This is a genomic window from Paenibacillus sp. PAMC 26794, assembly GCF_000316035.1.
Taxonomy (GTDB): domain Bacteria; phylum Bacillota; class Bacilli; order Paenibacillales; family Paenibacillaceae; genus Paenibacillus.
The window spans coordinates 57,672-115,342 of sequence record NZ_ANHX01000079.1 but is presented as its reverse complement, the minus strand read 5'-3'; the positions used below and the strand labels follow the sequence as shown (position 1 = coordinate 115,342).

At 47.7% G+C, this 57,671-nt stretch carries 49 protein-coding genes (1 of these 49 only partly in view); 19 read left to right on the top strand and 30 right to left on the bottom strand.

What is annotated here, in order from left to right:
* The 7 genes from D829_RS0125720 to D829_RS0125690 all read right to left on the bottom strand — a co-directional run.
* Window positions 1-1,675, bottom strand: partial view of an adenine deaminase C-terminal domain-containing protein gene (locus D829_RS0125720; protein ID WP_017691792.1) — the 5' portion only. It extends 68 nt beyond the left edge of the window; 1,675 of the gene's 1,743 nt are visible here — the first part of the coding sequence; it begins with the start codon at window positions 1,673-1,675; the stop codon falls past the left edge of the window.
* A gap of 242 nt (window positions 1,676-1,917) precedes the next feature.
* A complete protein-coding gene (locus D829_RS0125715) occupies window positions 1,918-2,976 on the bottom strand; it encodes an ABC transporter ATP-binding protein (RefSeq protein ID WP_017691791.1) in 1,059 nt (352 codons plus the stop codon).
* 18 nt (window positions 2,977-2,994) lie between these two features.
* Window positions 2,995-3,786, bottom strand: a complete 792-nt coding sequence (locus D829_RS0125710) for an ABC transporter permease (RefSeq protein WP_017691790.1) — start codon at window positions 3,784-3,786, stop codon at window positions 2,995-2,997.
* 4 nt (window positions 3,787-3,790) lie between these two features.
* Entirely contained in the window at window positions 3,791-4,612 is an 822-nt protein-coding gene (locus tag D829_RS0125705) for an ABC transporter permease (protein ID WP_017691789.1), read from the bottom strand.
* A 220-nt stretch (window positions 4,613-4,832) separates the two neighbouring features.
* A complete protein-coding gene (locus D829_RS0125700) occupies window positions 4,833-5,759 on the bottom strand; it encodes a nucleoside hydrolase (protein ID WP_026081422.1) in 927 nt (308 codons plus the stop codon).
* 320 nt (window positions 5,760-6,079) lie between these two features.
* On the bottom strand, window positions 6,080-7,147 hold the full coding sequence (locus tag D829_RS0125695; RefSeq protein WP_026081421.1) for an ABC transporter substrate-binding protein: 1,068 nt from the start codon (window positions 7,145-7,147) through the stop codon (window positions 6,080-6,082).
* Between the two features lie 251 nt (window positions 7,148-7,398).
* Window positions 7,399-7,743, bottom strand: a complete 345-nt coding sequence (locus D829_RS0125690) for a Na-translocating system protein MpsC family protein (RefSeq protein ID WP_017691786.1) — start codon at window positions 7,741-7,743, stop codon at window positions 7,399-7,401.
* A 374-nt stretch (window positions 7,744-8,117) separates the two neighbouring features.
* Between D829_RS0125690 and D829_RS0125685 the strand changes: the two genes are divergently transcribed.
* From D829_RS0125685 to D829_RS0125670, 3 genes are all read left to right on the top strand, one after another.
* Window positions 8,118-9,035, top strand: a complete 918-nt coding sequence (locus D829_RS0125685; protein ID WP_017691785.1) for a zinc ribbon domain-containing protein — start codon at window positions 8,118-8,120, stop codon at window positions 9,033-9,035.
* A 321-nt stretch (window positions 9,036-9,356) separates the two neighbouring features.
* On the top strand, window positions 9,357-10,103 hold the full coding sequence (locus tag D829_RS32670) for a DUF3105 domain-containing protein (protein WP_017691784.1): 747 nt from the start codon (window positions 9,357-9,359) through the stop codon (window positions 10,101-10,103).
* 273 nt (window positions 10,104-10,376) lie between these two features.
* A complete protein-coding gene (locus D829_RS0125670; protein ID WP_017691782.1) occupies window positions 10,377-12,095 on the top strand; it encodes a methyl-accepting chemotaxis protein in 1,719 nt (572 codons plus the stop codon).
* 226 nt (window positions 12,096-12,321) lie between these two features.
* On the opposite strand, the gene D829_RS0125665 is transcribed toward D829_RS0125670, so the two are convergent.
* The gene (locus D829_RS0125665) at window positions 12,322-13,275 is read right to left on the bottom strand and encodes a nucleoside hydrolase (RefSeq protein WP_017691781.1); all 954 of its coding nucleotides are present in this window, start codon (window positions 13,273-13,275) and stop codon (window positions 12,322-12,324) included.
* Between the two features lie 269 nt (window positions 13,276-13,544).
* Window positions 13,545-15,776 carry an MMPL family transporter gene (locus D829_RS0125660; RefSeq protein WP_017691780.1) on the bottom strand — a complete coding sequence of 744 codons (2,232 nt, stop codon included), beginning with the start codon at window positions 15,774-15,776 and terminating at the stop codon, window positions 13,545-13,547.
* A gap of 178 nt (window positions 15,777-15,954) precedes the next feature.
* Between D829_RS0125660 and D829_RS0125655 the strand changes: the two genes are divergently transcribed.
* The gene (locus tag D829_RS0125655; RefSeq protein WP_017691779.1) at window positions 15,955-16,581 is read left to right on the top strand and encodes a TetR/AcrR family transcriptional regulator; all 627 of its coding nucleotides are present in this window, start codon (window positions 15,955-15,957) and stop codon (window positions 16,579-16,581) included.
* A gap of 158 nt (window positions 16,582-16,739) precedes the next feature.
* On the opposite strand, the gene D829_RS0125650 is transcribed toward D829_RS0125655, so the two are convergent.
* Window positions 16,740-17,537, bottom strand: a complete 798-nt coding sequence (locus D829_RS0125650; RefSeq protein ID WP_017691778.1) for a hypothetical protein — start codon at window positions 17,535-17,537, stop codon at window positions 16,740-16,742.
* Window positions 17,538-17,866: 329 nt separating this feature from the next.
* On the opposite strand from D829_RS0125650, the gene D829_RS0125645 reads away from it, so the two are divergent.
* Window positions 17,867-18,457 carry a GNAT family protein gene (locus D829_RS0125645; RefSeq protein ID WP_017691777.1) on the top strand — a complete coding sequence of 197 codons (591 nt, stop codon included), beginning with the start codon at window positions 17,867-17,869 and terminating at the stop codon, window positions 18,455-18,457.
* A gap of 40 nt (window positions 18,458-18,497) precedes the next feature.
* Here the strand turns inward: D829_RS0125645 and D829_RS0125640 are convergent, their stop codons facing one another.
* Window positions 18,498-19,394, bottom strand: coding sequence for a diacylglycerol kinase family protein (locus tag D829_RS0125640; RefSeq protein ID WP_017691776.1), 897 nt, complete (start codon window positions 19,392-19,394; stop codon window positions 18,498-18,500).
* Between the two features lie 335 nt (window positions 19,395-19,729).
* Here D829_RS0125640 and D829_RS31930 point away from each other — a divergent pair, with 335 nt between their 5' ends.
* A complete protein-coding gene (locus tag D829_RS31930; RefSeq protein WP_017691775.1) occupies window positions 19,730-20,323 on the top strand; it encodes a hypothetical protein in 594 nt (197 codons plus the stop codon).
* A gap of 657 nt (window positions 20,324-20,980) precedes the next feature.
* Here the strand turns inward: D829_RS31930 and D829_RS0125630 are convergent.
* The 4 genes from D829_RS0125630 to uxaC all read right to left on the bottom strand — a co-directional run bounded on the left by D829_RS0125630 (window position 20,981) and on the right by uxaC (window position 26,974).
* On the bottom strand, window positions 20,981-22,867 hold the full coding sequence (locus tag D829_RS0125630) for an ABC transporter ATP-binding protein (protein ID WP_017691774.1): 1,887 nt from the start codon (window positions 22,865-22,867) through the stop codon (window positions 20,981-20,983).
* Window positions 22,864-24,591, bottom strand: coding sequence for an ABC transporter ATP-binding protein (locus D829_RS0125625; RefSeq protein WP_017691773.1), 1,728 nt, complete (start codon window positions 24,589-24,591; stop codon window positions 22,864-22,866). The genes D829_RS0125630 and D829_RS0125625 overlap by 4 nt, the downstream gene beginning before the upstream one ends.
* On the bottom strand, window positions 24,588-25,130 hold the full coding sequence (locus D829_RS0125620) for a MarR family transcriptional regulator (RefSeq protein ID WP_017691772.1): 543 nt from the start codon (window positions 25,128-25,130) through the stop codon (window positions 24,588-24,590). Before D829_RS0125620 ends, D829_RS0125625 begins: the two co-directional genes overlap by 4 nt.
* 401 nt (window positions 25,131-25,531) lie before the next feature.
* Window positions 25,532-26,974: a glucuronate isomerase gene (gene uxaC / locus D829_RS0125615; RefSeq protein WP_017691771.1), complete on the bottom strand. Its 1,443-nt coding sequence runs from the start codon at window positions 26,972-26,974 to the stop codon at window positions 25,532-25,534.
* Between the two features lie 203 nt (window positions 26,975-27,177).
* On the opposite strand from uxaC, the gene D829_RS0125610 reads away from it, so the two are divergent.
* Window positions 27,178-27,921 (top strand): MBL fold metallo-hydrolase, encoded by a 744-nt coding sequence (locus D829_RS0125610; RefSeq protein ID WP_017691770.1) that lies wholly within the window; start codon window positions 27,178-27,180, stop codon window positions 27,919-27,921.
* Window positions 27,922-28,094: 173 nt separating this feature from the next.
* Here D829_RS0125610 and D829_RS0125605 read toward each other — a convergent pair whose 3' ends face one another.
* The 3 genes from D829_RS0125605 to D829_RS0125590 all read right to left on the bottom strand — a co-directional run bounded on the left by D829_RS0125605 (window position 28,095) and on the right by D829_RS0125590 (window position 33,221).
* A complete protein-coding gene (locus tag D829_RS0125605) occupies window positions 28,095-28,727 on the bottom strand; it encodes a hypothetical protein (protein WP_017691769.1) in 633 nt (210 codons plus the stop codon).
* 495 nt (window positions 28,728-29,222) lie between these two features.
* On the bottom strand, window positions 29,223-30,704 hold the full coding sequence (locus D829_RS0125595; RefSeq protein ID WP_017691767.1) for an alpha-amylase: 1,482 nt from the start codon (window positions 30,702-30,704) through the stop codon (window positions 29,223-29,225).
* Window positions 30,705-30,908: 204 nt separating this feature from the next.
* Window positions 30,909-33,221, bottom strand: coding sequence for an ATP-dependent DNA helicase (locus D829_RS0125590; protein ID WP_017691766.1), 2,313 nt, complete (start codon window positions 33,219-33,221; stop codon window positions 30,909-30,911).
* Between the two features lie 364 nt (window positions 33,222-33,585).
* Between D829_RS0125590 and D829_RS34330 the strand changes: the two genes are divergently transcribed.
* Window positions 33,586-34,083 (top strand): antibiotic biosynthesis monooxygenase, encoded by a 498-nt coding sequence (locus D829_RS34330; RefSeq protein ID WP_017691765.1) that lies wholly within the window; start codon window positions 33,586-33,588, stop codon window positions 34,081-34,083.
* Between the two features lie 229 nt (window positions 34,084-34,312).
* Window positions 34,313-36,235, top strand: coding sequence for an LTA synthase family protein (locus D829_RS31925; protein WP_017691764.1), 1,923 nt, complete (start codon window positions 34,313-34,315; stop codon window positions 36,233-36,235).
* 94 nt (window positions 36,236-36,329) lie between these two features.
* Here the strand turns inward: D829_RS31925 and D829_RS0125575 are convergent, their stop codons facing one another.
* The 5 genes from D829_RS0125575 to D829_RS0125555 all read right to left on the bottom strand — a co-directional run bounded on the left by D829_RS0125575 (window position 36,330) and on the right by D829_RS0125555 (window position 40,365).
* Window positions 36,330-36,890 (bottom strand): hypothetical protein, encoded by a 561-nt coding sequence (locus tag D829_RS0125575; RefSeq protein ID WP_017691763.1) that lies wholly within the window; start codon window positions 36,888-36,890, stop codon window positions 36,330-36,332.
* Between the two features lie 154 nt (window positions 36,891-37,044).
* Window positions 37,045-37,716, bottom strand: a complete 672-nt coding sequence (locus tag D829_RS0125570) for a hypothetical protein (protein ID WP_017691762.1) — start codon at window positions 37,714-37,716, stop codon at window positions 37,045-37,047.
* 46 nt (window positions 37,717-37,762) lie between these two features.
* Window positions 37,763-38,437 (bottom strand): GNAT family N-acetyltransferase, encoded by a 675-nt coding sequence (locus D829_RS0125565; protein ID WP_017691761.1) that lies wholly within the window; start codon window positions 38,435-38,437, stop codon window positions 37,763-37,765.
* 74 nt (window positions 38,438-38,511) lie between these two features.
* Window positions 38,512-39,369 carry a carbon-nitrogen hydrolase family protein gene (locus D829_RS0125560; RefSeq protein ID WP_017691760.1) on the bottom strand — a complete coding sequence of 286 codons (858 nt, stop codon included), beginning with the start codon at window positions 39,367-39,369 and terminating at the stop codon, window positions 38,512-38,514.
* Between the two features lie 111 nt (window positions 39,370-39,480).
* Window positions 39,481-40,365: a LysR family transcriptional regulator gene (locus tag D829_RS0125555; protein ID WP_017691759.1), complete on the bottom strand. Its 885-nt coding sequence runs from the start codon at window positions 40,363-40,365 to the stop codon at window positions 39,481-39,483.
* 161 nt (window positions 40,366-40,526) lie between these two features.
* Between D829_RS0125555 and D829_RS0125550 the strand changes: the two genes are divergently transcribed.
* The 5 genes from D829_RS0125550 (at window position 40,527) to D829_RS0125530 (ending at window position 43,937) form a co-directional block, all read left to right on the top strand.
* On the top strand, window positions 40,527-40,898 hold the full coding sequence (locus D829_RS0125550; RefSeq protein ID WP_017691758.1) for a CidA/LrgA family holin-like protein: 372 nt from the start codon (window positions 40,527-40,529) through the stop codon (window positions 40,896-40,898).
* Window positions 40,895-41,575: a CidB/LrgB family autolysis modulator gene (locus D829_RS0125545; RefSeq protein WP_017691757.1), complete on the top strand. Its 681-nt coding sequence runs from the start codon at window positions 40,895-40,897 to the stop codon at window positions 41,573-41,575. The genes D829_RS0125550 and D829_RS0125545 overlap by 4 nt, the downstream gene beginning before the upstream one ends.
* Before the next feature lie 105 nt (window positions 41,576-41,680).
* On the top strand, window positions 41,681-42,199 hold the full coding sequence (locus D829_RS0125540; protein ID WP_017691756.1) for an AbrB/MazE/SpoVT family DNA-binding domain-containing protein: 519 nt from the start codon (window positions 41,681-41,683) through the stop codon (window positions 42,197-42,199).
* Window positions 42,200-42,324: 125 nt separating this feature from the next.
* Window positions 42,325-43,020, top strand: a complete 696-nt coding sequence (locus D829_RS0125535) for a Crp/Fnr family transcriptional regulator (RefSeq protein ID WP_017691755.1) — start codon at window positions 42,325-42,327, stop codon at window positions 43,018-43,020.
* 113 nt (window positions 43,021-43,133) lie between these two features.
* Window positions 43,134-43,937, top strand: a complete 804-nt coding sequence (locus tag D829_RS0125530; protein WP_051154093.1) for a DNA alkylation repair protein — start codon at window positions 43,134-43,136, stop codon at window positions 43,935-43,937.
* A 125-nt stretch (window positions 43,938-44,062) separates the two neighbouring features.
* Here the strand turns inward: D829_RS0125530 and D829_RS31920 are convergent, their stop codons facing one another.
* Window positions 44,063-44,443, bottom strand: coding sequence for a DoxX family protein (locus D829_RS31920; RefSeq protein WP_017691753.1), 381 nt, complete (start codon window positions 44,441-44,443; stop codon window positions 44,063-44,065).
* A gap of 424 nt (window positions 44,444-44,867) precedes the next feature.
* On the opposite strand from D829_RS31920, the gene D829_RS0125520 reads away from it, so the two are divergent.
* Window positions 44,868-45,167 (top strand): helix-turn-helix domain-containing protein, encoded by a 300-nt coding sequence (locus D829_RS0125520; RefSeq protein ID WP_026081419.1) that lies wholly within the window; start codon window positions 44,868-44,870, stop codon window positions 45,165-45,167.
* 104 nt (window positions 45,168-45,271) lie between these two features.
* Here D829_RS0125520 and D829_RS0125515 read toward each other — a convergent pair whose 3' ends face one another.
* The 5 genes from D829_RS0125515 to D829_RS0125495 all read right to left on the bottom strand — a co-directional run bounded on the left by D829_RS0125515 (window position 45,272) and on the right by D829_RS0125495 (window position 51,453).
* Window positions 45,272-46,276: a Gfo/Idh/MocA family oxidoreductase gene (locus tag D829_RS0125515; RefSeq protein WP_017691751.1), complete on the bottom strand. Its 1,005-nt coding sequence runs from the start codon at window positions 46,274-46,276 to the stop codon at window positions 45,272-45,274.
* 68 nt (window positions 46,277-46,344) lie between these two features.
* The gene (locus tag D829_RS0125510; RefSeq protein ID WP_241230822.1) at window positions 46,345-47,955 is read right to left on the bottom strand and encodes an FAD-dependent oxidoreductase; all 1,611 of its coding nucleotides are present in this window, start codon (window positions 47,953-47,955) and stop codon (window positions 46,345-46,347) included.
* Window positions 47,956-48,406: 451 nt separating this feature from the next.
* Window positions 48,407-49,894 (bottom strand): glycerol kinase GlpK, encoded by a 1,488-nt coding sequence (gene glpK / locus D829_RS0125505; RefSeq protein WP_017691749.1) that lies wholly within the window; start codon window positions 49,892-49,894, stop codon window positions 48,407-48,409.
* Between the two features lie 28 nt (window positions 49,895-49,922).
* Window positions 49,923-50,492: a glycerol-3-phosphate responsive antiterminator gene (locus D829_RS0125500; RefSeq protein ID WP_026081418.1), complete on the bottom strand. Its 570-nt coding sequence runs from the start codon at window positions 50,490-50,492 to the stop codon at window positions 49,923-49,925.
* A 193-nt stretch (window positions 50,493-50,685) separates the two neighbouring features.
* Window positions 50,686-51,453: a GTP cyclohydrolase II gene (locus tag D829_RS0125495; protein ID WP_017691747.1), complete on the bottom strand. Its 768-nt coding sequence runs from the start codon at window positions 51,451-51,453 to the stop codon at window positions 50,686-50,688.
* A gap of 323 nt (window positions 51,454-51,776) precedes the next feature.
* Between D829_RS0125495 and D829_RS0125490 the strand changes: the two genes are divergently transcribed.
* From D829_RS0125490 to gntK, 4 genes are all read left to right on the top strand, one after another.
* Window positions 51,777-53,051, top strand: a complete 1,275-nt coding sequence (locus tag D829_RS0125490) for an ABC transporter substrate-binding protein (RefSeq protein ID WP_017691746.1) — start codon at window positions 51,777-51,779, stop codon at window positions 53,049-53,051.
* A gap of 116 nt (window positions 53,052-53,167) precedes the next feature.
* Window positions 53,168-54,046 carry a sugar ABC transporter permease gene (locus tag D829_RS0125485; RefSeq protein ID WP_085981468.1) on the top strand — a complete coding sequence of 293 codons (879 nt, stop codon included), beginning with the start codon at window positions 53,168-53,170 and terminating at the stop codon, window positions 54,044-54,046.
* Between the two features lie 20 nt (window positions 54,047-54,066).
* Window positions 54,067-54,894, top strand: a complete 828-nt coding sequence (locus tag D829_RS0125480; protein WP_017691744.1) for a carbohydrate ABC transporter permease — start codon at window positions 54,067-54,069, stop codon at window positions 54,892-54,894.
* A gap of 275 nt (window positions 54,895-55,169) precedes the next feature.
* Entirely contained in the window at window positions 55,170-56,720 is a 1,551-nt protein-coding gene (gene gntK / locus D829_RS0125475) for a gluconokinase (RefSeq protein ID WP_017691743.1), read from the top strand.
* A 556-nt stretch (window positions 56,721-57,276) separates the two neighbouring features.
* Here the strand turns inward: gntK and D829_RS0125470 are convergent.
* Window positions 57,277-57,666: a nuclear transport factor 2 family protein gene (locus tag D829_RS0125470; RefSeq protein WP_017691742.1), complete on the bottom strand. Its 390-nt coding sequence runs from the start codon at window positions 57,664-57,666 to the stop codon at window positions 57,277-57,279.
* Window positions 57,667-57,671: the final 5 nt, after the last annotated feature.

Genomic DNA, 57,671 nt, shown 5'->3' with positions numbered 1-57,671 from the left:
GCGCCGGACTTACCGCAAGCGAGTGAGTACTGATCGACATGATCGGGTTGTAATGCACATATCCAAGAGACAACATGGCTGCTCTGAGTTCCTTCACTTGATGGGACACCACTGCAAGGGGTTCTTCCGTCAAAATGCCACCTACAGGAAGTTCCAGATGGGACAGCACCTTGCCGTCTTCCACTACACAGAAGCCACCCTGGCTCGAAATTACTGTGTTAGCTGCCAATATCATATCTTCACGATTACGTCCTACAACCAACAGGTTGTGATTGTCGTGTGAATATGTCGTTGCAATAGCACCGCGTTTGATGGTGTCTCCACCGATCAGACCGTGTGCACGATTGCCGTTCACTCCATAACGTTCAAAGGTCGCAATTTGCGCATATCCGCTTTCTTCCCATAACAATTCACCATCCGAAGACTGAACCGGTGCAATATGTTCTTCCACAAAAGTAGAACCATCCTTCACCATCATCACACGGCATTGGTACTCACCTTCACCAGCGAGATTTACACCTGATCCGCTGACTTTTGGGTCTGACAACTGAATTGCAAAATCTGATTGGCCCAGCTTCTCCAGCTGCACACTCTTATAGAAGTGAGGTGGAAATTGCCCGATGATCCGTTCCTGCTTATACGGTTCATAATCGTCATAAGCTTTGCGGCCGTTTTTGTACACCTGATCAATAGAGAGATCCTCCAAGTTGGATACCAACACATAATCGGCCACTTTGCCTGGGGCAACGCTGCCACGATCGGTCATTTTCATCCGGGAAGCAGGGGTAGACGTTGCAGCGTAGATCGCATCTTCCGGGCGCATCCCCATCTGAATCGCTTTACGTACGATATGATTCAAATGACCATGCTCCACCAGTGAATCCGGCATCACATCATCCGTTACAAAGCAGAAATGCTGCGCCACATCATGTTGAATCAGGTACTCCATGACTTCAGCCGTCATTGATTTCTCTTGAATTTCAATAAACATACCCGCCGCAATCCGCGCCTGTAATCCCTCAATGCTCTGATGAGTATGATCGGAATCAATACCTGCGTAGATCAGTCGATGCAGATCGAGTCCAAGCAGTTTCGGTGTGTGACCTTCGATCACCAGATCGGGATAGTTTTTGCGAATATGCTGTAAAATCTGGTTGGTCTTGCACTCCGGATCACGGATCACATCAACATAGTTCATGATCTCGCCCAGACAGATGATCTCGCCAGTGGCGAGCAACACGTCCATATCTTCGATTTCAATCGAACCACCTGTTGTTTCCATCGGGGTTGCCGGAACGGAACTCGGGATCGCATAGAACATGTCGACCGTCGTCTTCCGACTCACAGCCATCATCTCCTGCACACCCTCCAACCCGAACACATTCGCCATCTCATGCGGTTCTGCGACAATGGACGTTACTCCACAGCCAATCAGACCATGGGAAAAGGTTTCCGGTGTCACCATCGTACTTTCGATATGCAGATGGATATCAATCAAGCCAGGAATCATGTATCTTCCCCGCGCATCAATGACTTCGTCTGCCTGAATCATCTCCGGTCCGCCGGGTCCAACGTATAGGAATCTGCCGTCCAACACAGCGACGTTGTTCATTTCAAACCGTTTATAATAACTGTTATACACATGTACATTCACAATCAGTTGATCTGCACGCATGGGGCATACTCTCCTTCTTTACAAGCACCTCACCGCGATCCGGATGGAAAGTCACCAGCAACACACTATACGCTCTCTGCCCTACGTACTTACGAATGCGTTGTTGATCGTTCTCACGCTGCTTTCCCCCTGCCAGTCCGAATTCGCCGTATGAAATGCCTTCTTTACTGCTCTTTATTTCTTCTCCATGTCTGCTTAAATTTCTGATCTATCTTCTGAAAATAACGTCCACGCCTTTACTGTTACTCCACCAGGACAAGCTTGTCCTGCGGGAAAATCAGGCTAACACGCTGCCCACTAAGGTATGGTGTTTCCATCTCCTGATTTGCTGTAAAGTCACCCAGTTCTGTCTCAATTACATACTGATAGCTGCGTCCCAGATACGTGCTGACTTTGATAATCCCCGGCAAAGCATTCACCACATCCGCAGAGGTGTCTCCACTAACAATCAGATCATCCGGGCGAATCGCACCTTTGCGGGCACCGGGACGTGCTGTTCCAGGATGCGCGGTTGCTGTAAACGTGCGTCCACCTGCGCTCAGTGTGATTAATTCACCTGCATCAGTACGCTCCGCGAACTCAATGAAATTATGGAATCCGATGAATCGTGCTACAAACTCCGTTGCCGGATATTTGAAAATGGTTTCCGGGCGGTCGAGCTGCTCAACCACACCTTTGTTCATAATCGCTACCTGATCCGAGATCGAGAAGCATTCTTCCTGATCATGAGAGACATACAGTGTTGTAATACCCAGCTCTTGCTGAATCCGGCGAATCTCCACACGCATGTTGAGGCGCAGGTTGGCATCCAGGTTACTGAGCGGTTCGTCGAACAAGAGCAGGTCAGGCTCAATGACCAATGCGCGTGCAATCGCCACACGTTGACGCTGTCCACCAGACAGTTCTTGTGGAAAACGTTTCTCAAATCCATTCAGGTTAACGACTTCCAGGATTCGCATCACACGGGAAGAGATATCCTTGTCTTTCACCTTACGCATCCGCAGGCCAAAGGCCACGTTGTCATAGACAGACAGATGCGGGAATAACGCATAACTCTGAAATACAAATCCGAAGTTCCGCTTGTTCGCCGGAACCTTCGTATAATCCTTGCCGCCGAACATAAACTTGCCCTGTGATGCTTCCAGAAATCCGGCGATGAGGCGCAGCGTAGTTGTTTTGCCGCAACCGCTCGGTCCGAGCAGGGAGAGCAGTTTACCTTTTTCCAGCTCCAACTGAAAATCCTTCAGGATTGTCTGCTTATCGTATGCCACGGATACGTGGTCTAATGTCAGCAATGCCATAGCGTTCTGCGCCTCCAATTAACGTTTAGTAAAGTATGAAAATCCGCCCATGATCCGTTCGATCACGAACATTAAAAGTCCGGTCAGTACCATCAACAGCACGGAAATCGCTGCAATCGTTGGGTCAAAATAATTCTCCACATACGTCAGCATCTGGATCGGTAATGTACTTACCCCTGGTCCGGTCATGAACACCGAGATGTCCACGTTGTTGAAGGACTCCAAGAAGGCAATCAGCACCGCAGCGATAATTCCTGAGCGGATGTTAGGAAGCACGATCGTGAAGAACGTTCTTACCCGTCCCGCACCAAGACTCAGCGCTGCTTCTTCCACTGCAAAGTCAAAGCTCGACAGACTCGACGCGATAACCCGAATGATAAATGGCAGCATGATAATCGTATGACCGATCAACAATCCGAGATACATCGGCAGATGGTAGATTACGATCAGGTATTTCATCAATGTAAAACCAAGCACGATTCCCGGGATCAGTACCGGGGACAGGAACAGTGCGTTCAGCACGGACTTGCCTTTGAAATCGTAACGACTAAGTGCATACGCAGCCGGAACTCCGAGCACCAGTGCCAACAGGTTCCCTAGCAAGGAAATGATGATGGACGTCTGGAATGTGCGGAGGAAACCGCCTGTGTTGAAAATATTCTCATACCAGCGGAAGGAGAACCCTTCCGGCGGAAATTTGAGTACCGTTCCCGGTTCAAACGAAGTGACCGATATGATCAGAAGCGGGCCCAGCAGAAAGATAAAGACCAGCAGACTGAACAGGCCCAGCCCGATATGTTTCTCCCGCATATGTCTACCCCTTCGGATTTAAAGTTTTGGCCATTTTGTTCATGACAACAACCACGACAAATGTAATCACAATCATAATCGCGGCAACAACCGAGGCCAGATACCAGTCGTTGAGGGTCATGGCGTTCTGATACAGGAACGTAGCAATTACACGCTGCTTGCCTCCAAGGAGGGCAGGTGTGGTATACGCCGTCAGGCTTCCGACAAAGACAAGCACGGCTCCGATCACAAGTCCTGGCACAGCCAGTGGGAACACAACTCGGCGGAATGCCGTAATACGCGATGCACCCAGACTTTGTGCTGCTTTGAGCAGGTCACCGTCAATGTTCTCAAGTACACCGACAAGAGAGATAATCATCAGTGGCAGGAACAGATGCGTCAGACCAATCATCATCGCTGCTGGTGTATACAGAATATCCAGCGGCTTGTCCACGATACCCAGGCCAACAAGGGTGTTATTGATCAGCCCTTTGCGTCCAAGGATAATCATCCAGCTAAACGAGCGCACGACCGGGCTCGTCAGCAGTGGGAAGATCGCCAGTGCCAGCAAAATGCCTTTGCGGCGCGGCGCTTTCTGCGAGATATAATAAGCTGTCGGGAATCCGAGCACCACACAGACAATGGTGGTGACCACGCTGACTTGCAGCGTCGTAAGCAATATTTTCAAAAAGTATGGGTCTCTGAAAAAATGCATGTATCCTTCAAACGTGAAGGAGTTTTCTTGGAAAAACGTCGACCCGATCGTCAGGACAATCGGAATGATCATAAATGCCGCCAAAAACACGAATCCCGGCAGCAATAGCCAGTAGATTACTGATTTCTTCATCGCGATACTCCTGACTCTTAAAATGGTTTTATTCACACGTTAAAAGCACAACTTTACACTAGCTCACTCCGTGCCAGAAGAATCTTTCGATCGCTGTTATCCCCAGATTTTTTGATCCTTATCGAAAAGGGGAAATCCGGGGATAAAGGCGAACGCTTCGCTTCTCCAGCTTTCTTCTGTCACTACGTTATTGTGTAAAACATGAATTTAACTATCATAACTACGCGTTTAACGCGTTGATAAACAGTTCAAGGAAGCTTTCTGCATCTACGGTTTCGCAGACGAGGGTGTTGGGCTGCTCGCCCAAACGGTTTTGGAAGTCGCATACCATCTGACCATCGCACAGGCGGCTGGCGGTTTCGACATCGACGTAATACGATTTACGTCCTAACAGTTCAGGGGCAAGGGCTACGCCCACGGCTAGTGGATCATGCAATGCGCAAGCGCGGACGCCATTCATTTGTTCGTAACGGTTGATGTAAATCTCCGTGCTCTGAGCCACGTACGCGCGCAGTGCAGGATCGGTGAGACGCTCAATCGTTGCTTCATTCAGCAATGTTTGACGCGTTACATCCAATCCGACTTGGGTAAGCTTCTCGATGCCTGCATGCAGTACAATGCGTGCGGCCTCTGGATCAGCGTATGTGTTGTACTCGGCTGTCGGTGTAATATTGCCATGTCCGCGAACAACACCACCCATGAAGATGACTTCCTTCAATAAAGAAGGCAATTCAGGACACTTCATCAGCGCGAGTGCCAGATTGGTTAATGGAGCTGTCATGATTAAGGTCAGCTCGCCTGGATGTAACTTGGCTTGCTCCACGATAAAGTCTGGCGCAAAACCTTCCTCGGCTTTCTTAAACACGGCCGGATCAGGCAGCGCACCACCCAATCCATCCTGTCCATGTACCCGGTGTTCATAATGCGACTTACGAGTAAGGGGTCCTGCCGCTCCGGCAATCACCGGAATTTCAGGTGCATCCGCAAGTTCAAGGATTTTGCATGTATTCTCTGTTGCCTGCTGGAGTGATACGTTCCCACAGACCGTGGTGATACCGAGAATGTCCAGCTTCCGGCTTTTGACCGCCAGCAAAATTGCCAGTGCATCGTCAATCCCCGTGTCCACATCCAAAATGATGCGATTCAGCGCTTCACTCATCCGTTCTCAACTCCTATGCGGTAATATGGTTGCTTGCTGCAAATGATATAAGTTCAACTAAAGAATATTTACACTTACCACTCCGATGACAGAATAACATTCCGATCGCTGTTATCCCCAGATTTTTTTAATTCCCTTGTTCAAAGGGAAAATCCGGGGATAGCGTATGCTTCCGATGCAGCTTTCTTTCAGAAAGCTTTTAGGCGAACGCTTCGCTTCTTCACATTATTTCTGTCCTCTCCGTTCTCGTGTAAAAAGTTTGGTTGAACTTATATAGATCAAAGGTAACTTTTAAGAAATTCGGTTGTTTATTGTGCAATCTCACGGTTCCAGCGATCTGTCCAGCCTTTAACCTGTTGATTCACGAATTCCATATCCAGCTTGTTCAGCTTCTCAACAACTTCAGCGCCGTACGTTACGCCTTCTGCTTCTTCAGCAGTCAGTTCAACCTTGGTGTTCACCGGGGAATCGACTTTGGCTTTAGCAGATTTTGCTTGTACATCCTGGCTAAGCTGCCAGTTGATGAACTCTTCAGCCAGCTCTTTGTTTTTGCTGCCCTTCACGACATTGATTGTGTTCATCACGGCATATGCACCTTCGCTAGGTGTAACAAACTTCGCATTAGGCACGGCTGCTTTCAGATCTTTGAAATACATTTCCATGATCGGTCCGCCTGCAATCTCTTCTTGAGAGAACATGTTCACGAACTCGGACGTTTGGCTATAGAATTTCACCACATTGCCGCTCAGTTTTTTCAGTTCAGCAAATGCGGCATCTTCATTAAACGTATCGTTTCCGGCTACTCGGGAAGCTGCATCCACAACCATTGGGCCTGCTGTTGCCGTAATATTCGGGATGGTCAGGTTACCTTCGAACGCCGGGTCCCACAGGTCACTCCATGAAGTCACTTCTTTGGATACGAGATCCGGGTTATAAGCGATACCGTGCTGTCCGACCGTGTAGGCCGGGCCATAATCTTCACCAAGTGGTGCTTTGGCAATATCATAAATGTCATTTACATTTGGAATTTTGGAGCGGTCAATTTTCTCAAACAGACCTTCATCGATACCTTGTTGTGCATAGTAATCAGACAGGTAGATAACATCGACATTTGATGTACCTTGACGAATTTTATTCAGACGTTCAGCATTATTGCCGACTTCGAGCACGATGTCTACATTATGTTCTTTTTCGAATGGACCAAATACTTCTTCATTAAAGAAATCTTCGGAGAAGCCCCAAGTGGAGATAACCAATTTGTTCGCTGCGGTCCCCCCACTGCCTGATCCGCCTGTTGCATCCTCTGTGCTGCCACAACCTGCAAGTAATACTGATGTCATTGCCACTGCTGCCAAACCGCTAATCCACTTTTTCATCATGATCCTGATTCCCCCTGATATATGTGATGTGTATGAAAAAAACAAAAAGAAAAGTGTTCTTGTATAAACAAGAACACTTTTCTTCGTAAACAAAGGAAAGCGACACCCGCTGCCGGTACATCATCGGTTTCTGCTTCAGAATCAATCCGAAGACAGACGCCATCATATGAAATTGTACGGAACCTGATCATGAATCCGGGCCATAACCTCTGTATACATCAACAAGAATTAATCCTGCCGATCCATCCTTAGGCCTGTTCCAGAATCACATTCGTGATCGCCCACTGGGTGGACGCATCATAATCCCGCAATATAGCTTCAATTGGCAAACCCATGTGTTGCTCGAGCTTCTCCCGGAATTTCTTCTTATATAAGACAGACATGCGGAAGTCCACTTCCAGCTTTAAGCCGGGGGCCTCCCCTTCCAGGGCGTCAGAGCGCGGTGAACGTCGGTGCTTCGCGTAGAAGGTCACAATATTCTGGTCAATGGTCACTCTCAGGAGAGTGGTGCCAAATCCGAACAGTTCCTTCGAAATTTCGTTATAATACTGGCACATCTTCTTCTTGCTCTCATTGCTGTCCAGTAGTTCCATGAACTCACCCACATCTCTTACTACCGTACATTCGACGTGTTAACACGATTGATTATACATAAATATACGATCATAGGCAACCCAAAAGATATAGTTAACATGAGAATAACACATAAAAGCGAACGATGAGACATTACCAGCCGAAAACAATTCGTCTTAAACCACAGTGAATTTACATTAATATGCCTGCATGTCATTCCTATACTATTGTTGCTTCTACACTCTGTTTTCATACACAGGATTCTAGGCTTTGTTTCAACTTTCCCTAAATGGGTACTAATTCCTGCGAAACATAGACAAACTTCGTCATTAACCGTTAAAATGAGACACAATGTTGACATGTTTTTATTTTCTAGAAATTGGAGGCTTATACCATGAAATGTCCAGTATGTAATCATGAAAATGGAGATGCCCATTTTTGCGAGAGGTGCGGCTCTAATCTAACGCAAACAACCTCATCACCAACTCCTGTACCGAACCCGGAATCTGCTGCTGCTTCCGAACCCGAATATACCCGTTGGTCCAGCACGCAGGCTACCTCTTCCCAGGCATCCGCTCCATCCAACACACCATCCGTCTCCATTCACAAGGAACAGACAAGAGAATCAACAGGTACCAATGACCATGCTTCTGCAGGAGACAATAGCTCCAATCAGTGGAATAATATTGTGCAGAATGAGAAAGTTCAGCAAGCCAAAGAAGTAAGCAAACAGTATCTATCCTATTTCCTCAGTGTATTGGCCCGTCCTTATCAGACGATGAAAACCGTTGGCGACCAGCATTCCCTAAACGGATGGCTAACGATGGCGCTAATTGCAGTTCTATCTTCTACATACTTCTTAATTACCTTTAGTCGCATAGGCATGGACGGCTTGTTCATTGGTGGATTTTTAAGACCGCTGTTGTTCACCGTCATTATCCTGATTGCCTCTATTGCACTGATGTACGCTATTCTGAAGATTGAAAAAATAACCTTCCGGCCCAAAACACTGGTTGCCCAGTTTGGTACATTGCTTGTTCCTGCTGTCGTATCCCTTGTTCTGGCGAATCTGTTTATTATCATCTCGTATTCCATCGCGATCTCATTGCTTGCTGTCTCGTATATCATTATCTTTGTTGCGCTGAACTCGGTGCTGTTCCAATATCCACTGAATCGTACCCAAGCAGCCATCGATAGCATGTACAGCGTGCTTATTGCCAATGTGGTCGTGTTCTTTATTCTGTATCGATTGTTGGGTGAGATTATCATTGGGCTGATCCGCTTGATGCTTTCACCGTTTGGTCGTCTGTAAAATAGTTCAGTTGGATAAAGTTATTTACACTTGTTACTTCGATGACAGAACAACCTTCCGATCGCTGTTATCTCATTAGATTTGTATTAAGGCTTTCCCTGCTCGCGCGGGGAAGGTCTTTTTTTGGTTTACCAAGGCAGCATTGCGCCGAGCATGTTTCATACACTATAATGTGTAGTGCAATAGGTATGTTCTTATTTACGTAACAAACACGAATCCAGCAACTTCCGTTACGTAATGAGAGGACTCACCATTGCCATAAACACTACATTATGTAGTGTAATGATCACTCATTTTACAAAGGAAGCAGAGGAACTCTCTATGGACATGACTCATATGAATCATATGCAAATGGAGCACGAGGCAGGTACATCCTACCTGTGGCTCATCGTAGGTGTAATCGTGTTACTGTTCTCCATCGCCGCCTATATCTGGGCATCACGCACACAGGGCAGAATCCTGGGCCACATGAAAAAGAAAGAACGGGCGGACATCCACAAAAAAAGTCGATCCCTTCGGCTGGCTGCACATGTAATGATGGCTGTGTCGATTATTACGTTTGGTCTGTTCTTCATGCAAGGAGCAGGTAAAACATATAATGTAGCTGATCTGGAGTCCAACGCGACAATCGACGTGACTGAAGATAAATATTATGGGGCAGACCATACGGAGGACCCCATTCAGTATGAGATGACAATTCCAACATCGGGGCCGCATAATCCGCATGACATCAAGTTTGGATTTTACACCGACTTCCCGGGCTACAATTACCTGGTACACAATCTGGAGCACGGGGATATCATCATCTATTATCGTGAGAACGCAAGCGAGGATTTGAAGGAACATCTGAAATACCTCGCCAAATTCCGCGAAGCCGGAGCAGGTATTCTGGCTGTACCCAACAAGGATATTCCCGAAGGCAGTGAAGTCGTGGTGACCGCATGGACCAAAACGATGAAGCTCGACCAATTCGACGATGCCAAAGTAGGTACTTTTATCAATAAATATATTAATCAGGGACCTGAAAAGATTCCTGCCTCTGTTCGCCAGGGCGGCGGAACAATGTAATGACGTAATCACTCAGTCATATGAAGCCCCTCTAAGGAGTAACAATGAGGTTTCTTCCAATGATGGGCATGGTCAATATAGGATTGAAACGAAACTAGCTCCCGGATCAAATTGACTCGGGAGCTAATTCTTTATGGACCGGATGCCGATATTTCAAGTAGAAAACTGTATATTTGATAAACAATACATACGAACCAAAGAAGAACAACAAGCACCAAGTAAAGAGACAAAGAGACGATTGATTCAACAGATCAAGGGGGAACACTTTTACCAATGAACAGTTTGTTTATGAGGATCTTTTTATTTTTTTCCTGTCTGATGCTAGCCGCGGGTGCGGTTCTTGGCATTACCATGTACCGTTCATCAGCCCAACTGGTCGAGCAATCCATGGGGATGCAGGCACAGGCTGTGGGTGAACGGGCAGCTGCATTAATTGACACCTCTCTGTATGCACCACTCAGTACCGGACAGGACGAGACAGCGTATTACGGCATATTGCGTGAGCAGCTTAGTCAGCTGCGCGAGGCCAATGGACTCAAGTATCTGTACACCCTTGGTACACGCGAAGAAAATGGAACAGATACATATTTCTACGTTGTAGATGGGGCTGCTGCGGATGTGGCAGAGGATGATTTCTCCTCTTACGGTTCCGCAGAAGAGACCCATTATGAAGGAATGCTGCAAGCTTTTGAACAGAATGAGCCTATTCGGGGCGAACTCACACAGGATGAATATGGCGCTACCATTACAGCATATGTGCCGATCCATGGGACTGACGGGAAAGTACTAGGATTGGTCGGTGCGGATCTGGACTCTACTGCAGTCTATGAACTGATGTCCCGCAACCGTATGACCATGATCTGGACAGCCTTGGCTATTGTTCTGCTGAGTGTCTTGCTGGTGTATGGATTCGCCCATTACTTGACCCGACCATTGGTGAAGTTGAAGAAGTTAATTACCCAGGTAGGAAAAGGCGACCTGACCGTCAACGTTGAACTTAGTCGCAAGGACGAGGTAGGACAGCTCGCTTCCGAGTTCAAACATCTGGTTACAGGTACCCGTGATGTCATGACGGGCATCCGTCAAAGCTCCGATTCTCTGCTACAAGCTGCAGAAGGTGTATCCAAACATTCACAGGCGACTGCCGAAGCTAGTCAGCGTATTGCCGAGCATACCAATCATACGGCCAGTGGAGCTGCTGAACAGGTGGCTCGTGCTGGCGAAGTTACGGTAGCCATGGAAGAGATCACACGCAGCATGCAGCATATTGCGAATTCTTCTTCTATAGTCGCGGATGTATCACAGGAAACGACCAATAACGCGGTGCAAGGTCAAGCCAACATCAACACGGCGATGGACAGTATGGACAAAATTCATCAGGCGAATGTGCAGATGGTAGCCTCCACCTCCCAGCTGGAGCAGTACTCAGGTAAAATTGAGTCGGTGGCACATCTGATGAAAGGTATCGCTTCACAGACCAATCTGCTCGCACTTAATGCAAGTATTGAAGCAGCTCGTGCAGGAGAGTATGGCAGCGGGTTTGCGGTGGTTGCCTCAGAGGTTCGCAAGCTTGCGGGGGAATCAGAGCAATCGTCCCAGCATGTAACCGAACTGATCGCCGAGATGACACGCCAGACTGCCCTGTTGTCAGAACATATGTCTGCCAGCACATCAGCAGTCCAATCCGGTCTCGCTGTTGTTCAGGAGGCAGGCCGTTCATTCACATCCATTCATACCGGTATTGAGACGATGAATGAACGTCTGCACGAAGTATCCGCAGCATCCGAGCAACTGTCTGCCATTGCAGAAGAAGTGTCCGCTTCCGTGGAGGATATGGAACATATCTCACGCGAATCCTCTTCAAGTATCCAGAAGGTATCGCACGCTACCGGTAGCCAGCTGCAATCCATGGATGAGATGAGTGCATCCGCCGAATCTCTGCGGGTATTGTCCAGTGAGCTGAACCGATTGATTAGTCGATTTAAAATATAGCGGGCAGCTTAGATTGCTATATAGATTGAACTAAAGAATATTCACACTTGCCACTTCGATGACAGAACAACCTTCCGATCGCTTTTATCAATCTATATAAATCAGCCCAAAACAAAAAGCCGCACGGCAGGGACAGGAGCATGGGGGTCAACCCCATTTCCGTACACTGCCTGCGGCTTTATTTTTGTTGTATCTTTAAGGATGGCAAGCCTTACGGCTGCCTGAATTAGTAGCGCTGCGGAGCAGCTTTTTTACCCAAATCCGTCATGTACGTAAAGAACGCTTCCGGATCGGTATCATACACCAGTTGTACTGGACGTCCGTCTGCTTGCTCCACCGTGCGGCCCTGGCTAGGACCATCTGGGATGACAATACAGTTTACGGTTTTCTTCTTCACGATGTCCTCGCGTCCAACGGAAGCCGTTGTCAGCACATCCCACAAATAGTATGTGGAATTCGTCTCACTGTACACCAGTGGCGGACAACCTGCGTAACAGTTACCCAGGAAATCAACGCCTTCAAAGCGACGCTCTGCTGCCCAACGGTTACGAACGGCTGGAGTCAGAGGTACTTTGTTTGTGCTTTCCAGTGCAACCAGATCGATCTGGATACCACTCTGCCATACACGGTAAGCCGCTTCCGGGTCCCAGAATACGTTCCATTCAGCTGTGCCGTCATGCTCAGGCTCTTCTACGTTACCACGCTCGAACGTGCCGCCCATCCATACCAGCTTGTCGATTTTCTCTTCAATGTCTGGTGCTTCGTCCAGTGCACGCGCAAGGTCAGTCAGTGGGCCTGTGAACAGGAGCAACGTTTTGCCTTCGGTATTGCGCACTTTCTCGATCAGATGCTGGTGTGCCGGAACAGCAGAGAGTGGAGCTTCCATTTTACCGGACTCGTTCAGTACAGGAAGTGCATCTACATAGAAGGAATGCAGTCTCCACGCCGCAGGAAATGGATTTTTCCCTCTGGAGTTGGATTTGGATACCTCTACGGAATATGTACCGAAACGATCGATAATCTTACGACTGGCATCTGTTGCTGGCTCCAGATATCCGTCTGCCGGAATAACCGATACGCCGGTTACATGTACATTGTCCATTTGCAGAAGCATGAACAGCGATACGAGGTCATCCACGCCGCCGTCATGGTTGAAATACACATTAAGTTGGTTCGTCATGCTTGCTTTCATCCTTCCCCTGGTTGTCCTATTGATGTTGATCATCCGTCTGCCCAAGGCCGACGCTCTCTCTATTATGTCCCATAACCGTTGGTTACGTAAACCTTCCCCATGCAAAGAAAACAAGGATCACGCCTCATCCTGCGGATATTTTACAGTTCCACCATTCCATCTCAGGAGGACAACTGGTAGAGGTCATCATCGTTCGGAAAATAAAGAAATGGACAGCAGGCTTGAAGCCCTGCCGTCCATCTCACCCAATCCATGCATTACATGGACTGGTTCTGTTTCTCCTCATTCTTTTCGGCAATCGGCACATACTTACCTGGCCAGAAGGCCCATTTGCCCAGTAGTGCGGTGATCGCCGGTACCATGAACGGGCGAACCAGGAAGGTATCCAACATCACACCAACAGCTGTGATAATACCAAACTGCACCAACACCTGAATTGGTAATGTAGCAAGTACCGCAAATGTTCCTGCCAAGATCAGACCTGCAGATGTAATAACGGAACTTGTCTCGCCAACACCTTCTCTAATCGCTTGACGAAGTGGCATCGTTTTGCGTTTCTGCCAGATGCTAGAGATCATGAAGATGTTGTAGTCTTCACCCAGTGCCACGAGGAATACAAAGGAATACAGCGGAATCGCTCCCTGAATGGCATCTGCGCCAAGTCCGTAGTGAATGATGATCCAACCCAGACCCAGTGCAGAGAAATACGATAGAACAACCGTTGCAATCAGATATGCCGTAGCTACAACTGAACGCAGGTATAATAGTAATAACAATGTAATCATGCCGATGACCACTGGAATAATGATCTTGGCATCCCTTTCTCCGGTCACTTCAATGTCATACTGTTCAGCCGTCTGACCATCGATCCAGACCTGACTGTCCACATTAGCTACACCAGCATCTTGAAGCGCCTGTTCCGCAGTAGCCCGCAGATCTGGAATATGCTGCATTGCCTCCATGGAATATGGATTCAGATTGAATTCCACATCAAAAGCGGTAATGTTGGCATTCTCGGCACCCTGCTGAGCATCGCCTACTCTGCTAATGTAATCCAGCGATTCGAGCCGCTGCTTCAGATCAGTTTCTTTGCCTTCGGCATCAACGATCACTTTGACAGGAGCCAGTTCACCTTGGGAGAATTGTTCGCCGATGACGGTGAAACCTTCGCGGGAAGGCACATCCTCCGGGAAGGAAGACAACAGATCATACGTGAATTTAACCTGAGTAGAGAATGCCGCCAGTCCTCCCAGCAATACCAACGTAATTGCAAGAACGGTCCATGGCTTTGTTACTACAACACGGCCAATCCAGCTTTCCTTGATTTTGCGCGGGGCCGGAGCCGGTTTGCCTTTTTTCTTCGCACGCTCCACTTCCATCTCGTGGGTACGCGGTACGAACGGGTAGAATGAACCCCGACCGAAGATCGCCAGAAGCGCCGGAACCAGCGTCAGACTTGCAATAAACATAATAAAGATGGACAGACTGAATGGTACGGCAAAGCGATGATATGCACCGTATTCAGCCAGCAACAGCACCAGTAATGCTGCTACGACCGTGAATCCACTCATAGCAATGGCGCCAGATGATCCGGTAATTGCCTGGAAAATTGCTTTCTTTTTGTCCGGCTCATGATAGAGAATTTGGCGGTATCTGGAGATCATGAACAGACAGTAATCTGTTCCTGCTCCGAATAACAGTACGGTCATGATCGAGATCGACTGTGCATCCACCGTAATCCATCCCTGATCCGCCATGAATCCGAGAATGGGGCTTGTCACCATATACGCGAATCCAACAGCAATGATCGGGATAATCGCCAATACCGGCGAACGATAGATCAACAACAGCAGTACTAATACCAGTACAACCGTAGCGATCAGCAAGGATACATCGGCGGAGGAGAATAATCCGCTCGCGTCAATGGATATCCCTACTGGCCCTGTTACACGGGCAATCAGTATATTGGCATCATCTATAGCTACATCGAACGGGTTTGCCCCGAAGATGTCTTGTATTTTTTGCTCAAGCGCTTCAATACCTTCCTTCAATTGTTCCGAATCGGCACCTTCATTGAAGAAAAGTGGCATAACCAAGGTGCTTCCGTCTTCCGAAAGCTGACCTTTCAATGCCTGTGGAGGCAATTGATAGAGTGGTACAACGGACTGCTGTTGTTCTACCGGATCTTGATCCAGTCGCTCCGTTAATGCCTGAATGTTCTGAATTTGCTCATCCGTCAGACCGCCGGCTTGACGCCATACGATCAGTGCGGGCAATCCTTCACCCCCAGGGAATTCCTTCTCGGCAAGTGCAGCTGCCTGAACCGACGGTTTGGACTCACTTAGATCCTGCGCGTTATTGGTTTCACGATCACCTACAGCAGGCCATACCATGCCAAGAACAACGGCGATAATGATCCATACCAACAGTGTAATCCATTTGCTTCGTTTGCCAGCAACCCAGCGGCCGTAACCCGAACCTTCCTGCATTGTCTCTTCATCTCCCTATTCTGTTTCTATGAAGCCCTAATATATGTGATGGTGTAGTAATGAACCACGGGTCATAGTATAATCGATTTAATTATATATACCGGAAGGTTAATTTTGCAATGCCTAATTTTGTGAACACTTCTAACAAGCAATTAAATACGTAAAGAGGTATGTACTTATGAGCAAAAAAACAAACATTCCCCGGTCACCGGGTAGACCCAAAACAGGTGTGGATCAAGCATCTGTTCAAACCAACATATTGATGACCGCGTCACGTCTGTTTATGGAATACGGGTATGAACCCGTCTCTCTCCAGCAGATTGCTTCATTATGCAATGTAACCAAAGCATCAATCTATTATCATTTCACCAGCAAAGCCGATCTATTCACCGTTGCCATTACACGCATGATGGCGATGAGTATGCAGCAGACTTCGCTCCGTCTGGATGAACCAGGTACGCTGCAAGATCGGCTGATCAAGGTTGCGGAAGCAAAGATGCAGCACTCCCATATTGAAACGGAGACCATGATGCGAGAAGCCGAGAAACATCTAGACACGGAGCAGCTCGCCCAGATTCGGGAAGCGGAGGTTCGCATCTTTGAAGTGCTAGCCACCCACTTCCAGCAGGAGATGGATAACGGTTATTTGCGGGTCGGGAACCCCATGCTGCTTGCCCATGCGTTTACGTCACTGCTCATGCTCGCGAACCGCGAAGATGTACGCAACATGAATGGCGGCAGCATCGAGGAACTTGCGCAGGAACTGGTGGCGCTGTTTCTGGATGGAGCGGTTAAGCGGAACTAAAATATATAGCTGTATCTCAAAAGCAGTTATGCCAAAAAAACCATCGGACCGATGCAATGAACACACCTACCGATGGTTTATTTGTTGAAATCTAATCATGATTATAGGACTCTGCTCCTGAAAATTTTGAATTGATTCTGTAATTACTTACCTGTTACTTAGTCAACAGTGATATAAATAGATATATTAGGGCCATCACTACTATTCTCCGTATAGAATTTACCTTCACCCGTTGGTCTTCCGTTTTTAAACATGCCCACATAGACTAACTTACCGTTCAAGTACCCTTTACCTTTGCCGGTAATGGCTCCATTTTTAGCCTGCCCATCATAGATGATTACACCATCTTCGTACAATTTAATTTTGCCAGAATACGTGGGTACTCCTTTATCAAATGCACCAACATAGGCAATTTCTCCATATTGATATGCTTTTCCTTGTCCCTGTGGCAACCCATTCTTAAATGTGCCCTGATAGAACATTTCACCATATTCTGTATACCACTTACCTTGACCATGAAACGAACCATTCAAAAAATCACCCTTATATTTAACCGTTCCATCTGGATAATATTCGGTACCCTTACCTGAAGGAAGCCATGTTTCCTTATCCACCTTACCAACATAATTAAACTTTCCATTTGGGTAATAAGTCTTTCCCTGTCCATTAGAAATATCCGAGTACAGCTTTCCATCTGCGTTATACCTTTTTCCTTCATGAGGCATTCCCGCTACAAACTTACCTTCAAAGCTCTTCTTCCCATTTGGAAAGTAGGATATTCCTTTACCATTAGGAACACCATTTTTGACTTCTCCCACATATCTGTGTTTCTCACCAGAAAGAGTAATATAGATTTCTTTTTTCGCTGCTAAGACCTGTCCAGGTGAAGTAAACAGCGGTGTAGCCAAAATTAAAAAAACAGTAAACCACTTCAAACAATTCTCTAACTTTCGCATTTCGTTAAATCCCCATTTCTATTCTTATAGAATCTATCGGCCTGCTAAGGTAAATTGATACGTCTCTTTAAGACTATGAATGTCTGGTTTACTACAACGCAGCTATGTATACAGTACAGCAAATCAAAATATGTAATTCGAGCAGAGTAATACGAATCTTCAAACTAGGTTTCTCTTCGACTTAGCAAGCACGACAATACTTATATCGACCATTATAGCTACAAGCATGAGAAAATATGGTAAAGTGTTGTTAATTATCTATTTCCCGTTGATTAATACGATACATAACATGAATAACACTAGCCTTGAACTCATAGGAGGAAACAACAATGTCACCACCAAAACCATCCCCGCGCATCCCCCGTCTGCTGGAAACGCAGCGCATATACCTGCGTCCTTTCGAGATTACAGATGTGGATGCTTATTTCCCTGGCCTATTTGATGCCGAGATGCGCAGGCTGACAGGAACACAGAACAGTTTCACACGCGCTCAGGTTGAACGTTATGTTGAGAGCGCTGCACAAGATGACACCAGACTCATGCTACTTATTGCTTTACAGGAAAATGACCAGATCATCGGAGATGTCGTCCTCATGGACATGCATGCCAAAAATCGCAGTGCACACATTCGGGTTGCCATCGATCAGGTGGAGCATCAAGGAAAAGGCTACGGTAGCGAGGCGTTGCTACTTATGCTGGACTACGGCTTCGGAATCTGTAACTTGCATCGAATCGAGCTTGAGGTGTACGCCTTCAACGAGCGAGCCATTCGCACGTATGAGAAACTCGGATTCCAGCGCGAGGGTGTGAAGCGGGATGTCTTGTTCTACAATCATCAATACCATGATGCCATTCTTATGAGCATGCTGGAGGATGAGTTCAGACTACGTCATATGAAAGATCAGCCAGGGAATGATTGAGTTTACGATTAGCCAAAACCAAACCAAAAAACCGGGGGATTTAATAACCCTCCCCGGTTAAAAACTTCAGATGACCCGTCAGCACCGACAGGTCGGCCGGTGTCTTCATATACAATTCGCCATCCGTGTCGGCTGACATCGGCGCATCTGTCTTCACTTTAAGCGTGGATGCCTTGAAGTATGAAATACTCTCACTCTGAGGTTGCCAATCTCCCTCCGGCTTGTGTGACAGAATCTCTCGCAGTAACGGGATGCCTGTCTCATGAATAATGAGTACGTCCAACTCCCCATCCTGCAACGAATCCGGTGCAAAGGGCAGGGCATTCGTTCCCAGAAAACGGCCATTGGCTGCATAGATCATCACCGCTTCGCCTTCCATCTCTTTCCCATCCGCCTCCAGTTGATAACGAAACGGCTCCGTATGACTAATTGTCTGTAAGGTGCTGATGAAGTAACTGAGCTTACCCAGCGCGCCTTTCAGATTCTCGTTAATATTCTGCGATGCATCACTGATCAAGCCAATACCAAAAAAGTTTGTGAACACCCGATCATTAGCCCGTCCAACATCAATGGATACCACCCGACCTGCCAGCATTTCTTGTGCCGCAGTCTCTGCATCCGGTGAAATACCGAGAGAACGCGCAAAGTCATTACAGGTGCCTCCAGGCAATATACCAATCAACGGAGAATGTTGCAGATCAGCTAGTCCATTCACGCATTCATGCACCGTGCCATCCCCACCCAGGATAAACACCACATCGAATTGTTCCCCGCGCTCACGACACAGCTTCTCTCCTTCACCAGCTTCATCCGTACGCACAATGACGAGTTCATGGACAGCGGGAGCCAGCACACCCGTTACAAGACCCACTGTATTCTCACGATTGGCCTTGCCCGAATGATGATGATGAATTAACAACGCTTTGTTAAACTCCATCCCTCTTCCTCCATTCCAATGCTTGTTACCCTTTACCCACAAAGGTTGAAGCCGTAAACAAGCCCTTCGCTAAGCACTCATCATGATTCCGAATAGGTTTCCCAATCAAGTATGCATCCTAATCCTCATCCATTCGTAATAGCTATATAGGTTCAACTTATAAAGATGATCCTTTATTTTATGAAACCATTTCCTTGTTTAACCAGATGTATGCATGGAAAAAAGGGTTTCTCCGCACCTTAATGTCATAAGGCTGCAAATTTTGCTGGTGAGAACCCATTCAAATCGAGTCAAAACGGTTATATCTATACCATATACGAATGGAGGGATTCCCTATGATTCCGGCAACGTTGGAACAATTGGAGCAAGTTCGCAAGGAATGCCGTACCATGGTTCGCAAAAGAGCTACCGCTTCCGCCGGTACAACACTCGTTCCGCTGCCCGGTACAGACGTACTGGCTGATGTGGGGATGCTGATGCAGCTGTTGCCTGCCATTAACAATAAATTCGGATTATCACAAAAACAGCTGGACGGCATGGACCCCGAGACCAAATCCATGATCTATGGATTCGTGATGTCCATCGGAAGCAAAGTCATCGGTCGTATGATCACCAAGGAATTGGTGGTACAGATTCTGAAAAGAGTCGGCGTGCGCGTAGCCACCAAAACCGTCGCCAAATTTGTCCCCTTTGCAGGACAGGGATTGGCTGCCGCGCTCAGCTTTACAGCCATGCGCTATGTGGGCAACAAACATGTGGATGACTGTTATGAAGTCGTCAAACGCATGATTGAGCAGCGCGAATTGATTCCGGGTGAACCCGCTCCGTCTGCGCTGGAGGAAGCTAACAGCGACGACGTGAAGGTAGAAGTGAAGTCGGTCTCTAGCAACGACACTCATGAACCTGCGAACGATTCTAAGGATCAGTAAAATGCGGGTCATGCCAGGCCCAAACTGAGGCTTACAAAGTATCTCATGACCAATCTGGATGTCCCACTCGGTGAGCTTATGCTCGTATGCTTGTATCTAGATTGATGTACAATGAATTCAAAATATAAATAAACGGGACAATGCAATGTAGTTACACCGCTTCGTCCCGTTTTTACTTTTGCAGCATGACATATGTAAGACAATTATGACTACGGTTTATTTGAAATTGTTTAACGAACTCAGCACACTCTAATAGGCACAATTTCACAATACCGGCGTTCTAACGAATCATAGACACTTTATTTCCGCATTCTGCAGTTTATTTTACCGCTTTGTGCTGCTTATCCGAGAAATAACATGTCTCAAGTTCGTTAGAGTTGGGAATGCTTGATAAACCTTCATATAAGGTGTCTACAATTCGTTAGCATGGACGAAGGATGAACCCTCCCCCTGTCTGCCCTCACGCAAACAACTGAAAGGCTGACGAGCACCTCAACCCAGTTACCACGCCAACGTTCTTTCATATCTTATAGATCCATCATATCGAAACGAATCCAATCAACTCCACATTGGAGGACAATCCTCTGGATACACGACAAATAGCCGGGAGCATCCTTATGGAGTACTCCCGGCTATTCTTATCAGTTACATCTGTAATCAGATCGCCTGCGGTTGTTGCTCCGCAAACTGACTATTGTACAAATCCGCATAGAAGCCCTGACTTGCCATCAATTCCTCATGATTGCCCTGTTCAATCACGTTACCATGATCCATAACCAGGATCAGATCGGCGCCGCGAATGGTGGACAAACGGTGTGCAATGACAAAGCTCGTGCGATCCTTCATCAGATCATTCATTGCTTTCTGAATAAATACTTCGGTCCGTGTATCCACGCTACTCGTCGCTTCATCCAGAATGAGGATGGCCGGGTTCGCCAGAATCGCTCTTGCAATTGTCAGCAACTGTTTCTGCCCTTGAGAGATGTTCGACGCCTCTTCATTCAGCACCGTGTCATATCCATCAGGCAGTGTACGAATAAAGTGATCCGCATGTGCCGCAACGGCTGCCTTGATTACATCCTCTTCCGTAGAACCTTCTCGACCATAGGCGATGTTGTCCCGAATCGTTCCGTTGAACAACCAGGTATCCTGAAGCACCATGCCGAACAGACTGCGCAGCTTGCCACGCTCCATGTCCTTAATGTCGGCACCGTCAATCGTAATCTGACCATCCTGAATTTCGTAGAAACGCATTAACAGGTTGATCAGGGTAGTTTTACCGGCTCCCGTTGGCCCAACAATGGCTACCGTCTGTCCCGGTTTTACATCAATATTCATGTTATGAATGACCAGTTCATTTTCTTTATACCCAAAATTAACACCTTGGAACGCAACTGCACCTTTAGGCTGCTGTAATTGCACGGGTTGTTTGGACTCCGGAACTTCTTCCTCTTCATCCAGCAACTCGAATACCCGTTCTGCCGAAGCAATCGTCGATTGAATAATATTGGAGATATTTGCAATCTGGTTAATCGGTTGTGTGAATTGACGGGAGTACTGTGTGAAGGCCAGAATATCCCCGATAGAGATAGATCCGCGTGTAACGAAAATCCCACCAACCACACAGATCAGTACATAACCCAAGTTACCGACAAAACTCATGAGCGGCATAATAATACCGGAGATAAACTGGGCTTTCCAGCCGGATTCATACAGCTCTTCATTGACCTTCTCGAATTGCTGTACCGATTGTTCTTCGCGTCCAAATGCTTTGACGACCTTGTGTCCCGTGTACATCTCTTCGACATGACCGTTCAGTTCCCCAAGGGATTTCTGTTGACCCGCAAAGTGTTTTTGCGATCGAGATGCAACCAGCATCACAACAACTACACTCAACGGCAATGTCAAAACGGTAATGAGGGTCATCCATGGACTAATGGTCAACATCATGACGATAACCCCGACAATGGTAACTACAGACGTAATAAACTGTGCCAAACTTTGCTGAAGCGTATTACTGATGTTGTCCACGTCATTTGTCGCCCGGCTTAATGTTTCCCCGTGGGTACGGGAATCAAAATATTTCAATGGCAGACGTCCCACCTTGGCGCTGACCTGCTCACGCATATCATACACCACCCGCTGAGCTACGCCAGCCATCAAGTATTGCTGAACATACGAAAAGGCTGCACTAAACAGATAAAGTCCCACAAGCAGATACAATACTTTCATCAAGGCAGGAAAATCAATCCCGGCCCCCTGCACACCCTGAAGGATGGCAATAGCACCTTTACTGAGGATATCGGTCCCTTCCGCCATCACCTTTGGACTGATAATGCTGAATACGGTACTCAGAATCGCTGCCACCAATACACCCAGCAGACGATGCGAGTGTGGCTGGAGATACTTCATCAAGCGTCGCAGTGTACCTTTGAAATCTTTCGCTTTCTCAACCGGACCTCGCATGCCCATTCCGCCGCCTGGATGGCCTGGACCGACCGGGCCTGGGGGACGAGGTGACTTGTCTTCTCTGCGTTCACTCATGCGATCTCCTCCTCTGTCAGCTGGGAGGATACAATCTCGCGATACACTTCATTGTGCTCCAGCAGCTCTCTATGTGTTCCTGAACCAACAATCTGCCCCTCATCCATAACCAGAATACGATCCGCATCCATAACCGTACTTACACGCTGAGCTACAATAAGTACTGCTGCTTCCGTCGTTTCAGACTTCAAGGCAGCACGAAGCTTGGCATCGGTTTTGAAATCGAGAGCCGAGAAGCTGTCGTCAAAAATATACACTTCTGGACGACGAACAACTGCGCGTGCAATGGACAAACGTTGCTTCTGTCCACCGGATACGTTGTTTCCTCCCTGTGCAATGATGCTGTCGTAACCGTCTTTCATCTCGGTAATGAAGTTCTCTGCCTGAGCCGTTTGAGCGGCTCGAACAATTTCCTCCATCGTTGCATCGTCCTTCCCGTGGCGGATATTCTCCGCAACCGTTCCGGTAAAGAGGACTGCCTTTTGTGGTACAAACCCGATTTTGGCTCGCAGATCCTCCTGCCGAAGCTCACGCACATCCGTTCCGTTTACCCGGACGCTACCTTCGGTCACATCATAGAATCGTGGAATGAGACTGAGCAAAGTGGATTTCCCTGAGCCCGTGCCTCCAATAATGGCTGTGGTCTCACCTGGACGTGCTGTAAAAGTAATGCCTGACAGAGCTGAATTCTCTGCACCTGGATAACGGAATGTCACGTTATCAAATTCAATCGTGCCTTGCAGTGATTTCATATCACGAGGCTGCTCGGGATTGCTGAGATCCGGCTGCATATCCAATACTTCGTTGATCCGCTCTGCCGAAGCCGAAGCTCTTGGGATCATGACAAAGATAATGGAAACCATGATGAGAGAGAACATAATTTGCATCGCATATTGAAGAAAGGCAATCAGTGAACCAATGTTCATATTGCCGCTGTCGATCCGCAGTCCACCAAAATAAAGGATGGCAACCATCGACAAGTTCATAACCAGCATCATGACTGGCATTAATGTCGCCATGAGCACATTTACTTTAATGGAAACGTCTCTAAGGTCCGTATTCGCCCCATTAAAGCGAATACGCTCATGTTCCCCGCGATTAAAGGCACGAACCACGCGGATACCTGTTAATTGCTCACGCAGGACCAGATTGAGTCGGTCGAGTTTTTTCTGAATTTGTTTGAACATCGGCAAGCCCTTCGCACCAATCAGTGCAATAGCTCCGCCCAATACAGGCAGGACAACCAGGAAAATGGTTGATAATTTGGCATCCTGAGATACCGCCATGAAGATACCGCCGATACACATCATTGGAGCCATAATCATCATGCGCAGCATCATCGTTAATACGTTCTGAACCTGCGTTATATCATTGGTAGTCCGGGTAATCAGCGAAGCTGTACCCAGCTTGTCGAATTCCTGCAGCGAAAAGTTCTCCACATGACGGAACACTCTGCTGCGCAGTTTTTGGGCAAAACCACCCGCTGTACGGGAAGACAAATAACTGGCTGTTACGGAACAGATCGTGCCTCCAATAGCAATGACCAGCATCCAACCGCCAATCTGCCAGATGTACGGAATATCCCCTTTTACTATACCGTCATTGACGATATCCGCCATCAGGGTTGGCAGATACAGTTCGGCCAGCGACTGCAGCAGGACCAGACTCAAAATAAAGAAAATGGGGATTCGGTATGGCTTCAGCATGCGAAACAATTTCATCATGGCGTATCATCTCCTTGTGTGGACGTCTCCGTCTGTTGGAAAACCACTGTATCAAAAAAGGTATAAACCTTGGTCAACAACTCCGTCAAATGAATGCTTTCTTCCTCACCCAAATGCTCGACGAGCTGGTTGAACGTTTGCATGCGCTCCTCATGTGCCGCCCGAATAATGTTACGCCCTGCCTCCGTAATGGTAATACGCACAGCACGGCGATCCTTCGGGTCCATCGTTCGTTCCACCAGCCCTTCGTCCTCAAGGCCACGAATAACCGGGGTTATCGTTGGTGATTTCACCCGCAGTAACGCACTGATTTCCGATACTTTTAGCCCTGGGCGACTCTCATTCAGCTCTCTCTCAAAATCTGGCGGATTATCCCGCCAATCCAGACGTTCTCCCGGATGCGTACCATGCAGCAAACAAGCCAGCACCATAATTTCATTGTGATTGCGCCCATGAGGTTTATGTTGCCTCCATTTGCCTTTATTAAACTGCATGATGGAGTACAAAAGCTTCTGAGCGACCGGATCTATATCAGTCATAATGGATTCCTCCTTCTTTCTTTATCATTCCATTAGATATCCAACACCATAGGACATCTATTAAATAGCAGTACAATTAAATAGATGCACAATTAATTAGGTGTACTAAGTATATTATCGTAAGAAGCCAATGTCAAACATCTAAAAATAACCAATATAAACCCATAGCCCAGAGCCCACTTGCGCTTGATTATGGATTTTGTCATTTTGCCGTCATTGGAGCCAGATATACTTATTATGTGCAATTCCATGAATTCAACTTACAAAGAAGCTCCCATTCATTACTCCGGTGGATGATGATCCGGGGTAATGAATGGGAGCATTTTTACTACGATGGAAAAGGAGGAACTAGAGAATCTTCTTATTGCATAACTTGCATGATTAGGTGCGCTCGTTAAGCATCAAGACTGTGACGCCGAGACCGTTTTAGGCACTGAGGCAAACGGGAAATATTCTTTTGCATTGTTGTAGGCAATGCCCTGTACGATCTGACCGAGCAACTCCAGATCCTGCGGTGCCTCGCCCTGTTCAGCCCATTCACCGATGAGGTTGCAGACCAGACGACGGAAATACTCATGCCGGGTATAGGACAGGAAGCTGCGTGAATCGGTTAGCATGCCGACAAATCGGCTGAGCAGACCCACATTCGCCAGTGCCTTCATCTGAGCGAGCATGCCGTCCTTCGTATCATTGAACCACCATGCTGCGCCAAGCTGGATTTTGCCCGGAATGCCCCCGCCCTGGAAGCTGCCGATGATCGCCGCGAGCACTTCGTTGTCCCTTGGATTCAGAGAATACAGAATCGTTTTGGGCAGTGCTTGTTGCTGCTCCAACGCGTCGAGCAATCCAATCATCGCTGCGGAAAGCGGCGTATCATTCACGGCATCGTAACCAGTATCCGGCCCAAGCTTGGCAAACATCCGCGTATTGTTGTTACGGGCTGCATTAATGTGGAACTGCATCACCCAGCCCCGCTCTGCATACAGTTTGCCAAGGAATGTTAGCGTCACCGTCTTGTACATGTCCTCTTCCTCACGAGTTACCTTCTGACCCGCAAGTGCCTTTGCAAAGATGGCAGCTGCTTCCTCTCGCGTAGCCACACCGTAAGGGACATAATCAAGTGCATGGTCAGAGACTCTGCCGCCGACAGAATGGAAGAATTCCACCCGGGACTCCAGCGCAGTAAGGAATGATTCATAATCTGAAATGGCAGTGCCAGATGCCTGTGACAGCTTGCCCACCCATTCTGCAAAGGTATCGCGGTTCAATTCGAGCCCTTTATCCGGACGGAAGGATGGCAATACGGCTGTATCAAAGCCTTCGATCTCCTGAATCTTCAGATGATACTCCAGAGAATCGGTTGGATCATCGGTTGTGCACACAACAGTGACATTGGATTTGGTAATCAGATCACGTGCACCGAATCCGTCACTGTTCAGTTTGGCATTTACTTTTTCCCAGATGGACGGTGCGCTTGTCTCATTCAATACTTCGTAGACACCGAAATATCGCTGTAATTCCAGATGAGACCAGGCGTACAGCGGATTACCGATCATCATGGGGACCGTTTTGGCGTAAGCCAGGAAACGATCGTAATCGGTCACCCCTTCGCCTCCGGTCACATATTGCTCTTCAATTCCGTTTGCGCGCATGAGCCGCCACTTATAGTGATCACCGTATAACCAAGCCTCTGTAAGATTGCCAAAGGTTTTGTTCTCGTAGATCTCCTGAGGACTGAGGTGGCAATGATAATCAATAATCGGCATGTCTTTGGCATAATCCTCATATAACTTGATCGCCGTTTCATTGTGCAGCAAAAATTGTTCATCCAGAAAAGATTTCATTCGCCTCGCACGCTCCCTTTAGGTGAGTTTACGTTCATATGGGTTCACTTCCCATCTTTACGCTACACTGTTTATCATCAAAGTTCAATATAAAATGATAACGTTATCAAAAAAGGTTGATTTAGGCATATATTCGGGAACAAGGTATACTGGATTTAACGCAAGGATGCTGATCTGAAGATCACACAAGGAGATGAATTTGAATGAAAATTACTTTTCTCGGCACAGGAGATATGTTCAGCGTGGAGCAGCACCACAATAGTATGTTGGCTGAATTCGAAGACACTCATCTGGTCATTGATTTTCCGGAATCAAATGCCAAAGCACTCAAGGAATATGGATTCCCCATGACCGATATCCACAATGTGTTCATTACCCACCTGCATGAGGATCATATTAACGGTGTACAGATGCTGGGTTATTACGCACAGATCGTAGGCGACCGCAAACCCCGTCTGTTCATCCACGAACAATTGGTAGATCCGCTCTGGAACATTCTATCCCCCGGCATGCGCTACACAACGGATGGTGAACGTACCATGAGCGATTACTACGATGTCGTCCCCCTGCCAGATGGAGGCACATTTGAACTGGGCGGCGTGACATTTGAGACGTTTCGGACGCAACATGTTCCCGGTATGGTCAGCAATGGGCTTCTCGCTAAGCCTTACTTCTATTACAGTGCAGACAGTACACTCGACCAGGAACGGGTGGAGCAAGTTACCGCTGATGTGCAGCTGATTTTCCATGAATGTCATATGCACGATCTGGTGATCAAATCCCATACCTCATTGAAGGATCTGGAGCAGTTACCCGCGGAAGTGAGACAGAAAACCGTACTGATGCATTATCATGACGAGTACGCAGATGCGGACAAACGGGAACAATTCAACCGCGAGCATGATCTGCGGATGGTTGGCACGTTGGAATCATTTGAGTTGGAGTAGGTAAAATCATAAACCCCAGAAGCCTGGAGCATTTTCAATGGAACGAAGTGAGTTCAATCGAATGTGGGATACGATGAATCAGTATTTTGAAAAGTAATAACCTTACATCTCAAATAGATGAACCGGCAGCGTCTACTCGGATTCCTCATACGGAACTGGTGGGCGCTGCTTTTCTATTTTTCTTTCTCCCATGACTTCATATACTCAATCGTTCTCAGAGACGGATCGGCTTGGATATAAAAATAATCTTCCGTTCGCTGATCATTTGGGCCATAGGAAATTTTGATATACATATCTGCATAACGCTGGAGGTTATTGCTGTCGATCTCCGCCCTTGGCTTCAAGACGTAACTTCTGCTCAGACTCAATCCAAGCGGTTCCTCGTCAGGCCCTAAACTAATCTCGTGTGTATTGCTCACATTGGAATGAAATAACTCTCCGGCATCTATTCGATTTATCATGTTGGGATCGAGGGTGAAGGACTGAATGACATTATCCATGGGCACCCGAGCCTCATTCACCAAAATCTCATAAGAAATTCGGTCAACTCCGGATTCATGACTCACATCCACCTTTGCAGTCAAAGTATAATCATCTGGCGAGTTCTTCTGAAAGGACTCAGGTCTCTTCGTAACCCGCTCATTTAAATCTCTTCGCTCCGAATTCAACGTATACTCATCGGTCCGTTTCGGTTCGCCCGCTGGCCCCTGGTTTGGTCCCAAACTGCAAGCCCCCAGACACACGGCTATTACAAATAGATACATGACCAACGGGAAGAAACGATTCATCTCTCTTTTGGGCCTCATGCCATCCCTCCTTTTCTCCAATCCTCTGTAAAAAATATCGCTTATTACATTGTCTCATTTAGTTTTCGAACGCTCCATATTTGGATTATTGTACCATGTATTAAGATATGAAAACGAACTGTTTCTTTCTCATTTGATGTTTTTACTTGCAGCAGTGATTCGTTTGCCTATGGTGAGCCTTAACCCATGTTAAGCTGACGAATCTCAAACGCGTTAATCTGGTGATGTTGCTCCAATTGGCGCTATTTCAATCGTTTTTGAGAGTAATAAGGTTACTGAGATTCGCTAGGATTCCAATAACGCTAATCCAGTGCAAATAGTGCGTGCTGAGTTCGTTAGGATGGAATTTCAGTTGTACATAGGAAAATGCAAAGAACCACCTAAACATAGGAGTCTCAGCTCTCCTGTTCAGGTGGTTCAACGATCTTTCAACGATCTATATACTGTTTTCATATCAATCAGTCTATCTTTTCTTATCCTGCCTGGCACATGCCGTTACTCAGCGTCAGCACAGTCCTCATTTTGTTCGGGAAGGGCCCATACAGAGATACCTCCACCGCACACATGGAAGGTGGCCCAGCCGTCTTCCTCAATGGTAATCTGATCATCACAGCTCTTCGTCAGATCCACCCAGATTTCACCAGCACGATGCTCTCCGATGAACATTCTTTTCTCACCGTCATCCCCATTGGAGATAACTACCGCACAACCGGAGCCTTCGATTTCCTCTACACCACGACGTACCCAGCCAATTGTATTCGCGTGATCGAAGTAATCTTCCTGCTCTCCATACGCCTTGTTGCAACGGGCCGACAGCAGAATGTCCAAAATCTCTTTTTTGCCATCCACAGGTTCAGGTCCACCAATGCCGTAATAATCTCCGTAAAATACAACCGGATACCCATCGCGACGTAATAGCGTCAACGCATAGGCGCTCGGCTTAAACCAATCACCAATCCACGATTCCAACGCTTCATGAGGTTGGGAGTCATGGTTATCTACAAAAGTTACCGCATGTGTAGGATGGGTCTGCACCAAGGTATCATCAAAAATTTTGGAGAGATCAAAGTCTCTGCCTTTAAGCGAAGCCTCATGCAACTTGTAGTGAAGAGACACATCGAACAGGTCGATCTGATAGTCTACCGTATCAAGGAATTCACGACATGCATCCAGGTTCGAGTTCCAGAACTCACCTACGATGTAGAAATCCTGACCGCGTTTGCGGATCATCTCTGCTGCGAACTCCTTGATGAATTCGTGGTTGATATGCTTGATGGCATCCAGCCGGAACCCACCGCATTGGAGGGTATCAATCAGCCATTTCCCCCAATCGATCATCTCGCGCCGAACATCCGGGTGGTTGTAATCTATATTGGCAAACATCAGATAATCGTAGTTTCCAAACTCATCATCGACATTCTGATTCCAGTTCTTGTTCTCACCTGCGATGCGGAATACACCGCTCCGTTCTCCCTTGGCATCAAAGTCCGTGCCATTGAAATGTTCGGAGTTCCACTTAAAGGAGGAGTATTGATCTCCGCGACCCGGGAATGTGAATTTGGTCCAGCCCTCAATTTCGAACGGCTCAGAAATTTCCTTCGTTCGATCATTCGGATCAACCTCGATCACTTTGAACACTTCCGTCTCATCTGCTCCGGCCTTGTGATTCATAACCAGATCCACATAGACGGCGATTCCGTTCTTCTGACACTCGGCAATGGCCTCCACCAGTTCCTGCTTGGTGCCATATTTGGTCCGTACGGTACCCTTTTGGTCAAATTCACCCAAATCATACAGATCATATACACCATAACCTGTATCCTCAGCTGATACGGCTTTGGTCACAGGAGGCACCCATACCGTATCAATGCCTTTAGCTTTCAGTTCCGGGGCCATTTCAGCCAGTCGCTTCCAATGATCTCCGTCTGCAGCCAGGTGCCATTCAAAAAACTGCATCATGGTATGATTTCTCTTCATTATAACCGACCTCCTTGATTGCTTTCGAAGCGGACCGCGGAACGGATAGGGTAATTCGCCGTTGTTCGTTCGTTGCTAACCAAGTTATAACCCTTTCACCCTACCCTTCAATCATATAAAGGAAAGAAATCTGAGAAAAATGTTAAACTTCTTGGTTCAGCATTTGCCTGATTCCATTGAAATTGCTGTGGAGATGCATCATATTCAAATTCGTTTATAGTCCCGCCACTCCTCTGGCAGGAGAGAACGATACGGTTCTTGGATAAAACGATCGTCGACCAGCACCAACACACCCTTGTCTTCTTCCGTTCGAATCAGCCGTCCACCCGCCTGCAGCACCTTATTCATACCCGGGAAAATATAAGCGTAATTGAATCCGTTACGTCCTGTCCGATCATAATAATCACGTAATACGTTGTTCTCCAGACCAATCTGCGGCAGCCCCGCACCTACCACAACAACACCATTCAAGCGGTCTCCCGGCAGATCGACACCCTCAGAGAATACGCCACCCATGACGGCAAATACCAAGCGTGTTCGTTCAGGATTCGGCTGAAATCCATCCAAAAACTGCTCCCGTTCCAGTTCGTTCATGCCTTGCTTTTGTATGACCGTATCCGCTTCATTCGGAAGTTGTGCATAGGTTTCATATATCTCGCGCATATAAGGATAGGAAGGAAAGAAGACCATCAGATTGCTGCGCGGCCATTCACTTACCAGCTGTTGCAGCATCTCCGCAATGGGTCGCCGGGATTGCTCCCGATCCTTATATCGCACAGATAAGGGCAGGAGTCTCACATCCAATTGTTCGCGCTGAAATGGTGATGGAATCTGCAACGTATAATCCTCTTCCTCTGCACCCAGCATATCCCGATAATAGCGAAGGGGTGACAATGTGGCCGAGAAATGAATGAGGGAGCGGAATCCTTTGGCCGTCTGACGAAGCAGTACCGAAGGATCGAGACAGAATAACTTCACTCTCACTTCACTTCGAACACACTCTGCATACGTAATAAAACGTTCATCATACAGCTTGGCAATGCGCAGGAAATTCTGTGCCGTGAAGTAGGCATCCAACAGCAGCTGATCCGTCTCGGCATTTCCCGAACCACCTTCAACAAGACATTGCTCCGCGACCATGACAAAAGGCTCCAGTCGTTCAATCAGTTCCTCCGGCGCCTCCTGCTGGATAATCTTCCCTTCTTCTCCACCGTTTTTCCGAAGGGTAATCAGATACTTATCAATGGCCCCGGTGTAATCAACAATGGCTTTGGCAGCAGGCACACTACTATCCAGCGACTGGAACTCTCTTTTCACATCCAGAAATACGGCCTTCTCCAGCTCGGCGGAAAACATCATTCGGCCACGATCGACCAGATTATGAGCCTCATCTACCAGTAACACCGTCTTGCGTTTCTGCTCCTCCAACATTCTTTTCAGAGAGATCCTCGGATCGAAAATATAGTTATAATCGCAGATCACCGCATCGGCTGCATACGCCGCATCCAGTGAAAACTCAAACGGACACACCCGATGTTTGCGCGCATACTGCTCGATGACCGGACGTGTCATCAACGTCTCATGTTCCAGCATGTCCAGCACGGCCCCGTTAATACGGTCATAATATCCTTCACACATGCCACACTGCCCCGTATCACAAGCTTCCTCTTCCTTAAAACAAATCTTGTCCTTCGCGGTCAGACTGATCACATGCATCTTCAATCCTTCCGATTGCATCCGGGCAAAAGCTTCTTCTGCCGCCACCCGTGTCGTCGTCCTCGCGGTCAGATAGAACAATCGGCTTGCTTCGCCTTCGCCAATCGCTTTGACCGTGGGGAATAGCACGGACATCGTTTTACCAATGCCTGTTGGTGCTTTGGCCATCAATCCCTGACCCTCACGGATCGTCTTGTATACGGCTCCTGCCAGCTTCCGTTGTCCTTCCCGATATTTGCGAAAAGGAAACGGCAGCTCTTTCACACTGATATCTCGCTTTTCTTCATACGCAGCAATCATCTCTGCATACGGCGCATAGCCGGCAATCACTTCTGCCGCAAACTGCTCCAGTTCCTCTCGTTCTGCCATTCGGCGAAACCGTCTTTCTTCATGATTCACCGAGTGTACATACGTAAGCTGTACCTGCATACGTGGTTCATCCTGCTGAACGGCGTACATATAGGCATACATCATGGCCTGCGCCCAATGCACGGGAAGCCCCTCACCTAGCTCGTCCAGATTGCCCGCAGTGGATTTGATCTCATCCACCGTCAACTGACCGTCCAGACGAATTAGTCCGTCACATCGCCCCTCCACCACATAGGTCAGATCCCCATGTTGGATCTCAGCTTCGAGCACAATCTCTTTTAAATCCTCTTCGGTGTACTCCTTCTGTACCCGCTGATGAATTCGAGTTCCCTCCTGCATCGATGCATTGGTCCGGAACCCTGGACGTATGCTGCCACTACGGTACACATACTCCACCAAAGGTCTAACCGATATCCGAATTGTTGTTGTCATACGATCACCCGTTCTGTTTGTAGTGACTCTACTTTATCATGAAAAGACGTGCCCAAACCAGTTGATCCGCCGATTGGACTCGCACAATCCCATATGCTATCTTGAGGTATATAAGTTGAACTAGTTAATGTTACACTTGCCACTCCGATGACAGAACAACCTTCCGATCGCTGTTACCCCCAGATTTTTTTGATCCCCCTTGATGGGGAAAATCCGGTGATAGCGTATGCTTCCGATGTAGCTTTCTTTCAGAAAGCTTTCAGGCGCACGTTTTGCTTCTTCAGGTTATTTCTGTCCTCTGCGTTCTCGTGTAAACGTATAGTTTAACTTACATGGATTGTATTTATATAAGGAGGCAGCTTCTATGTATATCTATTTGGTTCCTTCACCGATTCCGGATGCGCTTGCTGCATACCCGCATCTGACTTTGCGAAGCGAAGAGCACGTGCGTCTGGCTATTGAATCCGCAGAACGCCTGATGAATATCGAGTCTGATGATAACGTTGCCGCATATGAAGCTTTCGATGCCGCAGGCTCCTGGACTGGCGGTGGTTACGCTGTTCTCAACAATATCCCTGTCACAGAGGATGGTCGTAACGATTTTGAAGAACGGTTTAAGAACCGTGCTCGCAAGGTAGAAGACGAGCCTGGCTTTGTCGGAATTCGTGTGCTTCGTCCTCTCAAGGATGACACGTATGTCGTACTTACACTCTGGCAGTCGGAGGAACATTTCAAAGGCTGGCAGGAATCCCAGGCATATAGTCACGCTCACCGAAACCGCAGTACAAGCGAAGGGCTGACCGCACAGAAGCCCACCATGTTCCCCAGATCTTCTTACGTCACAACGTACACGATAGAATAACGGATTGGGCCACATCTGGCTTTCATCACAGTAGCCCATGTTTTTTCAAACCTCTTCCTGCGTGGAAGAGGTTTTTTGCCATCAATTGTTGAAGGCTATTATTTTTGACACAGCATGCTGTGATAGGATAATACTTGTTAAATGAAACTTCGGAAGGGAAGGCGGTACCTTTTCACGCAGTTCACTCACCCGATTTCTAAGCGGACCGTATATATTCTTTACCATTATCATGATGATCAAAAGCTCACTGGCCTGGATCGTTATCTTCGATGACATCCCTCTCTGGAAACCACTGCTGACCGAATTGCCGCTCATCTGGATCGGCTTCTGTCTAATTGAGTGGTTTGCTGCCAAGCGGCGGATGTGGATGTACCTTGCCGTGAATCTGCTGCTCTCGGGAATTTTCTTTGCAGCCATTATGTACTACAAATATTATGGTGTGATCGTTAACTATCACGCACTGGCACAGGTGAATCAGGTGACCTCGGTCAAGAGCAGCATGTTCTCTTTGCTTGACCCCTATTATTTGTTTATTTTTGCAGACGTTCTGATCATTGGGGGGATACTCATTCTTCGTCGGATCAAGCTCGGCAGTACAGAACGCCCGCATCGTATTCCGCTTGAACGACGTGCCAGAAGACGGGTTGCCTCGGTCATTCTGACCCTGTCCATGATCCTGTGCATGCTTAACATCTATCCGAATCGGGCCAGCATGAGTGAAATTACACAAGCAGAACAGATGGGCATCCTCGGTTACGAGGCGTATACCATCCTGGATCCACCTGATGAATTTGTGCCCATTGCTCACATTGATCAGGCTGACATCGACCAACTGAAGCAAACGACTGAACTTCCTGCGATTGTCGAGCAGGGTGCAGCGAGCGGACGCATCGTGATTATGCTCCAGTTGGAATCGTTTCAGAACTTTCTGATTGGATTAGAGGTAGATGGACAGGAGATTACGCCTAATCTAAATCAATTGGCTAGACAGAGCCTGTATTTTCCGAACTTTTATCAGCAAGTGGGACAGGGAAATACATCGGATGCTGAATTTGTTGTGAATACATCGTTCTACACCCCGCCGAACGGGGCAGCAACGACTGTATATGCGGATAAAGCTCTGCCGAGTCTACCCAAGTTGATGTCAGCAAACGGATATCAGACAGCCACATTCCATACGAATGATGTTCGATTCTGGAATCGGGATCAGTTATACAAGGCACTTGGATTCGACCAGTATTATGATATTGATTATTTCGGCACACAGGATTCTATCGCTTTCTCGGCCTCGGATGAAGTACTGTATTCCAAAACACTGGATAAGCTGGAATCTATACAGCCTTCGGGTGATCCCTTCTATGCCCATATCATCTCCATGTCAGCCCACCACCCGTACACTTTGCCTGAAAACAAGGTGAAGCTGACGCTGCCTGAGCGTTACAAGGATACGTTGCCCGGTGACTATCTGATATCGCAGCATTATGCAGATCAGGCGGTTGGACAGTTGATTGCGGGATTGAAGGAACGGGGATTATGGGAAAATAGCCTGCTCGTCTTGTACGGGGATCACCTGGGACTTCCCATCTATTCACTGGATCGGGAAGACAAGGTCCTTATGAAAGAGTTGTATGGTCGGGAATACACATCAGCAGATATGATTAATATTCCACTCATTATCTCGGCCCCTGGCGTTACCCCGGGTGTACAACTGGAACAGATCGGAGGCCAGGTGGACATTCTGCCAACGATTGCCGGACTCACCGGAGTATCACTGAAAGATCAATTACACTTCGGACAGGATTTGTTGCGTGAAGGCGGAAATCTTCTCCCCGAGCGTTATTACCTTCCTTCCGGGTCGGTGCTAAACGATGCTTCTCTCTTCATACCGGCGAAAGGCTACGGGGATGGGACGCATTATTCCCTAGCTGATGCCGGCAGACAGGATGCCGAGCAACAGCAGATGGATGTTCCTTCGGACGAGACGCCGCAGATTTTGGCGGACAAGTTACCTTCAGCATTCGCCACGCCCAATGACAGTGTGGTGCACTCTTCACGGTTTATAACCAAAGAACAATATGATCGGGCATTGGATCTTGCACATTTGTCCAACAGTTATTTGAGCCAGCTACGGGATCGAAAGGCTACACAATAATTGAATCTTTTCACTCGAACTCATCCATGCGGCGACCTTCCTCTTTACCATAGAGAGAACGGTCGCTATTTATTTTCAGAACCAGACTAGGGGCCTATCCATTCGTGAGCAGACCATCAAAGAGCCAGTTGCCTTCCTCGGAACGAATGAAATAGATATCCAATGCACCGTTTCCATCAGACCATACTATAGCCATATGTAAAATGACACGATCTGAATCCAGAGGATTAAATCCACGGTACTCCAAATTATTCAGGCTAACGTTTTGCAGGAAAGGGACTTCGTAATCCCCCTGTTCCAGTTTCGAAATAATGATATTGTTCTGCTTCGAAATTTCTATGTTCGGAGAAGACAAAGATTCAAGATATGTATAGTTATTGGATTGCATCGCCGCTATCAGTTTAAACGTTATGTTCAGCGTTTCTCTTAAACTTTCTACCTCTTCCTGCTCCTTTGCGTTTTTTGCATCTTTTTCCTTCTGGTTGTTTCGTATCTGCTCCTTCAGCAGTTCATTTTCCTTCCGAATTTGTTCGGTATCTATGGCATCCTTGCGTTCCCTCTCCTGTACATCTGGTAGTGAAGCATCGTCACTCGAACTGCAGGCTGTTAAAAATAAAGCGAGCATCCATATCAACAAGATTCTGCTTTTTCTCATCTAATCCCCTCCTTAATAAAAATGAATACAAACACATACCTTCCATATTTATGGTAACATATCCCATACGAAAGAAAAGAGTATCTCGTTCGTTCTAAAAAATAAATAAAAAAGACCCGAACCCTGTTAGTCCAGGCACGGGTCTTTCATATGATTACAACGGCAGTAGCGCAACCGACTTGCGAGCAGTCAATTGCTCTACCATGGCAAGCCATTCCTGCGGTTTGTTCGGTAACACCGCATAATATCGATTCAGGAAATCAGCCACCAGGCTTGCTGGCAGTTCACCAAGGGACTCATCGCCTGGCATAAAGCACAGATCCAATCCGCCAACTGCTTCACCGTCACCTTGCCAGGATGGATGAACATATGGGAAGTCCAGACGCTGATATCCCAGATGGGACAGCACTTCGCGACGCACATACGGGTCCATCGGCTTGATGCCGCCAAACTCATGATCCTGACTCAGATAAGGGTTATAGATTTCGGCAAACATGCCGAACAATTCTTTCCCGTTCGCCGCAGCCAGCTTTTGGAGATCACGCTTGCGGTGATTCGCCAGGAAACTGCCGATCCCCAAGCCTTCGCGCCCAATAATCGTAAAGTCCGTCATGGCTACGTTCCAGTCCTCGTAATAACGGTACTCCGTTGCTCCAACAACCTGTCCTTCATGCACTGCCACGAACACCCGAATACCCGGATCTTCCAAAGGCTCTGCCCACAGAGGGAAGTCCAGCACTTCTTCCCGCGGGAAAATCTCCTGCATCAACTTGTGCATTTGGGCAAACAATGGATCTTTAATAGATGTAATACGCGTGAATTCCATGGATAAATCCCCCCTTGATCGATGATGTATTTCCTTTAACATTTTTTTATTTGAACGGATTCCGCCACTCCATCAGAGCAGCATAGTTGCAGGATTCCTCATCGTCCAGATAGTCCGCCGTCACACCAACCAGCATGCGTCCACAACGAAGCAGGAACGATATTACTGGATCACGTCTCTCTCCCGCTGCTACCTGATTCAGATATTCCTGCGCAGACAGTTGGTCTGCAACCAGATGATAACCTGGCATTCTGCCGGCTCCTAGTAACCGATCCATACCCTGTGCAATCACAAGGTGGTACATCGCCTGCATCATAAGCTGAGCCAATCCCCACTTGCGGTACTTTGGTCGAACACAGAGATCGACAATATACAGCGTGTTGCCCTCCGGGCGGTGGTTACGAATATAACCGTCATCCGTTACTTCGGCCCAGGTATGACTTGCTGGATGTGCAGGGTCCCACTGCATCCGTAGCGAAGTCATCGAGCCAGCCAACTCTCCATCCACTTCAATACAGATGGCACCCTCCGGGTAATGCTGCACATGACTGGTGAGCTGCTCGCGACTCCAGAGCAGCTCTTCCGGATAAGGAGGAGGGAAACTCTCCGCCTGAATGCGAATGAGTTCCTCAAAGTCGGCAGTAACATAATTGCGGACAACTGCCTTTACCCTTTTGCCACTTTGCTCCGGGTCAGTGATCAGCATTTCTTTGATATACATGTTGCCGGTTCACCCCTTTCCACTGACAAAATGAATTCCCTACTCTGTTTCGCTTCGGTTTTAAGAGCAACTCGCTACTCCCAATCGGTATACAGATCAGTACGGCGGTCACGCCAAGTCGTTACCGATCCACGTTCGCGCACCTCATACAGCAAGTCCAGATCCAGATCGGCGGTCACAATCATATCGTTGTTAATCTCACCCTCGGCCAGAATGCCACGTGGCGGGAACGGAATATCATTCGGCGTAATAATTGCAGCCTGTCCATAGTTGGCACGCATGAAGTCAACGGTCGGCAGGTTACCCACTGTTCCGGTTAACACAACATACACCTGATTCTCCACCGCGCGGGCATGACTCGTATAACGCACACGATAGAATCCATGACGATCGTCCGTACAGGAAGGACAGAAAATCACATCAGCGCCTTTGGCTTTGGCCATCCGAACAATTTCCGGGAACTCAATATCGTAACAGGTCAGCATGGCTATACGGCCTTTATCGGTGTCGAACACCTCAAGTCCATCTCCGGGAGCCATATTCCATTCCTGTACTTCGGTTGGCGTAATGTGAATCTTGTCCTGACGTGCGATACGACCATCCGGGTAGAACATGTGGGCTGTGTTGTACAGCTTCCCCTCACGGCGAATGACGTGAGTTCCCCCGATGACGTGCATGCCGTACTTGGCAGCAAGTGACGTGAACAGTTTTTCATATTGCTCCGTAAAGTTTGGCAGATCCTCAATTGTCAGTGCATTGCCTTGTTCGTCCCCAATGGACATTAATTGCGTTGTGAAAAATTCCGGGAACAGCACAAATTCGGTTCCGTATTCATTAGCTGTCCGTATGTAATGCTCAGCCTGAGCGGCGAACTGCTCAAACGAGCTGATTGTGTGCAGTTGGTATTGTACAGCGGATACCCGCAGTTTCATCTTCGTACACCTCCACCATTATTATGCTTCCATTGTAACAACGATCCGGGGTCAACAAAAGAGTATTTACACTGGGCACTACAATGACAGAACAACCTACCGATCGCCCCCTCACTCACCCAGCATCGACTGCGTGAATCCGATCCACTCTCTCGTGGCAAATGAAAGATAGCGGTCCTTCCGCCAAATCATACCGAGCTGCCATGGAATCACCGGTTCCACCACGGGTATGATGCGCACACGCATATGGTCCACCTCACGACAGATTGTCTCCGGCAGTAAGGCCACCCCCAGATTGGCGGCAACCATTGCGCTGAGCAGATCCCACTGAGAGCTCTCATATACCACCCGGGGTTGGAACCCGGCATGCTGGCAAGCCACAATAATCCGGTCATGCAACGCAAAATCCTCCCGAAACAGTACAAAGGCGTCATTTTCCAGTTCATGTAATGCAACCGACTCTTTCCCTGCAAGCGGATGTGAAGGGTGTACGAGCAGGTTCAGCTTCTCTTTCACAAACACAAAATGATCCAACAGCTCATCCACGGTTGGTAGTACGGCAACGCCAATATCCAGTGCACCGCTGATCACATCGGCCTCCACTTTTTTGGCACCATCCTCAAATAGCTGAATGGTCACCTGCGGGTAGGCTTTATGAAATTCACCAATGATCATGGGGAAAAAGCTGGACCCTACCATTGGCGGCAAGCCGATCCGCAGATGCCCTTTCTTCAGATTCATCAGATCGTCCAATTCGGACGACAGACTGCGGAATGATTTTTCAATCTCAAGTGCCTGACGAAAAAACACATGGCCCGCATCGGTTAGTTTAACTTTCTTGCCATAACGGTCCAACAACGTGATACCCAATTCCTCTTCAAGACTCTTGACCGTCTTGCTGATCGTAGGCTGGGTGATATACAGAACTTCAGCGGCTTTTGTGAAGCTCTGCTGCCGGGCAACTTCCAGAAAATATTGCAAATGGCGGATATCCATCGGTTGATCCCCACCTCTCATAGACAAATGGAATAGTAAACATTCTTAATATGCATTTTACTCATGAAAGAATGCCATGTAAAATTTATGATATCAAGTGAATCATTTTCATTTTCATAACAACTCAAACGAATACGTTGATTATACAAGGAGGGATTGAAGTGAAAAAATGGGGCCTCGGTATTGCACAAGTTGCGCTCTTGATGGTTTTTTCACTGCTTATGGACCTGTTGGCCCGTACTCTCCATCTTCCTGTACCAGGTTCAATCCTCGGTATGGTTGTGTTATTCATTCTGCTTCAGACCCGTGTCGTGAAGCTGCGCTGGATTGAAGTTGGAGCTGCCTGGTTGCTTGGTGAACTATTGTTATTTTTTATCCCGTCAGCCGTTGGCATCATGAACTATATGCCCATGCTCGAGCATGACGGATTGCAGATTTTATTCATCGTACTGCTTAGCACTTTCCTGGTCATGTCCTGCACAGGCCTGGTTGCTACACGAATTGCCAAACGAAAGGAGCGTCACACCGGATGATTGGATTCCTCTGCCTGCTGTTAACCGTCGGTATCTATTGGGTTACCAAACGAATATATCGCAATCTGCCGAAAGTATATCTGTCTCCACTGCTCATTACGCCGCTCCTCGTCGTTGGCATATTGCTCGCAACGGGAACGGATTATGTCACGTATAGCAGTGGCGGCAAATGGCTGAGTCTGCTGCTTCAACCGGCCACCGTGGCTTTTGCCGTACCGCTCTATACCTTTTTCCATGTACTCAAAAAACATATTTCCGAGATTGTCTTCAGTGTCATGACCGGTTCGGTCGTTGCGGTACTTTCTTCTGCCCTGCTGGCCAAATGGTTGCGCCTGGATTCAGGGCTAGTCCACAGCTTGATCCCGCGCTCCATTACTACACCCATTGCCATGAACGTATCGGCTACGATCGGTGGCATTCCCGCAGTGACAGCTGTTTTTGTTATTATGACTGGCCTGCTCGGGGTGATTATGGGACCTTCTATCGTCAAAATGCTGCGCATTGATGGGGAGATTGCACGAGGCACACTGTTTGGAACCGGTGCCCATGGCACAGGGACATCCAAGGCGTTTGAACTGAGTTCCCTGACGGGTACCATCTCCAGTATCTCCATGGTACTAGCTGCATTGTTCACTTTAGCCGTTGCACCCGTGCTCTCGAAACTTATTTTCCCATAATAGTTGGCATTATCCCACTTTTTTGAAATATTATTGTTGTATTAAAGCCCTTTCTTCCTTACAATAAGGACAGGTTTTAATTGTGAATAATGCGGGGGAGATGCGATGAAAAGAACCGGAATGAAGAGATCTCTGGACCGTCTTGGACGAATTGTCCTTCCCAAAGAAATGCGGGATACGATGGAAATCCATATCGGCGATCCGCTCGAGTTTTTCATTGAAGGGAAAGAGTTGATTTTAAGAAAGTACAAATCAACATTATGTATTTTTTGCGGTGACATGGATACACAAATGTATTTCAAAGAACAATTCATCTGCCGGACTTGTGCAATTCAATTAAAACACCCGGATGACTCTCCCAACTGGTTCGTACCTCAGAACAAACAGGCTCCTGCACCCGTGGAGCGTCCTGCTTCCAAATCCGCCTCATTCTCATCTCCCGCCAGGGAAGAAGGGACCACAGCTGACAACCAAGAATACCCGGACTTGCGACCGAAGACGGCACGCATGCTGCAACAGATGAAAGAAATTGTTGAACAGAATCCCGGTTTGGCTCAACAGCAAATTGCGGAAAAGCTTGGCATCAGCCAAGGACGCGTCTCTCAATTAAAAAAGTTACTATAATCAAAATGGCATTCGATCATTTATAGTCAGAAGACCTTCCGATCAGGAAGTCCCGCTGCAAGAGAACCCGTTGTTTTTCGTGGGTTCTTCTTTTTTATATTCATATCGTAATGGAAAGGAGTTCTATGGATAAAATTCTGTATTTATCACAATTCGACCTCATGTCCTCCTTGTCAGAGGCAGACCTGATTGAAATGGATGGGATGACTTCTATTACGACCATACCCAAAAACAGACAGATCCAGACACCCGATACGTTTACAGAAGGTTTCTATTTTGTAAAACGGGGGAAGGTTCGTTTATATACATTGAACCCGGAGGGCAAGCAGTTCACTCTCGATATTTTGACGGAAGGTAACGTGTTTGGAGAAATGAACGGAATCTCTCTCGGAACACGTGCCGTTTATATTGAAACGATGGAGGAGTGTGATATTTGCCTGATGAACAAACAACGTTTTGAACAGTTTCTGATTGAACATCCGGAATTTATGATGAGACTGATGAACGTACTAAGTGAGCGGATCAAACGAATGAGCGAGTTGACACAGACGCTGGCACTCGGGAACCTGCATGAAAAGGTGATACATAATCTCTTCCGGCTGGCTGAACAGTTGGGATGGATCGAAGAAGATGAGTACTGCCGGATTCAACTCGGGCTTACCCATCAGGAGATTGCCTGGATGGCAGGAGCCACACGGGAATCGGTTACGATTGTAATGCAAGAGTTAGCAAAAGCTGGCCGTATTCGTACCGGATTCAAATCAGTCTCCCTTCATCGTGACGAAATCGCCACCCTTCGGAAAATAACTGCCCACTTGTAAGATGCCTTACATCCCTGTTCTCCAGCCAGTTGTATTGTATAACGCATGACGCTATACAACCAAGGAGGAATATACTGTTGAATGCTAAGCCAGATCTATTTATCCCTGAAGACATTCTCCTTCGCAAAGGTGCCCGTAAAGCAACGGAAATCCCTGAGCATATCCGCAATTGGCTACAAGCAGGACATATCGAATCGGTCAATCTGACCGAATGGCTGGCTGTAGATCATGTTTCTCTTTTTCAGAAGGTTACCCATGAATGGGGAATGGATGCCGAAACCCGAGCAATTATAGAGCAGTTAAAACAGAGGGATGAGCAGCGGATCATGAAAATCATCCCGGCCATAGCCATGCAATGGCTTAATCTGTTGAAACGTCTAACAATGAATGAACGAACGAATCTCTTTCGTTCCATTGCAGAACATCGTTCAGACAGTGTTCGCTGCTGGGCGGCGTATGTCATTGGACTGGATTCCCATCTGAACCTGACTGAAAAGTTGGAGCAGATTCGCCCCTTTGCAGCAGATCATCACTTTGGTGTAAGAGAAATTGCCTGGATGGCTGTACGGGAGTCCATCTCTGCCGAATTATCCTCAGCCTTGCAACAGTTAATCCCCTGGAGCGTTGACCCTGATCCACTGATCCGTCGCTTTGCCATAGAATCAATCAGACCTCGTGGCGTCTGGGCCAAGCATATTCAGGAGTTAAAAGAAAATCCGGCCATGGCCCTTCCCTTGCTTGACGCGGTGAAATCCGATGCCCATAAGTATGTGCAGGATTCGGTAAGTAACTGGCTGAACGACGCCAGCAAGACCAATCCAGAGTGGGTGCGGCAGGTCTGTGCCACTTGGACTCAGCAGTCGGATACCCAACATACGCGGCGAATCGTTACACGTGCCACGCGAAGTCTTACATAAAAAAAGATGACCACCGCTCACTGGCAGTGGTCATCTTCTGCATAGGCATCCGCGTTTACATTCCTTTTGACAGGAATACCTTTTCCTCGGTAAATAGCCCAATAACGTTCCCTCTTATCTTTAACTTACGCCTGAATCGCGTCCATCTGGCCTTCTTCTTCCGCTTCCAATCTGCGCATACCCACAACCAGGACAATGATGTTAGCTACCAACAACACAGCCGGGAACGGAACAGCAGCGTATTGTACATAGATCAGATGACTTCCCACGGCCCCAATCAGAATGAATGTCAGTATGCCAGAAGCCAGGATGCGAGTCCGTGGAATCAGCAGTCCTACTGCACTAAGCAACTCCGCAGCGCCCAGCAGATACATCGTCCATGTCGGATAAGAGAAACTCTCGAATGTCTGAATCATCAGGTCTGCTCCACTAATCTTATTAAACCCCGTCATGACGAACACACCTGCAAGAATAACCAGAAAAATATAACCCAAAATTTTGTTCATATGTAGATCCTCCTGTAACAAATTAGTTATTCCCACTATGTAATGATTACTTTTGCTGCACATTGTAAAAAAAGAATCTATGTAAAAGTTCCCAAAGGTCACTCTGTTTTCAACCATTCAGCCCAGTTCAATTTTCAGAATAGTACGCGTTCATATTATACGTATTATTTATCACTAACTTACTTTTGTGAAGTTAGTATATAATAATAATATAATTTCTTCAAGTAATTTTTCGCTGTATGATGTATAATACATACAAAAGGTATGTTACAGTATATTTTGTAGTAACCCTCATTTACTTGGATGTCCTATATTCTTAAAGCGGCAGAAACCATGTCCTTTCATATACAACTTGCGAAGAAAATAATCATGAATCGAGGTGAACACGTTGAAACTGAAAAAAGTAAAAGCACCAAGTCCCTGTATGATCACTCAAGCCATAGACATCATAGGCAAGAAGTGGGTACTGTTAATCATGTACCAACTGTTGTCCGGACCCAAGCGGTTTACGGAGCTTGAAGCAGAGATGGCGATCAGTGGACGACTTTTATCGGAGCGATTGAAGGAAATGGAGACGGAAGGTATCGTAACCCGACACATGTTTCCAGAGATACCTCCCCGTGTAGAGTATGAATTGACACCTAAAGGCAGAGCCATTGAACCTGTCATTGATCAGATCTACAGTTGGTCATCCGACTGGTTGAAACAGCAGAAATCCGAGTAGTTGAATTGCTGCTTAATAATCTCTACTCAACATAAATACGCCTGAATCAGGCTGATCTGCGGATCATTCCCTGATTCAGGCGTATTTATATTACCTTCAACTTTTTAATGAGAGAGATGTCTTGAAGGCTGAAGCTGTACAGGCAGACCGGAATCTGCCGATGCCAGCGCCGCCGACGTAATCTCCTGTGTACGGCAGGCATCGGCATAATCGGACAGAATTCGTGAACGGTCTCCCGTACGCAGGGCATGAATGAACGCTTCATTCTCACGCTCGTATGGATTATGTCCTGCCGGAATCTCCAGACCTGCCATCGCATGTTTTGCCGCACTTGGCAGAAGCAAACGTTCTGGCGTCCAATCCCACACGCCTGCATCCGTGTAGAACTGGAGCCCTGCGCCGCCCTCTCCGTCTGGCAACAGACATGTATTGGCGATACTTGCAATCGCTCCACTTTCCAGCTTGAGCGTCACATTCGCCACATCGGCAACGGTGACATGCTCATGCTTCTCATGCATGCTTCGCTGAGCTGCTACAGCATATACCTCCGTAACTTCTCCTGCACAATACCGAAGCAAGTCTACAATATGTGTAGTCTGCTCTACGAATTGTCCTCCTGAACCATCCTGACGCCGCCACCAGGCGACCCCTGGCATTCCGCCCATCCACCGGCCAAGAGCCATGCCGACCGTCTGTTCTTTCATCGCTTGCTGCAGGACCTGCGCAGCCTCCTGATAACGGAAATGGTATCCGACAGAGGTTAACAATCCGCTCTTTTGCACCTGATCCAATACCTGACGCGGAACATCCATTCCGGTGCTCAAAGGTTTCTCCACCAGGAATGGAATACCGCGGCGGATTAATTCGGACTCAATCGATCCGTGAGACATCGGAGGCACACAGATATACACCGCATCCAGCTTCTCACCATCCAGCATATGTTCAAGTTCCCCGTAACCAACTGCATCATAAACGGAGGCCATAGCCTCTGCCTTTTCGAGCGATGTTCCACAGACACTCGCAACACGAACACCTTCCATCCGTGCGAGAATATCCGCGTGCACCTTACTGAACCAGCCTGTTCCAATGATTCCGATCTGTAATGTCATGGATGTAATCCCCTCTCTATGTTACACGCTTACATGTTCCATTCGACTCTTGACCTTGAAATCCTGCCTCAGATTTTGCCGGATGCTTCCAGCAACAGCTGATCCAGTTCCTGTGTATGCTTAACCTCTTGCTCTTCAGACCATTCCAAACGACCAGCCATATACGAGATAACCGCTGCTTTATAGCGACGGACTTCATCAATACGGAAGAATAAATCACCTGTTCTTCGTACCAAAAAGTCAGACGGGGTTACAGCCATCTCTTCATCAATCGCGTAACTTAACATCAACAGTAGCTCCTGTGGCATGCCATGAAGCTCAGCCTTGGTGCGTGGGTCAGGCATTCGCTCATACAGTGCCTTCACATTGGAACCATACGTGCGGACCAGCCGCTCCGCAGCAGGCCGGGCAAGCCCGAGAGCAACACCGTCCTTGATCTTGCGCTCTGCATACGATACAAATCCAGCCGATCCCCCTACATCACCGCCGGAAATCGGCATCTTCTTCGTTACGCAAGGGCCTATGGAATGTCCACTCTCCTGCTCCATCTGGCGTGCGACCAGATCAACAACCATCTCGGCCATTTTACGGTATCCGGTTAACTTGCCCCCGGCAATCGTAATCAGATTGGATTCGGATATCCAGACTTCATCTTTACGTGAAATTTCGGAAGGATTCTTGCCTTCCTCATGAATTAGTGGACGTACACCCGCCCATCCGGATTCCACATCCTCGGTACCAATGTGTACATCTGGAAACATGCCATTAACTGCATCAATCACATAATCGCGGTCCGAGTCGGAAATTTGCGGGTGTGCAGGATCATCCTGATATACGGTGTCGGTTGTTCCTACATAGGTTTTACCATCACGTGGGACAGCAAACACCATTCGACCATCTGGTGTATCAAAATAGACGGCCTGTCTTAATGGGAATCGTTCACCATCAAAGACCAAATGAATGCCTTTGGTCATCTGTAGCGTTTTCCCCTGGCGCGAACCATCCAATTCCCGTAGACCGTCCACCCATGGACCGGAAGCGTTGATCACCTTGCTTGCTTTCAGCGTATAGGTCTGCCCATCGATCTGATCCATGGCTTCAATACCTGTAATCTTGCCATTCTCCTTCAGGAAACCTTTCGCCTTGACGTAGTTCACTGCCTGTGCCCCACGTTTGACAGCTTCTTTCATAACTTCTATGGTGAGCCTGGCATCATCAGTCCGGTACTCCACATAGAGTCCACCACCCAACAACCCCTGTTTGCGTAATAAAGGTTCACTGTCTGACACCGCTCCAGCATTCAACATTTGGCGTCGTTCACCGCGCTTCACCCCAGCGAGCCGGTCATACACCATCAGTCCAATGGATGTGCTGAAGCGGCCGAACGTGCCAGCCGTATAGATCGGTAACAACATCGGTTCCGGTGTTGTCACATGTGGCCCATTCTCATAAACTACAGCCCGCTCCCGTCCTACCTCAGCAACCATCTTCACTTCATATTGCTTCAAATAACGCAATCCGCCATGGACAAGTTTGGTCGAACGACTGGATGTACCTGCTGCAAAATCCTGCATTTCTACAAGCGCTGTCTTCAATCCACGCGAAGCCGCATCCAGTGCAATCCCTGCGCCTGTAATCCCGCCGCCAATAATTAATACGTCAAAATGTGCATTCGTCATGCTTTGCAAATATTCGGTCCGGTGTGCTGACGAGAACGTTTCTGTCATTCTTGAACCTCCCATTGATTTCTTTAATTTTTTCCGTAAAAAAACAAAAAAAAGGACCACGTCATTCGCTCAGCAATTGCTGAGCGGCACGTGGTCCCTCCCGATCTCCAGACATCATTTTATTAACTTGTGCCTTTATCCTATCACAGATTTTTGACGGCGTGAAGTCCTGAAATGGCTCATTATTCAAAAAAAATTCAAAAATTTGTCCTGCCAAAGGATGGAATTTCAAATGAATCCAATAACCTTGTTTTTTTCCTTATAGTAGCTATATATTTCACCTTATCCAGGAAGAATAACCCTGTAAATCATGCATCATTTTCCACCAGTAAATATCATTTATAACATATGTTTAGTTAAAAAGTACAAATGCCCACACCAAGGAATATTCATTTCATTTCTTTTATTTAAAAGCCATTGCTGCGTTCGCTGCACGCTTCCAGCCTGCATACAGTTCTGTCCGTTGTTCCTCAGCCATAACAGGATGGAAGACACGTTCGGTATTTTCATGATCGGTCAATTCATCCGCGTTCGTCCAGTATCCAACCGCCAACCCTGCCAGGTAAGCCGCACCCAATGCAGTTGTTTCATTCACCGTTGGGCGTTCGACAGGAATGCCGAGAATATCACTCTGGAATTGCATGAGAAAATCATTGGCCGCCGCCCCGCCATCCACACGCAGAGCATGCACGGGAATACCCGAGTCGGATTCCATTGCCTCCAGTACATCTTTGGTCTGATACGCCAACGCCTCCAGCGTAGCACGAATGAAGTGCTCCTTCGTCGTGCCTCGGGTCAGGCCAAACACCGCCCCCTTAACCTCACTATCCCAATACGGACTGCCCAGTCCCACAAATGCAGGCACCATATAAACGCCGTCTGTCGAAGGCACGCGTGAGGCGTAGTCCTCACTATCTTTTGAAGAGCGAAGCATTCTTAATCCATCACGCAGCCACTGAACCGCTGAACCTGCAACAAAAATGCTGCCTTCGAGCGCATATTCAACCTTGCCATTCATGCCCCAGGCAATCGTTGTAATCAGTCCGTGATTGGATTGTACCGGGTTCTCTCCCGTATTCATAAGCATGAAACAACCGGTACCATATGTATTTTTCATACTTCCCTTGGTGTAACAGCCCTGACCAAACATCGCTGCCTGCTGATCTCCCGCTGCTCCCGCAATCGGAATCCGATGACCGAAGAAATGATAGTCTGTTGTGTGTGCATACACCTCGGATGAACCTCGCACTTCTGGCAGCATGGCCTTGGGAATGTCAAGGATATCCAACAATTCGTCATCCCATTGCAGATCATAGATGTTATAGATCAGAGTACGTGAGGCATTGGATATATCCGTGACATGTGTACCCCCGCTCAGTTTCCAGATCAGCCAGCTATCAATCGTGCCAAACAGCAGTTCACCCTTCTCTGCCCGCTCCCGGGCACCAGGGACATGATCCAGAATCCACTTCACCTTTGTTCCCGAGAAGTAGGGATCGATCAGTAATCCTGTTTTACGGCGGAAAAGGTCCCCGAGACCCTGCGTCTTCAATTCTTCACAGATATCTGCGGTCTGTCTGGATTGCCAAACCACTGCATTATAGATGGGTCTGCCTGTTTCTTTGTCCCATACCACAACCGTCTCCCGCTGATTGGTAATTCCAATTGCGGCAATCTGAACAGGTTTGATTCCGCTCTCTGCCAGACATGAAGCCATCACGGCAAGAATGGAACTCCAGATTTCGTTAGCATTCTGCTCTACCCAGCCCGGTTTGGGGAAATATTGAGGGAATTCCTGCTGTGCAATGTGCACAATCTCTCCGCCACGGTTAAACAGAATAGCTCGGGAGCTTGTTGTTCCCTGATCCAGAGCCAATATATATTTTTCCATACAGATAACCTCCTGTTGTGGGTTCTTTTTAAGGTGTAAGCGATTTCTCAAAGTGTCGGATCAGATCTGCATTGGATGTGGTCACTGCCGTAGCCCCGACGCCAAGCGCAAGTTCAACCTCTTCCGGTGATCGAATCAATCCTCCTGCAATAATAGGGATACCGGTACGCACAGATACTTCCGCAATAATATGCGGAATGACGCCAGGTAGTACTTCAATATAATCAGGTTGAGTTTTGGCCAGCAACAGATAACTTTTCTCCAGTGCATGGGTATCCAGCAGAAAAATACGTTGAATCGCTGTAATGCCTTTCTGCTTTGCCTTCTGAATGACACTCGCTCGCGTAGAGATCAGACCCGCCGGGCGAATGTGCTGACACAGATACTCTGCCGCATACTCATCGTTTTTCAATCCCTGAACCAAATCTGCATGCAAAAGTATCTTTTTGTCATATCGCCGCGCCTCGTCCATTACACTCTGAAGCTGTGCAATATGGGTTTCCAGCATCACCCCATAGGTATAAGGGCCTTCAATCATCGCTTCAAACTGCTTCATGCTCTTTGCAGCCGGCAATATACGTTGTCCCTCAAATGGCACCTTGGTTCCTCCCGCATTCATCAGATGACTATATTGTATAATCCGCACTGTGGGAACGGCAAGCCATTCCATGAATCAGGAAAACCTGATCGCTATGCTAGTATCCATACAAAAAAGCCGCTGCTGTACTTCTCCATAACGGAGAGTACAACAACGGCTTAATCAGCTAATCGTATAAGTCTATAAATAAGGATTAAGCCTGCGCATGCGGAAGCAGTGTCTCTGCCCCAGCCCAGCCATCATTTTCTGACAAGTGACCAGAACGGTTCACTTTCGTTTGCAGATATTTCTCGTTGAAGGCAGAGCGATCTCCCCACAGTGGTACACGTCCGCCCACATTCAATCCCGCTTCCTGCAAGGCAGCCAGCTTCCGTGGATTGTTGGTGATCAGGGTAACCGGTGCGGAGCGAAGTGCACGCAACACAGCAATCGCATCGTCATAATTACGAGCATCGTCCGTGAATCCGAGCTGCAAGTTCGCATCTACCGTATCCAGACCTTCTTCTTGCAAAATGTACGCCATGGCTTTGCTGAACAGACCGATGCCACGGCCTTCATGGTTCGCAAGGTAGAACAGTGCGCCTGCTCCGTGAGCGGCGATCATTTTCATGGATTGCTCCAATTGGAAGCCGCAATCACAGCGTTTGCTGCCAAAGATGTCGCCTGTATGACAGATGCTATGCATCCGGATCAGCGCTTCTTGCGCGTCAGCAAAGTCACCATACACCAGAACACTGGATTGTTGACGTTCTGCCAGTTCAGCAGCAGCAAGGGATTCAATTAACTCTCCGCTCTCCATTGCTTTGTCCGATTTCATCCAGCTGTACCACTGGAATGTCTTGGTCTCCCCATCGAGGTTAACCGGGAGCTTGATTGGTCCCACCAGGTATATAAACTCTTTTCCACTCGGAAAAGTCTGGATTTTGGGGGCAAGCAGTTGAATAATATGTGAATTGATCATTGTCGTTCCTCCTGTTTAGGCCAACTTGTATGTTGATTGATTCGCATCCAGAGTGAATTTGGATCACTTGGATATTATATAGTACGTATCTATATTATTTTCATCATCATTAGTTACTTTATGTAAGTTAGTTTAAAATAAAAATTATCATGTGTCAAGTAACTTTTATTTTTAAAGTAACTGATAAAATTTATGGTAGCATTTGTCACAGATTTGTGTTTCAATTCAAGAATATTGGGTATGAGTTTATAAACTGCTCATACACTAATGTTGTAGTCCAACGCACTTCATGCCTCGAACTTAACGATGAGGGGGTAATACACATGATCCGCCGGAAAAGAACATGCTGGACAGCCATACTGATGGTCTGCGTCCTGCTCATAAGCGGATGCTCCATCTGGCCCGGACAGGACGATTCAGCGAGCAACAAAAAGGTAGCGCTTACATTATGGTACTGGAACCGTTCCATCGATGATAAGTTGATTGCCAGGGCTAAGGAAAAGTTCCCCAATATCGAACTGACAGCTCAGAAAATCGGCGGTGATTTCAAGGCAAAGCTCAAAACAACACTCGCTGCACGCTCAGGTGAACCAGACATTGTGGCATTGAACGACTGGATCATGGAGCTATTCCCCAGTGAGGACCGTTTCTATAATCTGTATGATCTCGGTGCAGGAGATATTGAAGACCAATATCTGCCGTGGAAATGGAAGCAAGGTGTTACGCCAAGTGGACAGATGATCGGGTTCCCGATGGATACGGGGCCAACAGCCCTCTTCTACCGAGAAGATCTGTTCAAGGAGGCAGGATTGCCATCTGATCCCGATGACGTTACACGCCAGATCAACAGCTGGGATGCATATGCAGCCGCCGGAGAACAGATCAAAGAGAAATTCGGAGGCAAGGTTTTTCTAACTGACAATATTGCAACCGTTTACAATCAAGTCATATCGCAGTCTGCGGAGCGTTATTTCCGGCCGGATGGGTCCTTTATCGGCATGGATTCCCCTATTGTGGGCAAGAGCTGGGATACGGCCGTTGCTTTCAAAGAGAAGGGACTGCTAGCCAATGCAGATGGCTGGACTCCAAGCTGGAACGCCGCGATGAATAATGGCGAAATCGCCTCTTTTGTAGGTGCCGTCTGGATGAAACAAGTGCTTCAGGAAGCCGCTCCGGACACCTCCGGGAAGTGGCGGGTCGCTCGGGCACCAGGGGGAGATGGCAACAACGGGGGATCATTCCTGTCCATCCTGAAGTCGAGTGAGCATCCTCAGGAAGCCTTTGAACTGGTTCGCTGGCTGCAAAGTCCCGAAAATCAACTGGAGCAATATCAGACATTGAATCTGTTCCCTTCTGCACCAGGTGTGTTTGATGATCCTGCCATGAAAGAAAAAGAACCTTTCTTCGGTGGACAGGCGACAGGGCCTGTATTTGCCGAATCGGCACAGGATGTGCCGGATGCTTTCTTTGGCGAACGATATCCATCCGTACACAACATTATCACCCGGCGGCTGAATGATGTCGCGAAGCAAAATGCCGATCCACAGCAGGTCTGGACAGATACGGTACACCGCGTCGAGCGGGAATTGCAGCGTTAACCTGAAGAACGTGTGGTTTCGTTATCCGCAAAGGAGGAATTCATATGGCTGTAACTGAACCTCGTCTTACTCCCGATCCCGGAAATGCAAGACCTGATCTGGATCGGCAGAAGTCACTGTGGGCCAGAATGTGGGAGCATCGTGCACTTTATGTTGCGATATCGCCGTTTTATATTCTGTTCGCGGTATTTGGCCTGTTCCCGATTGGGTTCTCACTCTATCTGGCTTTTCATAAATGGGATGGCATCGGTGTCATGACGTTTAACGGACTCAACAATTTCAAATACATGCTGACCGATGCCGAGTTCTGGCAAGCCGTGGGTAACACGTTCATGATCTGGATCTATTCGACGATTCCAATGCTCTTCTTTGCCCTGATTATTGCCTTTCTGCTGCATGCACCATTTGTGAAGTTCCGTACATTATTTCGGGTCGGTTATTTCCTGCCAAATGTCACATCCATCGTGGCGGTAGCCATTATCTTCGGTGCCTTATTTGCCAACAATTATGGCTTTCTCAATTATCTGTTGCAGTCGGTCGGGCTACCGGTTGTGGAGTGGCTTAATGCACCATGGGGCATCAAAGTCGCAATCTCCTCCATGGTAGTCTGGCGCTGGACCGGATATAATGCCGTCATCTATCTAGCCGGACTTCAAAGTATCCCGCAGACATTATACGAAGCGGCCAAAATTGACGGCGCATCAGCGATACAGTCCTTTTTCCGAATTACAATTCCGATGCTGCGTCCTGTGATCCTGTTTACGGTCATTACATCAACCATCGGCGGTATGCAGCTGTTCACTGAGCCACAAGTATTGGTAGGTAATGATGGTGGCGCTGGTGCAGCAGGCATGACGATTGTATTGTACCTCTACCGTGAATCCTTCATTAACAATTACTTCGGATATGGCGCTGCCGTTGGTTGGGGCATGTTCCTCATTATCGCCCTGTTCTCGATTGTGAACTGGAAGCTTGTTCAAGGCAAATCATCCTGATGTGATAAGGGGGAGCGCACATGGCGACCAAACACCTCAAATCGCTGGTGTTGTATACCGGTCTTATCGGGGGCATGCTCATATCCATGTTCCCGTTCTATTGGCTGATTGTAATGTCCACCCGGACAACGTCCGATATCTACAAGTTCCCGCCCCAGCTCTGGTTCGGCGGTGAACTGTGGAATAATATTACGCGGGTGTTGCAGCAGATTGATTTCTGGGGCGCCTTTCTGAATACGTTGTTTGTGTCGGGCCTTTTGACTATTCTGGTACTGTTTTTTGACTCACTGGCGGGGTTTGCGTTCGCGAAGTTTGAATTTCCGGGCAAAAAGTGGCTCTTCATCCTGCTGCTCGCCACCATGATGGTTCCTTCCCAGCTGTCGCTGGTGCCTTCCTTCGTACTCATGGCTACGTTCGGCTGGGTCGGTTCCTTCAAAGCCCTCATTATTCCGGGCATGGTGAACGCCTTCGGTATCTTCTGGATTCGCCAGTATGCGACAGAGTCGATTCCGAACGATCTGCTGGATGCGGGCCGCATCGACGGCTGTAATTTCTTCCGGCTCTATTGGAACGTTGCGCTGCCGATTCTGCGACCTGCCTTTGCTTTCCTCGGCGCGTTCACCTTTATCGGCGTATGGAATGATTATCTGTGGCCTTTGATCGTCCTGACGGATGAACGCAAATACACGTTGCAGATTGCGTTGTCTCAATTGAACGGACTGTATAACACAGACTATGCGATGGTCATCGCAGGTACGTTACTCGCCGTTATTCCGCTCATCGTTATGTTCCTGTTTATTAGCCGTCAATTTATTTCGGATATTGCCGCAGGGGCGGTGAAGGATTAAGATTCTGGCATTTTGATCCATCCCTCAAGTCTGATATTCTTATCTATAGATAAATACCAGATGCCATATAAGTTGGATGAATAGCGCCACGTGCACGGAGGGGACAGAAAGGGCCTGAAGAAATGAAATGTTCGCATTTATAACCAAATTTCTCCCTTTGAAGAGGGATCAAAGAAATTTGGGGATAACGGCGATCGGAAGGCTTTCTGTACCCGTAGTGTTAACGTGTAACAGCATTCATTTCACTTATATATTGAAGAAAGAGGGATGACAAAATGGCTTCTTCACCCTATATGATCGGCGTAGATATCGGCACGACCTCCACCAAGGCCGTCTTGTTCGAACAGAACGGAACCATTGTGGCACAAGGCAGTGCAGATTATCCGCTGCACACCCCCACACCTGCGATTGCGGAGCAGGATGCGGAAGATATTTTCAAAGCAGTCATTGAATCCGTTAAACAGGCCACTTCCAAAGCGGGAGTGAAGCCAGAGGACATTCTGTTTGTATCCTTCAGTTCAGCCATGCACAGCATTCTGCCTGTCGATCAACACGGCACACCGCTGATGCGGGCCATGACATGGGCAGATAATCGCAGTGCTGAGTGGACCGAAGTACTCAAATCGGAGATGAATGGTCACGAAATCTATCTGAGAACAGGTACGCCGATTCATCCGATGTCCCCTCTCACCAAGATCATGTGGCTCACCCGGGATCAACCGGAACTGTTCAGACAGACACATAAATTCATATCCATGAAAGAATATGTTTTCTATAAATTATTCTCTGAATACGTCATCGACCACTCGATGGCCTCCGCCACCGGACTCATGAATCTGGAGAAACTCGACTGGGATGCAGAAGCGCTACATGTGGCGGGCATTACCCCGGAACATCTGTCCCGATTGGTACCAACCACACATGTGCTGAAACATGGATTGCACCCGGAGTACGCCAAGGAGATGGGCATTGCGGTCACCACACCGTTTGTTATCGGAGCCAGTGATGGTGTGCTCTCCAATCTGGGCGTGAACGCCATTGATCCAGGCGTCGTGGCCGTAACCATTGGTACCAGTGGAGCGATTCGTACAGTCGTAGATAAACCGGTGACCGATCCAAAAGGACGCTTCTTCTGTTATGCACTCACGGAGGACGCCTGGGTGATTGGTGGACCAGTGAACAATGGCGGTGTTATTTTCCGCTGGATTCGGGACGAGTTTGCGGCTTCCGAGGTGGAGACGGCGAAAAGACTTGGCATTGATCCGTATGAAGTGCTCACTCGTGTCGCGGAAAACGTACCTCCGGGTTCGGAGGGTCTCTTGTTCCATCCGTACATGACAGGTGAGCGGGCTCCGCTCTGGAATCCGAACGCACGCGGCTCATTCTTCGGCCTGACGCTGCATCATAAGAAAGAACATATGATTCGCGCTGCGCTCGAAGGGGTGTTGTTTAACCTGTACACGGTCATGTTGGCGATTGAAGAAAAGATCGGTCGTCCGAAAAAAATCCAAGCGACAGGCGGCTTCGCCCGCTCCGAGCTATGGCGCCAGATGATGGCCGATATTTTCGATCAGGATGTCATCATTCCCGAAAGTATTGAAAGCTCCTGTCTCGGCGCAGCCGTACTGGGCTTGTACGCCCTTGGCCGCATCGATTCCCTGAGTGCCGTCTCCAGCATGATCGGATCAACGCACCGGCACCAGCCGGACCCGGATAGCGTACGCGTCTACCGGGAACTGCTGCCGATCTTCATCCGCATCTCCCGTAAATTCGAAGAAGAGTATGCGGATATCGCCGCTTTTCAGAATAAGACGATGCAAGGGTAGGTGTGGCATGGAATAACTAACGAATCGTAGACGTCTTATATGAAGCTTTTAGCATGTTTTCATAATCTAACGAACCTGAGCCACCTTATATCCGATTTTAGCGGCGAAAACTACCCCAAAGTGAGAATTCCCGGAAAATAACGTCTCTGCGATTCGTTAGAATCTGACTTATGCCAATTTTCGGCCAATAGCGCGTCTCAGGTTCGTTAGAATTGACCGACCATCGTCACCACTATGTAGTAATCCCCATCTCCTAAGCTGCGTCTGGTTCAAACTAACATCCGACTCTAACGACTACGTTTTATGAACGTTCATGAGGACCCTCCCCCATGTTATGACATGCGGGGGGGGGGGCCTTTTCATGTACATATCTTCATGTAAAGTTTTTGTGTATCAATTTCCCTGTAGAAACTGTGCTATTGGATAGATAAAGCCCTTGTCCTCATCAGCACCTTTCAAATTAGCTAAATATGCCATCGAAAAAAGCCCCACAGCATGAAAGACTGTAGAGCTTCGTTTCCTAACCATTGCATTATTACCTATTAATACTCCGATATTACTGATTATACTTGCTGAACGCATTCTGGTCGGCTTGTACATTCTCCAGATACACAATCTGCCCCGCATCATTTACACGCGCGATATCAATGCCTGCTTTGGCATATACCGTTCCGTCTGCCGCTTGTCCGCATACTGCCCAGTTCGTTTGGTAGCTGCCGTCAGGCTGTTGTACCCACGCGTCCCACATATGTTTTACATCCTTATTGTATTCGTAGAAAGCTTTCATAAAACCATCGAACCCTGATCGACTGGTGCCGTTAAGCACAATCTCTGCGTCCGGTGTAAACAGGGACAATAAGTCCTCCATGGCGCGCTCGTCTGTGCGTGAAGCATCAAATAAACGGAAATAGTTGTTCAACAGTGTAGTGGTACTTGTAGTACTCATTTATA

Bases quoted from the DNA above. Each gene is read 5' to 3' on its own strand.
- D829_RS0125660 (WP_017691780.1), bottom strand. From the start codon at position 15,776: ATGCAGGAAGGTTCGGGTTACGGCCGCTGGGTTGCTGGCAAACGAAGC.
- glpK (WP_017691749.1), bottom strand. From the start codon at position 49,894: ATGGAAAAATATATATTGGCTCTGGATCAGGGAACAACAAGCTCCCGA.
- D829_RS0125640 (WP_017691776.1), bottom strand. From the start codon at position 19,394: ATGGAGTTTAACAAAGCGTTGTTAATTCATCATCATCATTCGGGCAAG.
- D829_RS0125665 (WP_017691781.1), bottom strand. From the start codon at position 13,275: ATGACGAACCAACTTAATGTGTATTTCAACCATGACGGCGGCGTGGAT.
- D829_RS0125535 (WP_017691755.1), top strand. From the start codon at position 42,325: ATGGATAAAATTCTGTATTTATCACAATTCGACCTCATGTCCTCCTTG.
- D829_RS0125520 (WP_026081419.1), top strand. From the start codon at position 44,868: ATGATCACTCAAGCCATAGACATCATAGGCAAGAAGTGGGTACTGTTA.
- D829_RS34330 (WP_017691765.1), top strand. From the start codon at position 33,586: ATGTATATCTATTTGGTTCCTTCACCGATTCCGGATGCGCTTGCTGCA.
- D829_RS32670 (WP_017691784.1), top strand. From the start codon at position 9,357: ATGGACATGACTCATATGAATCATATGCAAATGGAGCACGAGGCAGGT.
- D829_RS0125685 (WP_017691785.1), top strand. From the start codon at position 8,118: ATGAAATGTCCAGTATGTAATCATGAAAATGGAGATGCCCATTTTTGC.
- D829_RS0125515 (WP_017691751.1), bottom strand. From the start codon at position 46,276: ATGACATTACAGATCGGAATCATTGGAACAGGCTGGTTCAGTAAGGTG.
- D829_RS0125595 (WP_017691767.1), bottom strand. From the start codon at position 30,704: ATGAAGAGAAATCATACCATGATGCAGTTTTTTGAATGGCACCTGGCT.
- D829_RS0125630 (WP_017691774.1), bottom strand. From the start codon at position 22,867: ATGAGTGAACGCAGAGAAGACAAGTCACCTCGTCCCCCAGGCCCGGTC.
- D829_RS0125470 (WP_017691742.1), bottom strand. From the start codon at position 57,666: ATGAGTACTACAAGTACCACTACACTGTTGAACAACTATTTCCGTTTA.
- D829_RS0125710 (WP_017691790.1), bottom strand. From the start codon at position 3,786: ATGCGGGAGAAACATATCGGGCTGGGCCTGTTCAGTCTGCTGGTCTTT.
- D829_RS0125715 (WP_017691791.1), bottom strand. From the start codon at position 2,976: ATGGCATTGCTGACATTAGACCACGTATCCGTGGCATACGATAAGCAG.
- D829_RS0125545 (WP_017691757.1), top strand. From the start codon at position 40,895: ATGATTGGATTCCTCTGCCTGCTGTTAACCGTCGGTATCTATTGGGTT.
- D829_RS0125620 (WP_017691772.1), bottom strand. From the start codon at position 25,130: ATGACTGATATAGATCCGGTCGCTCAGAAGCTTTTGTACTCCATCATG.
- D829_RS0125625 (WP_017691773.1), bottom strand. From the start codon at position 24,591: ATGATGAAATTGTTTCGCATGCTGAAGCCATACCGAATCCCCATTTTC.
- D829_RS0125690 (WP_017691786.1), bottom strand. From the start codon at position 7,743: ATGGAACTACTGGACAGCAATGAGAGCAAGAAGAAGATGTGCCAGTAT.
- D829_RS0125670 (WP_017691782.1), top strand. From the start codon at position 10,377: ATGAACAGTTTGTTTATGAGGATCTTTTTATTTTTTTCCTGTCTGATG.
- D829_RS0125605 (WP_017691769.1), bottom strand. From the start codon at position 28,727: ATGAGGCCCAAAAGAGAGATGAATCGTTTCTTCCCGTTGGTCATGTAT.
- D829_RS0125540 (WP_017691756.1), top strand. From the start codon at position 41,681: ATGAAAAGAACCGGAATGAAGAGATCTCTGGACCGTCTTGGACGAATT.
- D829_RS0125650 (WP_017691778.1), bottom strand. From the start codon at position 17,537: ATGCGAAAGTTAGAGAATTGTTTGAAGTGGTTTACTGTTTTTTTAATT.
- gntK (WP_017691743.1), top strand. From the start codon at position 55,170: ATGGCTTCTTCACCCTATATGATCGGCGTAGATATCGGCACGACCTCC.
- D829_RS0125510 (WP_241230822.1), bottom strand. From the start codon at position 47,955: ATGACGAATGCACATTTTGACGTATTAATTATTGGCGGCGGGATTACA.
- D829_RS0125590 (WP_017691766.1), bottom strand. From the start codon at position 33,221: ATGACAACAACAATTCGGATATCGGTTAGACCTTTGGTGGAGTATGTG.
- uxaC (WP_017691771.1), bottom strand. From the start codon at position 26,974: ATGAAATCTTTTCTGGATGAACAATTTTTGCTGCACAATGAAACGGCG.
- D829_RS0125565 (WP_017691761.1), bottom strand. From the start codon at position 38,437: ATGTATATCAAAGAAATGCTGATCACTGACCCGGAGCAAAGTGGCAAA.
- D829_RS0125490 (WP_017691746.1), top strand. From the start codon at position 51,777: ATGATCCGCCGGAAAAGAACATGCTGGACAGCCATACTGATGGTCTGC.
- D829_RS0125555 (WP_017691759.1), bottom strand. From the start codon at position 40,365: ATGGATATCCGCCATTTGCAATATTTTCTGGAAGTTGCCCGGCAGCAG.
- D829_RS0125495 (WP_017691747.1), bottom strand. From the start codon at position 51,453: ATGATCAATTCACATATTATTCAACTGCTTGCCCCCAAAATCCAGACT.
- D829_RS31930 (WP_017691775.1), top strand. From the start codon at position 19,730: ATGATTCCGGCAACGTTGGAACAATTGGAGCAAGTTCGCAAGGAATGC.
- D829_RS0125655 (WP_017691779.1), top strand. From the start codon at position 15,955: ATGAGCAAAAAAACAAACATTCCCCGGTCACCGGGTAGACCCAAAACA.
- D829_RS31920 (WP_017691753.1), bottom strand. From the start codon at position 44,443: ATGAACAAAATTTTGGGTTATATTTTTCTGGTTATTCTTGCAGGTGTG.
- D829_RS0125570 (WP_017691762.1), bottom strand. From the start codon at position 37,716: ATGGAATTCACGCGTATTACATCTATTAAAGATCCATTGTTTGCCCAA.
- D829_RS0125610 (WP_017691770.1), top strand. From the start codon at position 27,178: ATGAAAATTACTTTTCTCGGCACAGGAGATATGTTCAGCGTGGAGCAG.
- D829_RS0125575 (WP_017691763.1), bottom strand. From the start codon at position 36,890: ATGAGAAAAAGCAGAATCTTGTTGATATGGATGCTCGCTTTATTTTTA.
- D829_RS0125645 (WP_017691777.1), top strand. From the start codon at position 17,867: ATGTCACCACCAAAACCATCCCCGCGCATCCCCCGTCTGCTGGAAACG.
- D829_RS0125695 (WP_026081421.1), bottom strand. From the start codon at position 7,147: ATGAAAAAGTGGATTAGCGGTTTGGCAGCAGTGGCAATGACATCAGTA.
- D829_RS0125705 (WP_017691789.1), bottom strand. From the start codon at position 4,612: ATGAAGAAATCAGTAATCTACTGGCTATTGCTGCCGGGATTCGTGTTT.
- D829_RS0125560 (WP_017691760.1), bottom strand. From the start codon at position 39,369: ATGAAACTGCGGGTATCCGCTGTACAATACCAACTGCACACAATCAGC.
- D829_RS0125480 (WP_017691744.1), top strand. From the start codon at position 54,067: ATGGCGACCAAACACCTCAAATCGCTGGTGTTGTATACCGGTCTTATC.
- D829_RS31925 (WP_017691764.1), top strand. From the start codon at position 34,313: ATGATGATCAAAAGCTCACTGGCCTGGATCGTTATCTTCGATGACATC.